This window comes from Microbacterium sp. K27, from assembly GCF_004794435.1.
Classification (GTDB): domain Bacteria; phylum Actinomycetota; class Actinomycetes; order Actinomycetales; family Microbacteriaceae; genus Microbacterium; species Microbacterium maritypicum_A.
The window spans coordinates 1-46,574 of the sequence record NZ_SSDK01000020.1 but is presented as its reverse complement, the minus strand read 5'-3'; the positions used below and the strand labels follow the sequence as shown (position 1 = coordinate 46,574).

The 46,574-nt window shown below is 69.1% G+C and carries 46 protein-coding genes and 1 pseudogene; 20 read left to right on the top strand and 27 right to left on the bottom strand.

Features of this window, described 5'->3' with window-relative positions:
• Positions 1-995: pseudogene (locus DW307_RS00750) on the bottom strand (hypothetical protein); the annotation flags it as partial.
• A gap of 163 nt (positions 996-1,158) precedes the next feature.
• Between DW307_RS00750 and DW307_RS00745 the strand changes: the two are divergent.
• Genes DW307_RS00745 through DW307_RS00735 form a run of 3 tightly spaced genes read left to right on the top strand, consistent with a single transcriptional unit; the run spans position 1,159 to position 4,105 of the window.
• Complete coding sequence (locus tag DW307_RS00745) at positions 1,159-2,265, top strand: heme/hemin ABC transporter substrate-binding protein (RefSeq protein WP_136023663.1); 1,107 nt, start codon at positions 1,159-1,161, stop codon at positions 2,263-2,265.
• Complete coding sequence (locus tag DW307_RS00740) at positions 2,262-3,335, top strand: FecCD family ABC transporter permease (RefSeq protein WP_136023662.1); 1,074 nt, start codon at positions 2,262-2,264, stop codon at positions 3,333-3,335. Before DW307_RS00745 ends, DW307_RS00740 begins: the two co-directional genes overlap by 4 nt.
• Positions 3,332-4,105, top strand: coding sequence for a heme ABC transporter ATP-binding protein (locus DW307_RS00735; RefSeq protein ID WP_029266908.1), 774 nt, complete (start codon positions 3,332-3,334; stop codon positions 4,103-4,105). Before DW307_RS00740 ends, DW307_RS00735 begins: the two co-directional genes overlap by 4 nt.
• Positions 4,106-4,116: 11 nt before the next feature.
• Here the strand turns inward: DW307_RS00735 and DW307_RS00730 are convergent, their stop codons facing one another.
• The gene (locus DW307_RS00730) at positions 4,117-4,566 is read right to left on the bottom strand and encodes a MarR family winged helix-turn-helix transcriptional regulator (RefSeq protein WP_029266907.1); all 450 of its coding nucleotides are present in this window, start codon (positions 4,564-4,566) and stop codon (positions 4,117-4,119) included.
• A 63-nt stretch (positions 4,567-4,629) separates the two neighbouring features.
• Between DW307_RS00730 and DW307_RS00725 the strand changes: the two genes are divergently transcribed.
• Positions 4,630-4,998, top strand: coding sequence for a VOC family protein (locus DW307_RS00725; RefSeq protein WP_136023661.1), 369 nt, complete (start codon positions 4,630-4,632; stop codon positions 4,996-4,998).
• A 68-nt stretch (positions 4,999-5,066) separates the two neighbouring features.
• On the opposite strand, the gene DW307_RS00720 is transcribed toward DW307_RS00725, so the two are convergent.
• A complete protein-coding gene (locus DW307_RS00720; RefSeq protein ID WP_136023660.1) occupies positions 5,067-5,435 on the bottom strand; it encodes a sterol carrier family protein in 369 nt (122 codons plus the stop codon).
• A 49-nt stretch (positions 5,436-5,484) separates the two neighbouring features.
• Between DW307_RS00720 and DW307_RS00715 the strand changes: the two genes are divergently transcribed.
• From DW307_RS00715 to DW307_RS00700, 4 genes are all read left to right on the top strand, one after another.
• Positions 5,485-6,159: an NUDIX hydrolase gene (locus tag DW307_RS00715; protein WP_081859751.1), complete on the top strand. Its 675-nt coding sequence runs from the start codon at positions 5,485-5,487 to the stop codon at positions 6,157-6,159.
• A gap of 43 nt (positions 6,160-6,202) precedes the next feature.
• Entirely contained in the window at positions 6,203-7,480 is a 1,278-nt protein-coding gene (purD, locus tag DW307_RS00710; protein ID WP_021199212.1) for a phosphoribosylamine--glycine ligase, read from the top strand.
• Positions 7,481-7,746: 266 nt separating this feature from the next.
• Positions 7,747-8,226: a winged helix-turn-helix transcriptional regulator gene (locus DW307_RS00705; protein WP_051670962.1), complete on the top strand. Its 480-nt coding sequence runs from the start codon at positions 7,747-7,749 to the stop codon at positions 8,224-8,226.
• Entirely contained in the window at positions 8,223-9,533 is a 1,311-nt protein-coding gene (locus tag DW307_RS00700; protein WP_136023659.1) for an MFS transporter, read from the top strand. Before DW307_RS00705 ends, DW307_RS00700 begins: the two co-directional genes overlap by 4 nt.
• 129 nt (positions 9,534-9,662) lie before the next feature.
• Here DW307_RS00700 and DW307_RS00695 read toward each other — a convergent pair whose 3' ends face one another.
• From DW307_RS00695 to DW307_RS00670, 6 genes are all read right to left on the bottom strand, one after another.
• Complete coding sequence (locus DW307_RS00695; RefSeq protein ID WP_136023658.1) at positions 9,663-10,391, bottom strand: amino acid ABC transporter ATP-binding protein; 729 nt, start codon at positions 10,389-10,391, stop codon at positions 9,663-9,665.
• Complete coding sequence (locus DW307_RS00690; RefSeq protein WP_021199216.1) at positions 10,388-11,866, bottom strand: amino acid ABC transporter substrate-binding protein/permease; 1,479 nt, start codon at positions 11,864-11,866, stop codon at positions 10,388-10,390. The genes DW307_RS00695 and DW307_RS00690 overlap by 4 nt, the downstream gene beginning before the upstream one ends.
• A gap of 54 nt (positions 11,867-11,920) precedes the next feature.
• On the bottom strand, positions 11,921-12,475 hold the full coding sequence (locus DW307_RS00685) for a GNAT family N-acetyltransferase (protein WP_029258789.1): 555 nt from the start codon (positions 12,473-12,475) through the stop codon (positions 11,921-11,923).
• A 66-nt stretch (positions 12,476-12,541) separates the two neighbouring features.
• Entirely contained in the window at positions 12,542-14,113 is a 1,572-nt protein-coding gene (locus tag DW307_RS00680) for an MFS transporter (RefSeq protein ID WP_136023657.1), read from the bottom strand.
• Complete coding sequence (locus DW307_RS00675; protein ID WP_021199219.1) at positions 14,110-14,736, bottom strand: PadR family transcriptional regulator; 627 nt, start codon at positions 14,734-14,736, stop codon at positions 14,110-14,112. The genes DW307_RS00680 and DW307_RS00675 overlap by 4 nt, the downstream gene beginning before the upstream one ends.
• 82 nt (positions 14,737-14,818) lie before the next feature.
• Positions 14,819-15,367 carry a GNAT family N-acetyltransferase gene (locus tag DW307_RS00670; RefSeq protein WP_136023656.1) on the bottom strand — a complete coding sequence of 183 codons (549 nt, stop codon included), beginning with the start codon at positions 15,365-15,367 and terminating at the stop codon, positions 14,819-14,821.
• Between the two features lie 90 nt (positions 15,368-15,457).
• Here DW307_RS00670 and DW307_RS00665 point away from each other — a divergent pair, with 90 nt between their 5' ends.
• Both DW307_RS00665 and DW307_RS00660 read left to right on the top strand, forming a co-directional pair.
• Positions 15,458-16,336 (top strand): phosphoribosylaminoimidazolesuccinocarboxamide synthase, encoded by an 879-nt coding sequence (locus DW307_RS00665; RefSeq protein WP_029266877.1) that lies wholly within the window; start codon positions 15,458-15,460, stop codon positions 16,334-16,336.
• A 223-nt stretch (positions 16,337-16,559) separates the two neighbouring features.
• Positions 16,560-17,888, top strand: coding sequence for a uracil-xanthine permease family protein (locus tag DW307_RS00660; RefSeq protein ID WP_021199222.1), 1,329 nt, complete (start codon positions 16,560-16,562; stop codon positions 17,886-17,888).
• A gap of 84 nt (positions 17,889-17,972) precedes the next feature.
• On the opposite strand, the gene DW307_RS00655 is transcribed toward DW307_RS00660, so the two are convergent.
• Genes DW307_RS00655 through DW307_RS00635 form a run of 5 tightly spaced genes read right to left on the bottom strand, consistent with a single transcriptional unit; the run spans position 17,973 to position 24,161 of the window.
• The gene (locus tag DW307_RS00655; protein WP_136023655.1) at positions 17,973-19,712 is read right to left on the bottom strand and encodes an acetyl/propionyl/methylcrotonyl-CoA carboxylase subunit alpha; all 1,740 of its coding nucleotides are present in this window, start codon (positions 19,710-19,712) and stop codon (positions 17,973-17,975) included.
• Positions 19,709-21,313 (bottom strand): 5-oxoprolinase subunit B/C family protein, encoded by a 1,605-nt coding sequence (locus tag DW307_RS00650; RefSeq protein ID WP_136023654.1) that lies wholly within the window; start codon positions 21,311-21,313, stop codon positions 19,709-19,711. Before DW307_RS00650 ends, DW307_RS00655 begins: the two co-directional genes overlap by 4 nt.
• The gene (locus DW307_RS00645; RefSeq protein WP_136023653.1) at positions 21,313-22,113 is read right to left on the bottom strand and encodes a putative hydro-lyase; all 801 of its coding nucleotides are present in this window, start codon (positions 22,111-22,113) and stop codon (positions 21,313-21,315) included. Before DW307_RS00645 ends, DW307_RS00650 begins: the two co-directional genes overlap by 1 nt.
• A gap of 1 nt (position 22,114) precedes the next feature.
• Entirely contained in the window at positions 22,115-22,879 is a 765-nt protein-coding gene (locus DW307_RS00640) for a LamB/YcsF family protein (RefSeq protein ID WP_021199226.1), read from the bottom strand.
• 4 nt (positions 22,880-22,883) lie between these two features.
• A complete protein-coding gene (locus DW307_RS00635; RefSeq protein ID WP_021199227.1) occupies positions 22,884-24,161 on the bottom strand; it encodes an NRAMP family divalent metal transporter in 1,278 nt (425 codons plus the stop codon).
• A 172-nt stretch (positions 24,162-24,333) separates the two neighbouring features.
• Between DW307_RS00635 and DW307_RS00630 the strand changes: the two genes are divergently transcribed.
• Complete coding sequence (locus DW307_RS00630) at positions 24,334-24,972, top strand: GntR family transcriptional regulator (RefSeq protein WP_021199228.1); 639 nt, start codon at positions 24,334-24,336, stop codon at positions 24,970-24,972.
• Between the two features lie 235 nt (positions 24,973-25,207).
• On the top strand, positions 25,208-26,026 hold the full coding sequence (locus DW307_RS00625) for a matrixin family metalloprotease (protein WP_021199229.1): 819 nt from the start codon (positions 25,208-25,210) through the stop codon (positions 26,024-26,026).
• A 68-nt stretch (positions 26,027-26,094) separates the two neighbouring features.
• Here DW307_RS00625 and DW307_RS00620 read toward each other — a convergent pair whose 3' ends face one another.
• Entirely contained in the window at positions 26,095-26,781 is a 687-nt protein-coding gene (locus DW307_RS00620; protein WP_231479890.1) for a TetR/AcrR family transcriptional regulator, read from the bottom strand.
• Between the two features lie 125 nt (positions 26,782-26,906).
• Here DW307_RS00620 and DW307_RS00615 point away from each other — a divergent pair, with 125 nt between their 5' ends.
• A complete protein-coding gene (locus tag DW307_RS00615; protein ID WP_021199231.1) occupies positions 26,907-27,779 on the top strand; it encodes a DUF1266 domain-containing protein in 873 nt (290 codons plus the stop codon).
• The gene (locus DW307_RS00610) at positions 27,776-28,813 is read left to right on the top strand and encodes a hypothetical protein (RefSeq protein ID WP_136023652.1); all 1,038 of its coding nucleotides are present in this window, start codon (positions 27,776-27,778) and stop codon (positions 28,811-28,813) included. Before DW307_RS00615 ends, DW307_RS00610 begins: the two co-directional genes overlap by 4 nt.
• 120 nt (positions 28,814-28,933) lie before the next feature.
• Here the strand turns inward: DW307_RS00610 and DW307_RS00605 are convergent, their stop codons facing one another.
• From DW307_RS00605 to DW307_RS00585, 5 genes are all read right to left on the bottom strand, one after another.
• Positions 28,934-29,929, bottom strand: a complete 996-nt coding sequence (locus DW307_RS00605) for a LacI family DNA-binding transcriptional regulator (protein ID WP_136023651.1) — start codon at positions 29,927-29,929, stop codon at positions 28,934-28,936.
• Positions 29,930-30,068: 139 nt separating this feature from the next.
• Positions 30,069-31,499, bottom strand: coding sequence for a GH1 family beta-glucosidase (locus DW307_RS00600; protein WP_205810300.1), 1,431 nt, complete (start codon positions 31,497-31,499; stop codon positions 30,069-30,071).
• A 5-nt stretch (positions 31,500-31,504) separates the two neighbouring features.
• Entirely contained in the window at positions 31,505-32,395 is an 891-nt protein-coding gene (locus DW307_RS00595; protein WP_136023649.1) for a carbohydrate ABC transporter permease, read from the bottom strand.
• Complete coding sequence (locus DW307_RS00590) at positions 32,392-33,480, bottom strand: carbohydrate ABC transporter permease (protein ID WP_136023648.1); 1,089 nt, start codon at positions 33,478-33,480, stop codon at positions 32,392-32,394. Before DW307_RS00590 ends, DW307_RS00595 begins: the two co-directional genes overlap by 4 nt.
• Positions 33,481-33,578: 98 nt before the next feature.
• Entirely contained in the window at positions 33,579-34,889 is a 1,311-nt protein-coding gene (locus DW307_RS00585; protein ID WP_029266855.1) for an ABC transporter substrate-binding protein, read from the bottom strand.
• Between the two features lie 135 nt (positions 34,890-35,024).
• On the opposite strand from DW307_RS00585, the gene DW307_RS00580 reads away from it, so the two are divergent.
• The 3 genes from DW307_RS00580 to purQ all read left to right on the top strand — a co-directional run bounded on the left by DW307_RS00580 (position 35,025) and on the right by purQ (position 36,739).
• Positions 35,025-35,558, top strand: coding sequence for an adenine phosphoribosyltransferase (locus tag DW307_RS00580; RefSeq protein WP_021199238.1), 534 nt, complete (start codon positions 35,025-35,027; stop codon positions 35,556-35,558).
• A gap of 228 nt (positions 35,559-35,786) precedes the next feature.
• Positions 35,787-36,035, top strand: coding sequence for a phosphoribosylformylglycinamidine synthase subunit PurS (gene purS, locus DW307_RS00575; RefSeq protein WP_017204254.1), 249 nt, complete (start codon positions 35,787-35,789; stop codon positions 36,033-36,035).
• Entirely contained in the window at positions 36,032-36,739 is a 708-nt protein-coding gene (gene purQ, locus DW307_RS00570) for a phosphoribosylformylglycinamidine synthase subunit PurQ (protein WP_029266853.1), read from the top strand. The genes purS and purQ overlap by 4 nt, the downstream gene beginning before the upstream one ends.
• Positions 36,740-36,790: 51 nt before the next feature.
• Here the strand turns inward: purQ and DW307_RS00565 are convergent, their stop codons facing one another.
• Positions 36,791-38,056: a hypothetical protein gene (locus DW307_RS00565; RefSeq protein WP_136023647.1), complete on the bottom strand. Its 1,266-nt coding sequence runs from the start codon at positions 38,054-38,056 to the stop codon at positions 36,791-36,793.
• Positions 38,057-38,245: 189 nt separating this feature from the next.
• Positions 38,246-38,674: a DUF1761 domain-containing protein gene (locus DW307_RS00560; RefSeq protein ID WP_021199241.1), complete on the bottom strand. Its 429-nt coding sequence runs from the start codon at positions 38,672-38,674 to the stop codon at positions 38,246-38,248.
• Between the two features lie 227 nt (positions 38,675-38,901).
• Between DW307_RS00560 and DW307_RS00555 the strand changes: the two genes are divergently transcribed.
• On the top strand, positions 38,902-40,572 hold the full coding sequence (locus tag DW307_RS00555) for a glycoside hydrolase family 13 protein (RefSeq protein ID WP_136023646.1): 1,671 nt from the start codon (positions 38,902-38,904) through the stop codon (positions 40,570-40,572).
• Positions 40,573-40,658: 86 nt separating this feature from the next.
• The gene (locus DW307_RS00550) at positions 40,659-41,666 is read left to right on the top strand and encodes a LacI family DNA-binding transcriptional regulator (RefSeq protein WP_021199243.1); all 1,008 of its coding nucleotides are present in this window, start codon (positions 40,659-40,661) and stop codon (positions 41,664-41,666) included.
• Here DW307_RS00550 and DW307_RS00545 read toward each other — a convergent pair.
• Positions 41,663-43,309: an FAD-dependent oxidoreductase gene (locus DW307_RS00545; RefSeq protein ID WP_136023645.1), complete on the bottom strand. Its 1,647-nt coding sequence runs from the start codon at positions 43,307-43,309 to the stop codon at positions 41,663-41,665. The genes DW307_RS00550 and DW307_RS00545 overlap by 4 nt on opposite strands.
• A gap of 257 nt (positions 43,310-43,566) precedes the next feature.
• Between DW307_RS00545 and DW307_RS00540 the strand changes: the two genes are divergently transcribed.
• The gene (locus tag DW307_RS00540; protein ID WP_136023644.1) at positions 43,567-43,854 is read left to right on the top strand and encodes a metal-sensitive transcriptional regulator; all 288 of its coding nucleotides are present in this window, start codon (positions 43,567-43,569) and stop codon (positions 43,852-43,854) included.
• 13 nt (positions 43,855-43,867) lie between these two features.
• Here DW307_RS00540 and DW307_RS00535 read toward each other — a convergent pair whose 3' ends face one another.
• The 4 genes from DW307_RS00535 to DW307_RS00520 all read right to left on the bottom strand — a co-directional run.
• Entirely contained in the window at positions 43,868-44,497 is a 630-nt protein-coding gene (locus DW307_RS00535; RefSeq protein WP_029258808.1) for a superoxide dismutase, read from the bottom strand.
• A gap of 12 nt (positions 44,498-44,509) precedes the next feature.
• Entirely contained in the window at positions 44,510-45,019 is a 510-nt protein-coding gene (locus DW307_RS00530) for a flavin reductase family protein (protein ID WP_136023643.1), read from the bottom strand.
• Entirely contained in the window at positions 45,016-46,374 is a 1,359-nt protein-coding gene (locus DW307_RS00525; protein WP_136023642.1) for an FAD-dependent oxidoreductase, read from the bottom strand. Before DW307_RS00525 ends, DW307_RS00530 begins: the two co-directional genes overlap by 4 nt.
• A partial coding sequence (locus tag DW307_RS00520; RefSeq protein WP_168440960.1) for a 4Fe-4S dicluster domain-containing protein occupies positions 46,371-46,574 on the bottom strand: 204 nt, incomplete at its 5' end. The genes DW307_RS00520 and DW307_RS00525, both read right to left, overlap by 4 nt.

The window sequence follows — 46,574 nt, the reverse complement described above, 5'->3', positions numbered from 1 at the left end:
GCCGCGGCATCCTTCAGGGTCAGCGTCGCCTGGAACGTGCCGTCGGCCGCGATGTCGACCCACTGCGCGCGGATCGCGCTCTGGTACTGCGCGGGAACCTGGTTCAGCACGCCTTCGGCCAGAGCCCAGGCCTGCGCTCCGGAGGATCGCGTCGCCGAAGCGGCGCCGGTGGACGGCTGCCATGCCGAGGCGAAGTTGCCGAACACGACGTAGGTCCCCTGCGGGAGGTTCTTGGGGATCGGCACACCACGGCCCTCGGTCCCGAGGTTCGCGGCCGGGTCGTAGCCGGATCCCTTCACCACGACCTTGTCGCCGGCCTTGAGCGCCACACCGGCGGCCGGAGTCGTGCCGTCGGCGAGGAACACCTCGATCGTCGCCGACTTCGGGGTCTCGCCCGGGTCCGTACCAGGATCGGTCCCCGGGTCCGTGCCAGGATCGGTCCCCGGGTCCGTACCGGGGTCGGTCCCCGGATCCGTACCGGGGTCGGTCCCCGGATCCGTACCGGGGTCGGTCCCCGGATCCGTGGGGGCGGCACCGAACACCGCGTCCCACTGCCCGGCCGAGATGCCGACGTCGCCGCGGCCGTAGATCGTGGTCTCGTTCGGGTTCGAGTGCTTCTGCCAGACGAGAACCTCATAGGTCTTCGTGCGGTCCAGCGAGCCGGCCGGTGCGTCGAGCGTGAACGTGCTCGCCCCTCCGGCGACGGTCGGCATCACGAAGGCGGCGTACCCGCCACCACCGGAGAGGCCCGCCTCCGTCCCCTTCACGATGAGCGCCGCGTATGCGCCCTCGACTTCGGGGAGACCGCTCGCCTGCACCTGCACGCTCACTCCGGAGGTGCCTGCGGAGGCGACCGTGGCAGTGACCGTCGCGCCGGCGGCGTGCGCGGGTGGCACGATCACGGCGCCGGCGGCGATGAGAAGGAAGGAGACGAAGGCGGCGAGCAGCACGCGTATGCGTGCGCTCCCCGGGGATGCTGTGGCTGTGGCGTTCACGGTTCTCCACGGCTCCGGGCGCGCAGAAGCACACGCGCGCCGGCGGTGCCGCAATGCAGTCGGGCGAAGGTTGGGTTTTGGTTAGGCTTAGCTAAGTAAGCCGCCGAACCCGAGCGTAGAGGGGGGAATCAGCGCGCGTCAAGTTTTAGGATAGCCTTGCCTAATGCGTCGCGCTTCTGCCCTTCTCCTCGTCGCCGCGTTGGCCGTCGGACTCACGGCCTGCGCCGAGCCGGGAGGCACGGCCGCACCGGCCGCCGTCGCCGACGATGACTGCCCCCAGGCATCCGTCCCGCTCGCCGCACTCGATCTGATCGACGACGTCCGCGCGCACACCGGCCCATCCACTGCCTGCCTCTCGACCCATGCGATCGAGCCCGTCGACGACGACAGCGCTCCGACGCTGCCTGTGACGGTGATCGACAGCGAAGGCCACGAGATCGAGATCACCGATATCGACCGGATCCTCCCGATCGACATCTCGGGCACGATCGCGTCGACCGTGTTCGCGCTCGGGCTCGGCGATCAGGTCGTCGGTCGCGACGCCTCCACCGTCTTCGCCGGCACCGAAGACCTTCCCGTCGTGACCAAGACCGGCCACACGCTCAACGCCGAGGCGATCCTCAAGCTGGCCCCGACCGTCGTCCTCACCGACACCACGATCGGCCCGAAGGAGGTGCGTCAGCAGTTGCGCGACGCGGGCATCGCCGTCGTCGTGATCTCCAGCGACCGTCGGCTCGACACCACCGACGCACTCGTGACCGAGATCGCCACCGCGCTCGGCGTGCCTCGCCGCGGGGAAGCGCTCATCGATCGACTGGACGCCTCGGTCGACGAGACGCTCGCGGAGATCGCCGAGATCGTTCCCGCCGACGAAGCCGATCGCGCCCGGATGCTGTTCCTCTACGTCCGCGGCAGCGCGAACGTCTACTACATCTTCGGAGAGGACTCCGGAGCCGACTCGCTGATCGACGCGGTGGGCGGGGTCGATGTGGCGGCCGAGATCGGGTGGGAGGGCATGAAGCCGATGACCGCCGAGGCCCTCGTCGCCGCGCAGCCCGACGTGCTGGTGATGATGACCGACGGGCTCGAATCCGTGGGCGGCATCGACGGGCTGATCGAGCGGATCCCCGCCGTGGCGCAGACCCCCGCCGGTGCGAACCGTCGCGTGATCGACATGGCCGACAGCGAGATCCTGAGCTTCGGTCCGCGCACCGCCGACGTGATCGGCGCTCTGGCCCGCGCCCTGTACGCCCCCGAGCCCGCGAAGTGACCGGGGAGGTCGTCACCCCGACTCCGACGAGGCACCGGGGTCTGCGCTTCACCCTGGTGACGGTGGGCCTGGGGATCGCGCTCGCGATCACGTGCATCGTGTCGATCACGAGCGGGCAGTACGACCTCTCCCCCGCCTCCCTCATCGGCGTGCTCCTGCGCGGCGTCGGGGTCGACACCGCGTGGGCTCCGTCGGCATCCACCGACTACGGCGTGATCTTCACCCTGCGCATGCCCCGCATCGTGCTCGGCCTCCTCGTCGGCGCCGCCCTCGCGGTCTCGGGTGTGCTCATGCAGGCGATCTTCGGCAACCCGCTCGCGGACGCGGGCGTGGTCGGCGTCTCCTCGGGCGCGGCGCTCGGCGCAGCGGCCAGCATCACGTTCGGGCTCGCGACCTTCGGCATGTGGACCACGCCCGCGTTCGCATTCCTCGGGGGCCTGGTCGCGGTGTTCTCGGTGTACTTCATCAGTCGCTCCGGAGGTCGCACCGAGGTCGTGACCCTCCTGCTCACCGGTATCGCCATCAATGCGATCGCCGGTGCCGGCATGGCCTTCTTCACTTTCCTCGGCACCACATCCACCCGCGAGCAGATCGTGTTCTGGCAGCTCGGGTCGCTGAACGGCGCGCTGTGGTCGAACATCCAGCTCGTCGCGCCGCTCGTGCTGATCGGCGTGGTGGTCGCGCTGATCGTCGCACCGAGCCTGGACCTCTTCGCCCTCGGCGAGCGCACCGCGCGACACCTCGGCGTCAATGTCGAGCTGCTGCGGATCGTGGTGATCGTGACGGTCGCGCTGCTGGTGTGCGCGGCGGTCGCCTTCGCCGGGATCATCGGATTCGCCGGTCTCGTCGTGCCACATCTGATGCGGATGATGATCGGCCCCGCCCACGTGCCGCTCGTGATCGCCTCGGCACTCGGCGGCGCACTGCTCATCGCGGTCGCCGACCTCGTGGCCCGCACGGCCGTGCCGCTCGCCGACCTGCCGATCGGCATGATCACCTCGCTCGTGGGCGGCCCGTTCTTCCTGTGGTTGCTCGTGCGCACCCGTCGTCGCTCGGGAGGGTGGGCATGACCGTCAGGCTCCGCGGGTCGGGACTCACCGTGCGCGTCGGCGAAGGGCGGACGATCCTCGACGACGCGTCCATCGCGATCCGCTCCGGAGAGGTCCACGCTCTCGTCGGGCCGAACGGGGCGGGCAAATCCACCCTGTTCGGAGTGCTCGCCGGAGATGTCACAGCACAGGCCGGCGCGGTCGAGCTCGACGGCCAGCCGATCGAGCGCGTCAAGCCGCGCACGCTCGCCCAGCAGCGGGCTGTGCTCCTGCAGGAGAACACCGTCACGTTTCCGTTCAGTGCAGAGCAGGTCGTGCGGATGGGAAGGACTCCCTGGGCCCGCACACCGGCGGCCGACGACGACGATGAACGGGTGTCCGCAGCGATGGCGCAGACCGAGGTCACGGCACTCCGGGCCCGTGCGGTGCCGTCGCTGTCCGGCGGCGAGCGCGCCAGGGTCGCCCTCGCCCGCGTGCTCGCCCAGAGCACCGGCCTCCTGCTGCTCGACGAACCGACCGCGGCTCTCGACCTGAAGCACCACGAAGACGTCATGCGGCTGATCCGCGGACGCGCGGATGCCGGGATCGCGGTCGCCATCGTGCTGCACGACCTCAATGCCGCCCTCGCGCATGCCGACCGCGTCACGCTGCTCGCCGAGGGCAGGGTCGCGGCGACGGGCACTCCGGCCGAGGTGCTGACCGCCGAGCGGATCGAGCAGGTCTACGGCCAGGCGGTCGACGTGTTCCCGCATCCGGTGACCGGGGTTCCGTTGGTGGTCGCTCGGCGCTGATCCGCTCGGGGCTAGGACTCCTCCCGCAGCGAGCGGATCATGCTCCGGAGGATCTTCAGCGCACCCGCCTGCTCGTCCTCGGTCATGCCGGAGAGCATCCGGACCTCGACCGAGCGGACGGCGGCAGTCGCCGTCGCGAGACTCTCACGACCGCGGTCGGTGAGGCGGGCGGGGAGAGCCTTGCCGACCGGGGCCTCCGCCGGCCTGGTCACGAACCCGTCCCGCTCCAGCGCCTGCAGCAGCACGTTCATCGACTGTCGCGTGACGAATGCGCCGCGCGCGAGCTCGGAGTTCGACAGCCCGGGTCGTTGCGCCAGCAGTTCGAGGCAGGAGTAGTGGGTGATGGTCATCCCGAGCGGGCGCAGCACCTCTTCCATCGCGGCACGCAGGGCGCTGGACGCTTCTTTCAGCAGGTAGCCCAGTGAGGTGTCGAGGTCGATCCCGTCGTGGTCTTGACTCATGTCAGTATTCTGACATACGCTGACCCGTGTCAGAAAACTGACACAAATGGAAGGACTTGCCTCATGCCCGTCACCGGCCCCGACTTCATCTCCCTTCAGGCACGCGACCTCGACGCCTCGCAGACGTTCTACGAGCAGTACCTCGGCCTCGTCCGCTCCCCGGCAGGACCGCCTCACGCCGTCGTCTTCGAGACGGCTCCGATCGCGTTCGCCCTCCGGGACATCGCCCCGGGCACCGACCTGACCGGTGTCGCCCAGCCCGGCATCGGCACCGCGATCTGGCTTCACGCCACTGATGTCCAGTCCATCCACGATGCACTCCTCGCCGATGGCCACACCATCGTCGCGGACCCGATCGATGGACCCTTCGGGCGCACCTTCACCTTCGCCGACCCGGACGGATACCGGATCACCCTCCACGACCGCGCCTGACACGCCATCCAGCGGGGCGGACGCCAAGCCCGGAGCCTCATCCCCTCGCGAGGTCCGGTGGGGCTGCGCTAGGGACGCACCGGCAGCACGTCGCTCAAGTTGGCGCGCGTGCCCGAAGCGTGGATGCGTCCGCCGTCTGCGGCATCCGCCCATCGCTCCGTGCCGGTGGACACGGCGATCCAGGTCGCCGCATCCATCTCCACCACGTTCGGCGGCGTGCCACGGGTGTGTCGAGGACCCTGGATGACCTGCACCGCACCGAAGGGAGGCACTCGCACTTCCACGCTGTTGCCCGGCGCCTTCTCGTCGAGCAGCTGCAGCAGATAGCGCACGGCGGTGGCGAGATCGATGCGCTGCGGCTTCACGCCCGAGGCATCCGCGGAGCGGACGGCATCGAGAGCCGCGCGTCCGTCGACGATGTCGATCTTCCTGGCCATCTCTCCAGACTACGACCGACCGCGCGCGACGAGTCCTATGCTCGGACGCATGAGCATGCATCCCCAGGGCGCCCGCGCCGAGCTGCTCGCGGCAGTCGCCGACCATTCGTGGGGCGTGCGGATCCCGCCACTCGCCGACCCGCAGAGCGCGCACGACGCGGCTGTGCTCATCCTGTTCGGCGTGCTCGATCGCATCCCCGCCCCCACGACCGACGCGGCCGTCGCCCGTGACCTCGACGTGCTGCTGCAGCGACGCGCGCCCACCCTCTCGTCCCACCCCGGTCAAGTCTCATTCCCCGGTGGACGCGTGGAGCCGGACGATGCCGACGTCGTCGCCACGGCGCTGCGCGAAGCCGAGGAGGAGACCGGGCTCGATCCGGCGGGAGTCGAGATCCTGGCCACGCTGCCGGAGATCCCGCTCGCCGCGAGCAACCATCTCGTCACGCCCGTCCTGGCATGGTGGCAGTCGCCGTCGCGGGTCGTGGCGGTCGATCACGCCGAGACGGTCGAGGTGTTCCGGGTTCCCGTCGCGCAACTGCTCGCCCCCGAGACCCGGTTCACCTCGACGATCACCCGCATGGGGCACACGTTCCGGGGCCCGGCGTTCGACGTCGACGGCACGATCGTCTGGGGCTTCACCGCGATGGTGCTCGATGCGCTCTTCGACGCGGCCGGCTGGACCGTGACCTGGGATGCTGCCGTCGAACGGACCGTCGACCTCTGAGCCCCACCGAAACCCGGAGCGCGACCCTCGGTAGTCTGGACGGGTGAAGATTCTCGTCCTCGGTTCCGGTGCCCGTGAGCACGCGATCATCCTCGCCCTGCGGGCTGAGCAGACGGAGCACGAGATCTTCGTGGCTCCCGGCAACGCCGGCATGGCACAGGATGCGAGCCCCGTCTCGCTCGATCCGCTCGACGGCGGCGCGGTCACCGCGTTCGCGCATGAGCACGCGATCGACCTCGTCGTGGTGGGCCCCGAAGCTCCGCTCGTCGCCGGAGTCGCGGATGCCCTGCGCGTCCGCGGCATCCCGGTGTTCGGACCGGGCAAGGCCGCAGCGCAGCTGGAGGGCTCGAAGTCGTTCGCGAAGCGGGTCATGGATGCCGCCGGCGTGCCCACCGGCCGTGCCGTGCGCGCCGCCACCACGGCAGAGGTCGAGAACGCGTTCGACGATCTCGGCGCTCCTTACGTCGTGAAGGCCGACGGTCTGGCTGCGGGCAAGGGCGTCATCGTCACGTCCGACCGCGCCGAGGCGCTCGCGCACGCCGAGCAGTATCTTCCCGCCGGCCCGGTGCTGATCGAGGAGTTCCTGTCCGGTCCCGAGGTCTCCCTGTTCTTCCTGAGCGACGGCGACACCGTGCGTGCGCTCAGCCCCGCCCAGGACTTCAAGCGCGCACTCGACGGCGACGCCGGCCCCAACACCGGTGGCATGGGTGCCTACTCGCCGCTGCCCTGGCTCACCGAGCAGTTCGGCAGCGAGCAGGCTTTCGTCGACGAGGTCACGCGCGACGTGGCACTTCCCGTGGTGCGCCAGCTCGACGCAGAGGGCACGCCGTTCATCGGACTCCTCTACGCGGGCCTGATCCTCACTCCCGCCGGCGTGCGCGTGATCGAGTTCAACGCGCGCTTCGGAGATCCGGAGACGCAGATCGTGCTGCCGCGACTGGTCACCCCACTGTCGGACCTGCTGTTCGCCGCGGCCTCGGGAACCCTCGAGGACCAGCCGGATCCCGTGTTCAGCGACGATGTCGCCATCACGGTCGTGCTGGCCAGCGAGGGATACCCCGAGGCACCGCAGACCGGCCGCCCGATCGAGGGCCTCGCGGAAGCCGCGGCCGTCGAGGGCGTCCGCATCGTGCACGCCGCGACCGCGAGCCCGGATGCTCCCGGCGGATCGCTCATCGCGACGGGAGGCCGTGTACTGAACGTGGTGGCGGTGGCTTCCGACTTCCGCACCGCGCGCGACCGCGCGTACGAGGCGATCGCCCGCATTCATCTCGACGGCTCCCACTACCGCACCGACATCGCCGCTCGCGTCGCCGAGTAGCCCTCCGCCCCCGCCCCTGCCCCGCCGTCCCGTCCCGCCCCGCCCCCTCCGTGTGCCCCCTCCGCCGAGCGCACGGGGTCTCGACGAGTGCACGGCTTCCCGACGTGGATACCCCGTTCGCTCGGCGAGTTCCCGTGCACTCGGCAGCGCCCAGAGCGGGGGTACGTGAGGTACGGTCGCGCGAATTCGGGCGAATGCGGGAAGGAATCCTGCCAACGTACGGGTTCGCGATTGACACGGGGGACTTTCTTCAAGAAAGTTAGCGGATGCCGCTCCGCTCCGACTGGTCCTCTGCGACCTGCCCCATCGCCCGCACCGCCGACGTGCTCGCCGACCCCTGGGTGCTGCTCATCCTGCGCGAGCTCTTCTCCGGCCGCACGCGTTTCGATCAGCTTCGTGACGCCACCGGCGCCGCCGACTCGGTGCTCTCCCGTCGCCTGACCGCGATGGGCGAGGCCGACCTCATCGCTCGCGAAGACCCCGACGATGCGCGCAGCGGCTATCGACTCACGGCCGCCGGACGCGAGACGCTCCCGATCCTGCACGCCTACGCGCGGTTCGCTCGCATCACCGACCCCGACGGGCCGTGGGGACTGACCGTGAGCTGCGGCCGCTGCGGCGATGTCTCGGACTCCGTCGACTGGTGCGCGACATGCGCGGCACCGCTCGACGCCGGCAGCACCCGGTGGGCACGGCGCAGCATGGGCGGGGAGTCCTTCGCCCTTCTCGCCGGAGACGCGGCATGACCGCCGAATCGCTCGACGGTCCGATCGAAGAGCCCCTGACCGGACGGCAGCGCCGCTTCCACCCTGCCTGGACCGTGGCCATGGTGGCCCTCATCGCGCTCATCGGCGCCGCCGGGTTCCGCGCCGCGCCCGGTGTGCTCATGGTGCCGCTCGAGGAGGAGTTCGGATGGACCACGGCGGAGCTCTCGCTCGCGGTCTCGATCAACCTGCTGCTGTACGGCCTCATCGCCCCGTTCGCGGCCGCCCTCATGCAGCGCTTCGGCATCCGCGCGGTCACGGTGGTCGCACTCTTCGTCATCGGAGCGGGCGCGGCGCTGAGCGTCTTCGTGGCGACTCCCGGCCAGCTCATCCTGACCTGGGGTGTGCTGATCGGGCTCGGCACCGGATCGATGGCCCTGGTGTTCGCCGCGACCATCACCGACACCTGGTTCGCGACCCGGCGCGGGCTCGTCTCCGGCGTGCTCACCGCCGGCAGTGCGACCGGGCAGCTGATCTTCCTCCCCGTGATCGCGGCTGCCGCGGAAGACGTCGGATGGCGCGGGGCGTCGCTCATCATCGCAGGCGGCGCCCTCGCCGTCGCGCCCCTCGTCTGGATCTTCCTGCGCAACAGACCGAGCGACCTCGGGGTCGCCCGGTACGGCGAGACCACGCCCGTCATGGCGGCGGATCCCGTTCCTCGGGGCACGGCGTGGGGTGCGGCGAAACTCGCGATCTCCACCCTGAGGGAGGCCGCTCGCACCAAGACCTTCTGGGCACTGGCGATCGGCTTCGCGATCTGCGGAGCGACGACCAACGGACTGATCGGCACGCACTTCATCCCGAGCGCGCACGACCATGGGATGGCGACGACGACCGCGGCCGGGCTGCTGGCCGTGGTGGGCGTCTTCGACATCGTCGGCACCGTGTTCTCCGGCTGGCTCACCGACCGGGTGAACCCGCGCATCCTGCTCGCCGCCTACTACGCGCTGCGCGGAGTGAGTCTGCTGTTCCTGCCGAGCCTGCTCTCGGCCGAGGTGCAACCCAGCATCATCGTGTTCATCGTGATCTACGGGCTCGACTGGGTCGCGACCGTGCCACCGACGATCGCGCTCTGCCGTGAGGTCTTCGGAGACAAGGGCCCGCTCGTGTTCGGCTGGGTGTTCGCGGCCCACCAGATCGGCGCCGGCATCGCCTCGGTCCTCGCCGGGATCGTGCGCGACCACACCGGCCAGTACACGTTCGCCTGGTTCGCCGCCGCCGGACTGTGCGCGGTCGCCGCCCTCGTCAGCGCGACCATCCGCCGCCACCCCGTATCCGTTCGCGAGTAGCTCACCCCATCCCGCACCGCACCGCACCGCACCGAGTGCACGGGAAGCTGCCGAATGCACGGCTTCTGAACGCAAACTTCCCGTGCACTCGGCGAGTACACGGGAAGTCGACGCGGATGTGCGCCAGGCTCAGAGCACCTTGGAGAGGAAGTCCTTCAGGCGTTCGTTCTTGGGCGAGCCGAAGAGCTCGGCGGGCGGGGCCTCCTCGACCACGACGCCGCCGTCCATGAAGACCGTGCGGCCGGAGACCTCGCGCGCGAAGCCCATCTCGTGCGTCACCAGCACCATGGTCATGCCGCCGGACGCCAGGTCGCGGATGACCTGCAGCACCTCACCGACCATCTCGGGATCGAGCGCGCTCGTGGCCTCATCGAACAGCATGATCTCGGGGTCCATCGCGAGCGCACGCGCGATCGCGACGCGCTGCTTCTGACCACCGGACAGGGATGCGGGCTTCGCATCGGCCTTCTCCGAGAGACCGACCCGCTCCAGGAGCGACAGCGCCCGCTCACGGGCATCGGCCTTCGTCATCTTCCCGCACTCCACCGGCGCGAGGGTGATGTTCTCGAGCACCGTCATGTGCGGGAACAGGTTGAAGTGCTGGAACACCATGCCGATGCGCTGGCGCACCTCGTCGAGCTTCACGCTCTTGTCGGTCAGGTCGACGCCGTCGATGATGACGTGTCCCGACGTGGGCTCCTCGAGCTTGTTGAGGCAGCGCAGCAGCGTGGACTTGCCCGACCCCGACGGACCGATGACCGCGACGACCTCGCCGTCTTCCACCGAGAGGTTGATGCCCTTGAGCACCTCGTTGTCTCCGAACGACTTGTGCAGGTCCTGCACCACGATCTTGCTCATGCGTTGAACGTCCTCTCCAGGCGGTTCGCGAGCAGCGTCAGCAGCGTGATCACGACGAAGTAGATGATGGCGACGATCGTCAGCACCTGTGCCGACAGGTACGTCGAGGCGATGATCTGGCGAGAGACGAACGTCAGTTCCGCCAGGCCGATCACACTGATCAGCGAGGTGTCCTTCAGCGTGATGATGCCCTGGTTGACGAACGACGGGATCATGATGCGGAACGCCTGCGGGAGCACGACCTTCTGCATGGTCTTCCAGTGGCCGAGACCCAGCGAGCGCGAGGCCTCGTTCTGTCCGGGATCGACCGCCTGGATGCCTCCGCGGATGATCTCGGTCATGTACGCGCCCGTGTTGAGCGAGAGCGTGATCGCTCCGGCGACGAACGGGTTGAACGTGAGGCCAGGGAACAGCTGCGGGATCGCGAAGAACACGAAGAACGCCTGGATGAGGATCGGCGTCCCGCGGAACACGTAGACGTAGGCCGTCGCGATCCAGCGGAACGGTGCGAACTTCGAGACCCGGCCGAAGCCGAAGATGAGCCCGAGGATGAAGGCGGCCACGATGGCGACGATCGTCGCGAGGATCGTGAGCCACAGGCCTTCCATGAGCGCGGGCCAGTACTGCACCGCGACCGAGATGATGTCGGTCGGCTGCGACGATTCCTCGCCGCCCGCCAGGTACGTGTCGACGATCTTGTCGTACTCGCCCGAAGACTTGAGGTTCGCGAGTCCGGCGTTGAACATCTCGATCAGTTCGGGGTTCTGCCCCTTGTTCACCGCGAAGCCGTACTCACCGCCGAGCTCGGGCTCACCGATCAGGCGGAAGCCGGAACCCTGCTGGATGCCGTAGGCCAGCACCGGGAAGTCCTCGAAGTAGCCGACCGCCTGGCCGGCCTTCACAGCGTCGACCATGTCGGTCGTGTCCTGGTACGGGGTGACCTTGAAGCCGTACTCGTCCTTGTTCTCGTCGGCGAAGGTCTGCCCCTGCGTGCCGGTCTTCACGGCCACGGCCTTGCCGTCGAGGTCGTCGAGCGACTGGATGTCGCTCGACTCGAGAACGCCCAGCTGGATGCCGCTGGTGAAGTAGGGCTCACTGAAGTCGAAGGTCTTCTGTCGCTCCTCGGTGATCGACATGCCGGCCATGACCGCATCGACCTGGTTCGACTGCAGCGCCTGCACCGCGGCGTCGAATCCGAGCTGGCGGATCTCGACCTCGAAGCCCTGGTCCTTCGCAATCGCGCGGAGCAGGTCCATGTCGATGCCGACGAGGTTGCCGTCCTTGTCGGTGAACTCGAACGGCGCGAAGGTCGTGTCGGTGCCGATGACGTACTTGTCGCCGTCGCTCGCGGCGGTGGCGGGGGCGGCTCCGGCGAGGAGCGCTCCGACGGCGACGAAGGCGACGAGCGCGGCCGCACCGGCGGTGCGCATCGATCGGCGCAGGCGGCCCGCCGCGGCGGATGGATTTCGGATCACGACGTGTGCTCCTCGGGTCGACAGCAGCGACCGGACGACCGCCGAGGATCTACCCTAGCTCGCGGCGAGTCGGGTCCCCGAAATATCGATCCAGTACCGCCGCACGCGGGGCCGCCCGGCCTCCGGCGCATCGATCACGTCTTCGAGCTCGCCACCGGCCCCCTCGATGGTGCGGATGGACCCGATGTTGTCGTCATCGCAGGTGAGCATCACGCGTTCGTACCCCTCCGCCTTCGCCTGGCGGAGAATCTGCCGCATCGCCTCGCGCACGATCCCTTCGCGGCGACGGGAAGGGATCACCGAATAGCCGATGTGGCCACCGAAGCGACGCAGGTAGTCGTTGAGCTCGCGGCGGAAGGAGAGGAAGCCGACCACCTGGTCCCCCTCGGTGATCCAGTAGTAATCGCAGGGCACGTGGCCCTCCGGGAGAACCGCACCGGGTGTGGCGTACAGCTCTGCGCGCTCGACGAACTCCTCGAACGCGGCCCGGTCGGGCACGAAACCCTTCTCGAGACCGCCCCCGTCGACGTGTCCACCCTCGAACTCGCCCACTGCGGCGGCCCAGGATTCGAAGAGGTCGGTGGTCGGTCGAGAGAGTGCGATCGTCATCGCCCGATGACACCAGAAAGGGGCCGCGTGCGCAAACCGACGGACACGACCCCTCCCCGGGTTCGACTACTCGGCCCGCACGGCCGCGGGTGCCGCCGCCGCCGTCTTGTCGTAACGACCCAGGAACAGCGAGGCGATCAGGGCGACCGCCATGACGCACGCCGGCAGCAGGATCGACTGCGACATCCCCGCCGCGAACCCTTCGGCCACCTGGGGCGGCAGCGATCCGCCGGTCGAGATGCCCGCCGGGGCGTCGGCGAGGCCTGGAAGGTTCGCCTCGAGACGCGACTGCATGAACGCGGCGATGGATGCCGAGCCGATCACCGACCCGATGGTCCTGGTCGTGTTGTAGATGCCGGCGCCCGCCCCCGCCTGACGCGGCGGCAGCTTGCGCGTCGCCGTGGTGGCGAGCGGACCCCACATGCCGGCGTTGCCGATGCCCATCAGCGCAGAGGGAAGCAGGAACATCCAGATCGGGGTGTCCATGTTGATCAGTGCCGAGTACCAGACCAGCGCTCCGGCGACGCAGAGCAGGCCGGGGATGAGGATGATGCGCGGATCGACCCGGTCGAGGAGCTTCCCCGCGGCCGGGGCGAGCACCCCCGAGAGCACCGCCATCGGGATCAGGAGCAGTGCCGCTTCGGTGGGCGTGAGTCCGCGTGCGGTCTGCAGGAAGAACATCATCGGCAGCGACATGCTCGTCACCGTGAAGCCGACGGCGGCGATCGCCACGTTCGCGCCCGAGAAGTTGCGGTCGCGGAACAGGTCGAGCGGCACCAGCGGCTCGCTGCGGGTCTTGGCCTGCTGGAAGATGAACAGCCCGAGCACCACGAGGCCGACGATGATCAGGCTCCATACCGAGATCGGCCCCCAGATCACACCCCAGTCGTACTTCTCGCCCTCCTGGAGTCCGAACACGATGAGGAACAGCGCCACGGCGCTCAGCACCACACCCACGATGTCGAACCGGTGCGGATGCGTCGCGAGCTTGGGCACCAGACGCCAGGCGAGCACGAAGGCGACGATGCCGACCGGGATGTTCACGAAGAAGATCCACTCCCAGCCGAAGCCGTCGACGAGCAGACCGCCCACGAGGGGACCGACGAGGGTCGCGACACCAGCGGTCGCCCCCCAGAGACCCATCGCAGCGCCGCGGCGCTCGGGCGGGAAGGTGCGGGTGATCACGGCCATGGTCTGCGGCGTCATGAACGCCGCTCCGAGACCCTGCACCGCGCGGGCGACGATCAGGCCCTCGAGTGTGGTCGACAGTCCGCACCACAGCGACGCGAGGGTGAAGACCGCGAGGCCGATCAGGTAGATGTTCTTCGGGCCGAAGCGGTCACCGAGACGTCCGGTGATCAGCAGCGGCACCGCATAGGCGAGCAGGTAGGCGCTCGTGACCCACACGACGTTGTCGAGATTGTTCGTGTTCGGGTCGAGCGCCGCCTTGATGGCCGGGTTCGCGACCGACACGATCGTGGTGTCGACGAGGATCATGAAGAAGCCGATGACCAGCGCCCAGAGGGCGGGCCAGGGGCTCGTGGGCTTGTGCCCCACGGAATAGGTGCCGGTCGACGGACCGGAGGTCGAGGGCGCGGACACCGGGGGGCGGTCTCCGTCGCGAGGGGTATCTGTCATTGCTGTGCGGCCTTTCGCTGAGCGCGGTAGCGGTCTGAGTTCTGGAATGCCGTGGGACCCCACGGCAGGACTTCGGTCTGGAGGCGGTCCAGGAGGGTGTCGAGCCAGCGCAGCTCGGCGTCCAGCAGTGCCTCCTGACGCTCGATCTCGACGAGCACCTGCTCGGGCACGCTCTTCTCCCTGGCCGTCCGCAGGCCGTCGCGGTGCCGCGCGTGATCGCCGACGAGCGCCACCCGCCGCTCCTGCAGGAGGTCGATCACCTCCGGCCTCTCGAGGTTGTGGGCCTCGGCGAGCGCGATGCGGAAGTCGGCGGGTCGGTCGATGCGGGGCAGCTCGCGCCGCACCCACGTGACGACCGCGTCACGTCCGGCATCCGTCAGGGAGTAGGTCGTGCGCTCCGGACGATTGCCCTCGCGGTCGATGCCGAGCTCATCGATCAGCCCGGCACGATGCAGCCGGGACACCGTGTGGTAGAGCGTCCCGTTGGTGATCGTGATCAGGCGATCATCGTGGCGGGCCCGCATGAGCCGCACCATCTCGTAGGGGTGCATGTCGCCCTCGCGCAGCAGCGCGAGCACCATCACCCCCATGGGGGTGAGTCGGTCGACGGCATCCTTCTTCATGTCCCCACCTCGAATAGTCCATGTGGACTATACGCCCCCCAACGGACACCGACAAGACCGACATCCGCGGTCCCTCAGCTGATCAGCCCAGAGCGGCCGCGAGCTGCGTCGCGGCGAGGGGTCGGTCCGCGTAGACGAGCCGCATCACCGCAGGATCGGGGTTGCCGACATCCGGCGCGCGATGCACGAGGTGGAGGCCCAGCTTCTCCGCGACGTGCGCCGACGCCCGGTTGTGCTCCACGAGATAGGCGATGACCGGTCGATCGGGGTCGACGAGCCGCGCCTGCTCGATGCCGGCGCGCGCCAGCTCGGTCGCATAGCCGTGCCCGTGCTGGTCGGCCGCGATGCGGTAGCCGACGTTCCACACCTCGCCGCGAAGCAGCGTGCAGCCGCCGTTCCCGATGATCTCGCCCGTGTCGCGCAGACGTGCCACCCATGATCCGAGTCCCGCCTGCTCCCAGCTGCGGTCCCAACGCCTCATCATGTCGAGAGTCGCGGCAGGGTCGGTGTGTCGAAGGCTCGGGAAGTGCGTCCACACCCGCGGATCGTTCTGGATCGCGAAGATCGCATCGAGGTCGGCGGCCACCGCCCGCGACAGACGGAGCCGGTCGGTGAAGATGTCGTCAGCCACGCCTCCACGCTAGACACCGGCTCCGACACCCGTCGGCGCGACCCACGGACGCAGGCGATCGCGGTCGCACGGAACCGGGATAATAGGCGGGTGAGCACACCTTCAGAAGGCACGGCACAGAGCATTCCCGGCTGGCGGCACATCTACTCGGGCAAGGTCCGCGACCTGTATGCCTCGGAAGACCCGGCGGACACCCGCATCCTCGTCGTGGCCTCCGACCGCGTGAGCGCCTTCGACTTCGTGCTCTCCCCCGGCATCACCGACAAGGGCGCCCTGCTGACACGGCTGAGCCGCTGGTGGTTCGCCCAGCTCTCCGACTTCCCCAACCACATCGCCGCGGGCGAGCTGCCCGAGGCCGTCGCCGATCGCGCCATGCTCGCGCAGTCGCTCGAGATGCTGCCGATCGAGTGCGTCGTGCGCGGCTACATCACCGGTTCCGGCTGGGTCGAGTACCAGGAGAGCGGCACCGTGTGCGGCATTCCGCTCCCGGCCGGCCTGCAGAACGGCGATCGGCTGCCCGAGCCGCTGTTCACCCCGGCGTACAAGGCCCCGATGGGCGAGCACGACGAGAACATCACGTTCGAGCGCGCCGTCGAGCTCGTCGGCGCCGAGCGGGCGGCCGAACTACGCGACACCTCCCTGGCGATCTACACGGCTGCGGCCGCCATCGCCGAGGAGAAGGGCCTGATCCTCGCCGACACCAAGTTCGAGTTCGGGACGGATGCCGACGGCACCCTGCGCCTGGCCGACGAGGTGCTCACGAGCGACTCCTCCCGGTACTGGGACGCCGAGGCTTGGCGCACCGGCACCACGCCGAGCGCGCGCATGGCGAGCTTCGACAAGCAGATCGTGCGCGACTGGCTGGCCGCGAACTGGGACCAGCAGGGCGAGCCGCCGCTGCTTCCGGACGACGTGGTCGCGCGCACCGCCGACCGCTACCGCGAGCTGATCGAGCGCCTCGGCGCCTGACCTCGCGACCGTCGAGGCCACTCGTCACGCAGGTCCACGGACCGGTCCGCGGACGAATGCATGACGATCGGACAGATGCATGACCATCGGCTGCGCGCCCCTCATGCATCCTTCATCCGCTCCTGCACCTGAGCGCAGGTCGGCGCCAGCGCTCAGGAAAAACTCAGGAATCGGTAGTGTTGCTCCAGCACTCCTGCCATCCCCCGAACCTTGAGGAGCCCGCATGGCCCTGTGGAAGCTGCACGGAAACGGCCGCACGGTCGAGCCCGGTGCCGTCGTCCGTCCCGACGAGCGCCTGAACTGGCCCGCGACGATCGCGATCGGTCTCCAGCATGTCGTGGCGATGTTCGGCGCGACGTTCCTGGTGCCGATCATCACCGGGTTCCCGGTCGCCACCACGTTGCTCTTCAGCGGTGTGGGCACGATCCTGTTCCTGCTGGTCACCCGCAACAAGCTGCCCAGCTACCTCGGTTCGTCGTTCGCGTTCATCGCGCCGGTGACCGCAGCGACCGCGTCCGCGAACATGGGCACCGCCCTGGCCGGGATCGTCGCCGTCGGCGTGCTGCTGGCGATCATCGGCGTCGTGGTGCACACGGTCGGGGTGAAGTGGGTGGACCGCTTCCTGCCGCCGGTACTCGCCGGAACGATCGTCGCCCTCATCGGTTTCAACCTCGCGGGCGCAGCGCACAACAACTACGCCGCAGCGCCGGTGACCGCGACCTTCACCCTCGCCATCACCATTCTCTTCGCCGTCGTCTTCCGCGGCTTCCTCGGCCGCATCTCGATCTTCCTCGGCGTCATCGCGGGGTACATCTTCGCGGCGTTCCGCGGTGAGCTCGACTTCGCAGCAGTCGAGAAGGCGGACTGGGTCGGCCTTCCGACCTTCACGTTCCCGAACTTCACCGAGCCCGGCACGCTCACGGCGCTTGCGATGTTCCTCCCGGTCGTTCTCGTTCTGATCGCCGAGAACGTCGGCCACGTCCGTGGCGTCGCGACCATGACCGGAGACGCGACGGTGAACCAGCAGACAGGCAAGGCGCTGATCGCGGACGGCGTCTCGACGACCCTCGCCGGCTTCTTCGGCGGTTCCGGCACGACGACCTACGGCGAGAACATCGGCGTGATGGCGTCCACCCGCGTCTACTCCACCGCCGCCTACTGGGTGGCGGGCACGGCCGCGATCCTGCTCAGCCTCTCCCCGAAGTTCGGCGAAGTCATCAACTCGGTGCCCGCCGGTGTGCTCGGCGGCGTGACGACGGCGCTCTACGGTCTGATCGGGGTCATCGGCATCAAGATCTGGGTCGACAACCGCGTCGACTTCTCGCGCCCGGTCAACCAGTACACGGCGGCCGTCGCGCTGATCATGGCGGTCGGCGGCTTCATGATCAAGGACGAGGCCTCCGGCTTCGAACTCGGCGGCATCGTCATCGCCACGGTGGCTGCGATCCTCATCTACCACCTCGGCAACCTGATCGCGCGCCTGCGCAAGACCGGTGCCGACGACCCGAAGCCGCTCGAGGCGGTCGGTCCGCTCGGCGGCGACCCCGAGTAGGCCGCGCCGCGCACAGACGGAGATCCCGGATGCCTCTCGTGAGGCATCCGGGATCTCTGCGTTTCGGGTGGCGCGCCAGAACGCTCAGTCGATGACCGCGAGCACCCCATCGGCGGCGACCATCGCGGACAGCTCGACCCGCTGAGACAGCGATCCGGATCTGTGGGCGGTCACCGTGGTCTCCATCTTCATGGCGTCGAGGACCGCGACCGGCTCTCCCTCCGCGACCTGGGTGCCGTCGTCGACGAGCCAGCGCACGAGCGTGCCCGGCACCGGTGCGCGCAGTTCGGTCGGGTCGGACGTGGGCGCTGCGGGCGCGGGGGCAGCCGGACGACCGAGGCCCGACAGCAGGCCGGCCGGGAGACCCAGCATCACGCGTCGGCCGTCGATCTCGACAGGGAAGCGCTGCAGTGCGGAGTCCGACACGGCCGCCGGCCGCGACTGCGTCTCCAGCTTCGGCAGCAGCGCACTCTCGATCCACTGCGTGTGCACGACGAAGGTGTCCGTCGCGAAGGCAGGGTCGTCGAGCGCCATCACGTCGAACGGGATCACCGTCGCCGGCCCCTCGACGGTCAGCTCACGCAGAGCCCGCCGCGCCCGCACGATGGCCGCATCGCGGGACTCGGCGTGCACGATCAGCTTGGCGATCATCGAGTCGAAGGCCGGCTGCACGACGTCGCCCTCTTCGATGCCGCTGTCCCAGCGCACGCCGGGTCCGCCGGGGATCCGCAGTCTCTCGACACGACCGGGGCTCGGCAGGAAGCCCCGCCCGGGGTCCTCGGCATTGATGCGGAACTCGAACGCGTGCCCGATGGGTGCCGGCGTCTCGACGAAGGACGGACCTTCCCCGAACGCGATGCGGAACTGCTCGCGCACCAGGTCGGTTCCGGTGACCTCCTCGGTGACCGGATGCTCCACCTGAAGCCTTGTGTTCACCTCGAGGAACGAGATGGTGCCGTCGGCCGCGAGCAGGAACTCCACGGTGCCGGCCCCGCGGTACTCCACCTCGCCGCAGATCGACCGTGCCGCGTCGTGGAAACGCGTCCGCTGTTCGACGGAGAGTCCCGGCGCCGGCGCCTCCTCGATGAGCTTCTGGTTGCGACGCTGCATCGAGCAGTCGCGGTCGCCGACCACCACGACACCGCCGCGCCCGTCGCCGAGCACCTGCACCTCGATGTGCCGCGGGCTCTCGAGGAAGCGCTCCACGAAGCACTCTCCGCGACCGAATGCCGCGATCGCCTCGCGAGTGGCCGCGTCGAAAGCCGCCGCGACCTCGGACAGCTCGCGCACCACCTTGAGCCCGCGGCCGCCACCGCCGAACGCCGCCTTGATCGCGATGGGGAGTCCGTGCTCCTCGGCGAACGCCACCGCCTCCTCAGGCCCGGCCAGCGGCTGGTCGGTACCGGCGGCGAGCGGCGCTCCGACCCGCTGCGCGATACGGCGAGCGGTCATCTTGTCGCCGAGTGCATCGATGCTCTCGGGCGACGGCCCGATCCAGACCAGCCCGGCCTCCTCGACGGCCCGTGCGAACGCGGCGCTCTCCGAGAGGAAGCCGTATCCGGGGTGCACGGCGGTCGCGTCCGCCCGGCGCGCGGCGGCGAGCAGCGCCTCGATGGAAAGATACGTGTCGGCCCCCGTTGCTCCCCCCAGGCCCACGGCCTCATCGGCCAGGCGCACGTGCAGGGCATCGGCATCCTGATCCGCATAGACCGCGACCGAGGTGTATCCGGCCTCGGCGCAGGCGCGGACGACGCGCACCGCGATCTCCCCGCGGTTGGCGATCAGGACCCTCTGCGTGGTCGGCTCGGTCGACACGGTGGTCATGAGGACTCCTTGACGGTGAAACGAAGACGCACTCCCGGAGCCAGTTGACCGGCGAGGTCGAGGCTGCGGTCCGTGAGGGCGCCGATGATGGGGTATCCCCCGGTGAGCGGATGATCCGGCAGGAACAGGACGGGCTGCCCATCGGGCGGCACCTGGACGGCCCCCGTGACAGCACCCTCGCTCGGCAGTTCGCCACCGACCGCGCGCTCCAGGGGCACCTCCCCCTGGAGCCTGATGCCGACGCGATCCGAACGCGGCGTGACGGTCCACTCCTGTCCGGTGAGGGTCGCGAGCGCGTGCCCCGTGAACCAGTCGTCCCGAGGGCCGAGCGTGATCTCGAGGTCGACGAGCTCTCCCGAGGCAGGGAGCTCGCGCGGCAGCGCATCGGGCTCGACGGGATGCGGCGCCGCGCCGCCCACCGGGACGACGGCACCCGCCACGAGCGCTTCCGGGCCGAGCCCGGCGAGGGTGTCCGCCGCACGGCTGCCCAGCGCGGGCACCGCATCCAGGCCTCCTCGCACGGCGACGACGTAGCGCAGCCCGCGCTCGGGGTGACCGAGGGTCAGTTCGTCGCCGTCGACGGTGGCGAAGGGCTCACCGTGCGCCACGGAACGAACGGTGCCGCCGACCTCGGTCAGGCGGAGCGCGCCGATCGCGCCGGCGACCGCGGCGACGCCGGCTCCCCGGAATCGCAGGACGGCTCCTCCGACGCTCTCGAGCACCGCGGCGTCGCGTGCATTGCCCACGGCACGGTTCGCGTCGTGCACGGCCCGGCGGTCCGCAGCCCCGGATGCCGAGACGCCGAGTGCCGCATAGCCCGGGCGCCCGGCGTCCTGCACGAGCAGCTGCAGCGACGGGCGGACCACCTCGACGGCAGCTCCCGCGCCGAAACCCAGACCATCTGCATCCGTCGCGGAGTGTTGGGCCGCGACGCGCCGTGCGCGCGTCGGGTCGTCTCCGTTTAGGCCCGGGCGACCGCCCTCCAGCCGAGCGGCCTCGCGCACCTGCGCGAACCGCACCGCCGTCCCGGGCGACAGCAGCGCGGGCGGGTTCCGCTCGATGTCCCACATCACGGCATCCGTGCGTCCGATGAGCTGCCATCCCCCCGGGCTCTCGCGCGGGTAGACGCCGGTGAACTGCCCGGCGAGCGCGACCGAGCCGGCGGGCACGCGTGTGCGCGGCGACGATCGGCGCGGCACGTCGAACAGGGGATCGCTGCTCACGACGTATCCGAAGCCGGGGGCGAAACCGGAGAACGCCACCCGCCAGTCCGCGGCGAGGTGCCGGTTGACGAGTTCCTCCGCCGAGACGCCCAACAGCGATGCCGCCTCGTCGAGGTCTTCGCCGTCGTACCGCACCGGTACGGTGACCTCGCCGGTGCCCGGCGGATGCGCGGTGTCGATCTCGGTCGCGGCCAGCACCGCTGAGAGATCGGCGGTGGAGACCCGCACCGGATCGAAGCGCACGAGCACGGTGCGGGCGCCGGGGATGCGCTCGACGATGCCGGGCACGCCCTCCCACGCGAGGTTCAGGCGCATCGCCTCGTCGAGGTCGGATGCCTCGACGAGGAGAGCGTGATCGGATGCCGTGAGGATACGCATCAGACGAGGTACTCCGCATCCGGAACATCGGTGATGAACATGTACCCGGGCGCGTGCGTGATCGCGAACGGCGGCCTCGAGGCCATGATCGCGGCCTGCGGGGTGACACCGCAGGCCCAGAAGACGGGCACTTCGCCGTCGCGCACCTCGGGAGCATCCCCGAAGTCGGGATGCGCCAGGTCGTGGATGCCGAGCGATGCCGGGTCGCCGATGTGCACCGGAGCACCGTGCACCGCGGGAGTGCGGCCGGAGATCTGCACGGCATCCGCGACGCGAGCCGCGGGGATCGGACGCATCGAGACGACCATCTCTCCGCGCAGTCGTCCGGCGGGCGCGCACGACACGGAGGTGCGGTACATGGGCACGTTCCGGCCGAGCTCCTGATGGCGGATCGGGATCCCTGCCTGTGCGAGTCCGGATTCGAAGGTGAAGCTGCATCCGATGAGGAAAGCCACGAGGTCGGGATGCTCCGCCCAGGCCGCGGTCGCGTCGCCGACCTCCTCGACCAGCTCCCCCTCGCGCCAGATGCGGTACCGGCCGATGTCGGTGCGGATGTCGCTGCCGGGTGCGAGCCGCGACTCCACCGCGCCCTGCTCGATCACCTCGAGCACCGGGCACGGCTTCGGGTTCCGCTGCGCGAAGAGCAGCGTCTCGAAGGCCCAATCGGCCGGTACCGCGATGAGGTTCGCCTGGGTCAGCCCGACCGCGACTCCGCTGGTCGGCTCGGCGTGACCGGCCCGGATCGCGGCGCGAGCAGCGCGTGCGTCGGCGAGTTGGTCGGCGGTGGCGAGAACGGTCATGTCAGGCGCCCGCGAACGGGGCGATCGTGATTCCCGCCTCCTGCAGCATCCGCTTGGTCTCTGCGGCCATGGCCACCGAGCCGGGACTGTCGCCGTGCACGCAGATCGACTGCGCGACCACGGGCACATCGGTGCCGTCGATCGCACGGATCACGCCGTCGGCGGCGAGGCGCACCATGCGCTCGGCGACCGCTGCCGGGTCGTGCAGCACCGCGCCCTCCTCGGTGCGCGAGACGAGCTGCCCGTCGGGCTGATACGCGCGGTCCGCGAACGCCTCGGCGGCGACGGCGAGCCCTGCCCGCTCGGCCACGTCGAGCACGACGCCTCCGGAGAGCCCGAGCAGCACCAGACCAGGGTCGATCGCGCGGATCGCGGCCACGACGTCCTTCGACTGCCGCTCGTCGCGGGCGATCGTGTTGTAGAGAGCGCCGTGCGGCTTGACGTACGAGACCCGGCCGCCGACCGCGGAGGCGAGCCCGATGAGCGCACCGAGCTGGTACTCGACGTGCGCCTGCAGCGTGGCCGAGTCGATGTCGACCTTCGTGCGTCCGAAGTTCTCGTAGTCGCGGTAACCGGGGTGCGCGCCGATCACCACGCCGTCCGCCACGGCAGCCGCGAGCGTCTCGCGGATCCCCTCGGGGCTGCCGGCATGGAAACCGCACGACACGTTCGCGCTCGTGACGAGGCGGAGCATGCTCGCGTCGTCGCTGACGATCCGGTCGGCGACGTTCTCGCCGAGGTCCGAGTTCAGGTCGATCGATGTCATGCGATCACGCTCCGATTCCGAGGAAGGCGAAGATGGGGCCGACCGAGACGATACCCATGTACCAGGTGAGCAGCGTCACGAGCGTACCGGCGACGAGCAGCCACATCGGGTACTTCTTCGAGCCGAGCAGGTCGCGACGGAACCAGCCGATGTACATGAACACCGTGAGTCCGATCGGCAGGATCAGGCCGTTGAAGCCGCCGACGAACACGAGGATCGCCGCAGGAGCGGTACCGATCGAGAGGTACACCGCCAGCGACACCACGATGAACGCGACGGTCGCGAGCTGCAGCGGCCACCCGCCCTTGAGCTTCGTGGTGAAGGTGGAGAGGAAGGTGGCGGAGGTGTAGGCCGCACCGATGACCGAGCTGATCGCCGCGGCCCAGAAGATCGCACCGAAGATGCGGAGGCCGGCGTCGCCGAGCACCGCGCCGAACGCCTGACCCGCGGGGTTCGCGCCCTGCCCGGAGAGGTCGAGCGTGACGCCGGAGGCCACGACGCCGAGGATCGCGAGGAACAGGACGTAGCGCATCACGCCGGTGACGAGGATGCCGTTGGTCGCCGCACGCATGACGGGGCCGGCGTGCTCCGGTCCGGTGTGTCCCGAGTCGAGGTAGCGGTGGGCGCCGGAGTACGTGATGTATCCGCCGACGGTGCCGCCGACGATGGTGGTGATGGTGGCGAAGTTCAGCTCGTCGGGCACGAAGGTCTGGCGCAGCGCCTCGCCGATCGGCGGCTGGGCGATCACGGCCACGACCACGGTCATGACGATCATGGCGATTCCCAGCACGACCAGCACGATGTCCATCACGGGGCCCGCCTTCTTCACCAGGAAGATGATGATCGCGAGGGCCGCGGTGACCATGCCGCCGAGCTTGGGGTCGATGCCGAGCAGGGCGTTGAGTCCCAGTCCGCCACCGGCGATGTTCCCGATGTTGAAGGCCAGCCCGCCGATCACGACGAGCACGGCGATCAGGTGTCCGGAGAAGGGGATGGCGCTGTTCGCGAGTTCGCCGGCGCGCTTGCCGGACGAGGTGATCATGCGCCAGACGTTCAGCTGCACCGCGATGTCGACGAGGATCGAGATGAGGATCGCGAACGCGAAGGCGGCCCCCATCGTCGCTGTGAACGTGGCGGTCTGCGTGATGAAGCCGGGGCCGATGGCGCTGGTGGCCATGAGGAAGATCGCGCCGATGACGGCACTGCGGCCCGCGCGCTTCTTGGCGGACGAGAGGCGGGCTTCGTCCTCCGGGGAGAGGGAGGCGGTGGTCTGCTCTGACATGCGGGGGGTTCCCATCGTCGTTGGTGGGTGTCGGGTGACCCCCAGTGTAGAACGGATAGGCATTGATTGTTCAACAATCGTGTTACGGCCGTGCTACAGAACGGTTGCTTTCGTGTGATTTCCCTCCTGCGACCGCAGACGATGCCGCAGCCCCGCCGCCTACGATGAAGGCATGAACCAGCAGGGCCCGCTCGCCGACGTCCTCCGTCAGCGCATCATCGACGGCGACTTCGCGCCGGGGTCACGACTCTCGGAATCAGCCCTCGCCGAGCAGTTCGACGTCTCGCGCAACACGCTTCGCGAAGCCTTCCGTGTGCTCGCCGAGCAGGGCCTCGTCGAGCACATCCCCCACCGCGGGGTCTCGGTGGCGTCACCGACCATCGCCGACGTGATCGACATCTATCGGGCCCGCCGCGTGATCGAATGCACCGCACTGCGCCAGTCCGAGCCCGAGCACCCCGCCGTGCAGCTCATGCGCGAAGCCCTGGCCGAGGCCGAGGAGCAGCTGCCGCACGAGGATTGGCGACGCATCGGCAGCGCGAACATGGCCTTCCACGACGCGATCGTCGCCCTCGCCGACAGCGCACGGCTCGCCCGCACCTACCGCGATGTCGCCGCCGAGCTGCGTCTCGTCTTCCTCGAGATCGACGAGCCGAGGTCGCTGCACGAGCCGTACGTCCGTCGAAACCGCGCGGTGCTCACGGCTCTGCTGGAACAGGGACCCGAAGCCGCTGCGGAAGAACTCGAGCGCTACCTCACCGCATCGGAGCGCAGTGTGTTGGGGGCTTTCGCCCGCATGGGCCACGCCTGACCCCCGACGTCTCGCCGGGACGCACACCACCTTCGACCAGAACGACGTTCGGTATTTTTGACCTGAGTGCATAAATCTGTGAACGTGCCGGGAGATGCCTTGCCATCGCGTGAGAGCCATGCTTACCGTGAGCGCACTTCGACAGGATCGGCTGCGCAGAGTTGCTCACCTTTCCGCCGGGGGCCGCGTGCCGAGGGGGCGCGCGGAATCGTTCAGATCGAAAAGGACTACTACTTTGCGACTCACGAGAAAACTGGCGTTCGCCGCTACCGCGGCTGCTGCGCTCTGCCTCGGCACGGTCATCCCCGCTGCCGCGAATTCCGCACCCGACGCCGATGACATCCCCACCTTCCAGGAGTTCGAGGCGTCGACCTACCGAGACGTCGACGGTGCCTACGTCGTCAACGGAGACGAGGTGATCTCCAACCAGGGCGAACTGCGTTCGTTCTACGAGCAGCTCCTCGGCGCCGACCCCGTGACCAACGGTCTCATCGTCAACACCGTCAACAGCATCGACGACAAATGGTCCGACGCGCAGGTGGCGAACCTCACCTATTGCGTCAGCACCGCCTTCGGTGCACGTCACGCCGACGTCGTGAACGCGATGGAAAGCGGTGCTGCCCTCTGGGAAGCCGCATCCTCGAAGATCGACTTCATCTACGACAGCAGCGCCGATGCCAACTGCACGACGCGCAACAACGCCGTCCTGTTCTCGGTGGAGCCGGTGCAGACGACGCAGTACATCGCCAGGGCCTTCTTCCCGAGCACCGCACCGCGTCTGCAGAACGTCCTCATCGACGACTCGATCTGGACCCCCGGCTCGTCCTGGACCCCGACGAACGTGCTCGGCCATGAACTGGGCCACGTGCTCGGCTTCCGCCACGAGCACACCCGCCCGGAGGCCGGCACCTGCTTCGAGGACAACAACTGGCGTCCTCTGACGCCGTACGACTCCTCGTCGATCATGCACTACCCGCAGTGCAACGGATCGTCCGACGACCTGTCGATGACGAGCGTCGACACCGCCGGAGTCGTCTCCCTCTACGGGAACTGACACCGGTCAGCACGTCGGAATCAGCGGGGCCCGGTCGTTCGCGACCGGGCCCCGCGTTCGTCCGTCGTTCAGGCGGAGTCACCCGGCAGTTGCTCGCGCCCCCGCAGAGCCGCCGTGGCCCGCGGCCGCGGCTCACCGTCACGCAGCGGAGCCGGTGGCGCGATGGACGCCGTGGGCTCGGGGAGTCCGTACCGTCGGAACATCCAGCGGCGGGCCTCCTCGAGCGGATACGTATCGCCGAAGACGGCGGATTTCACGAAGACACCCTCGATCGTGCTGCGCAGCATCACCTCTTCGAGCGCCGGGTCGTCGGCCCCTCGCGCGCGGAAGAGGTCACGGACCGCGTCCTCCGCCGCGGTGGCGCCCGCCTCGTGCCGGGCCTCCGACTCCGCGAAGAGTCGATGCGTGGCCGGCTGCTGCTGCATCGCGAGCACCGCGCGCTGCAGCGGTATCGCATAGGCGGTGGCCGTGAGAGCACCGTCGATCACCGCGGCGAGCATCTCGTCGGGCGTGCCCTCGACGCGGGCGAAGCCGAGCACGGTCTCGAACCAGCGATCGATCACGGCGGCGACGAGTTGCTCCTTGCCACCGAAGTGATAGTTCACGAGCCCCTGGGCGACGCCGGCACGCTTCGTGATCTCGGCGATGCTCGCCCCTGCGACGCCCCGTTCGCTGAACGTCTCGATCGCCGCCTGCAGGATGTTCTCCCTGGCACGCTCGCGGGCCAACCGGTTCTGCTCGTCGGAGCGCGCCACGTGGCATCCACCTCCTGAGTCCCGCCGGTCCGTCTTTCGAAATCGCCCCCCTGCCGTATAGATTACTCACTGAATGTTCGTTCAATCTATGAACCGACACGGATTCACCCTTCCCAGGAGCACCCATGCACTCTTTCGCGAGCGTCGACTTCAACAGCGTCACCTCGATCTTCGAATGGCTCGTGAGCCAGTGGTGGGCGTGGACGATCGTCGGGGTCGTCGTGCTGTTCTTCCTCGTGATCTGGATCCTGCCGGCCGCCAAGGTCAAGGCCTCGCCCGAGCACCCCACCACCGGGGTCGAAGCCGATGAGATCGCGCTCGGCTTCCTGCAGATCGTGAACCTGCCCTCAGGCGCCTGGAACGATCCGACCGCTTCGCTCCTCGACGACCGCGAGAAGAAGGTCCTCGTCGACCAGTGGGGCGTGCACACACGAGACGAATGGCTCGCCAACATCGAGCGCCTGAGCACCGTCCGCCGCCGTCGCGAGGTATGGATGCTGTACCTCGCCGTACGCACCGAACTCGCCCAGCGCCTCGGCCGCACGCCGAAGGCCAAGGAATGGCTCGCCGCCATCGTGCAGGAGGGCGGCGACAAGCGCGATGCACGCGCTTTCGTCACCTCGATCGAGTACGCCGAGACCGAGGTGCGCAAGCGCGTGGGCAAGGACATCGTCACCCCCGGGCTCTTCGTGAAGACCCTCGATGGCTACGGCCTGGGTCAGGCCGTGGCCATGACGACCTGGGGTGTCGCGCTCGGACACGGCGACGTCGCTGAGGCACGCGCGATCATCCACCGCATCAACGTCGAAGGGCGCCCGGCGTTCGAATCATGGGCCGACTTCGGCCTGAGCTACATCGTGGGACGTGTCATGCACTGGACGGACGGCAACGTCGATGAGAAGTCGTTCGAGAAGTTCGGCGACGGCTGGTCCGACTTCCAGGCCGCAGCGTCCGAGAAGCGCAACGGCCCGTGGGCGACGCTGTCATGGAGCCTGTGACTGTAGACCTGGAACCGCTGCGACGGAGCGCGGGCCTGCGCGACATCCGCACCTACGAGCGCATCTGCGGGATCCCGCCGCATCGCCGCTTCCTGGTGATCCTGGTGGTCGTGCTGCTGTTCGCCGCCGCGATGCTGACCGGGCTCTGGTTCCTCGGCCGCAGCGACATCCTCACGGTCGCCCCGATCCTCGGGGTGTTCGTGATCGGATACACCGTGCTCGCCGCGGTCGGCTTCCTGTGGTGGGCGGTGGGATTGAGCCGGCGGGTGAAGGTCGCCGCGTTCGCCTGGCAGAACGGATGGGCCTACGCCGACATGCTCGAGCGCACCCGTCGCCCCGGCACCGCGTTCGCCCGCGTGGTGCACGGGCGGGAGCGCGCGGTCATCGCCTGTGACGACACGCGGATGCCGTTCGAGTTGGGCATGCATCATTCGGTGTCACACGGGCAGGAGCGCGCCACGATCCAGCGGCCGTTCGCCTTCATCGAGCTGCCGCTGCCGGCATCCGTGCCGCACATCGTGCTCGCGAACCGCAAGCGCAGCATCATTCCGACGCTCGGGCTCGGCCGCGGCGCCGCCCGGATGGACCTGGAGGGGGATTTCGCGAAGACGTTCCGTCTCATCGTGCCGGAGGGCTATCAGCAGGACGCGCTCTACATCTTCACCCCGGATCTCATGGCACGGGTTCTGGACCTCGGATCCGGCGCCGAGATCGAGCTCGTCTCCGACCGGCTCTACGTGTACCTGCCGTCCGGCACACGGTTCGACCATGCCGAGACCATGACGGCGGTGCTCACCTTGGCCGAGGAGTTCCATCGGCGCTTCGCGGTGCGCACCGAGCTGTACCGCGATGACGAGGCGGGAGGCCTCGCCGCCAGAGCAGGCGTGTCGGTCGGCCTGCGCGGCCAACGGCTGGGCGGTCGCGGGATCTCGGTGTTCGCGGTCGCCGGCACGGCCGCGGTGCTCCTGCTCTCCGCCGGCCTCACCGCCTTCTCGCTCTTCGGCGGTGACATCCTCAGCTCGCTCGTCGGCTGAGCCTCAAGACCCACGGCTGTGGGCCTGGCCCGGAGGGGGCGCCAGGGCCACAGCCGTGTTCATCCCCTCCGCGGACGCTCGCGCACCCCGACGCGGTTCGTCAGGACCGGACGTGGTTGGTCAGGCCGAGGCCCGGATCACCAGCTCGGTCGGCAGGATCGTCGTGGTCGGCGGGTCCTCCCCCGCGAGCCGCGACAACAGGATCCGGGCCATGGCCTCACCCTGCGCGTACATCGGCTGGCGCATCGTGGTCAGCTGCGGATCGGTCGTGAGCGCGACCGAGGAGTCGTCGAAGCCGACCAGCGCGATGTCCTCCGGCACACGCACACCCGCCGAGCGGAGGGCGGTCAGGGCGCCACGGGCCATCAGGTCGCTCGCGACGAAGATCGCATCCGGACGCCCGCCGTCGAGCAGACGCCTGGCGGCCTCCGCACCGCTCGCCTCGCTGTAGTCGCCCTCCTCCTCGGCGTACGGGGCGAGGCCGGCATCCGCCAGAGCGGCGCGGAACCCCTGCACACGATCTTCCGAGGCGACCATCGTGAGCGGACCGGAGATCGTCGCGATGCGTGTGCGGCCGATGTCGATCAGGCGGCGGGTGGCGTGCTTCGCTCCGGCCACGTTGTCGACGTCGACGACGTAGTCCCCGTCGTGACGGCGCACGGGGCGGCCGCCGAACACGACCGGCACGGCATCCGCGATCCGATCGATGAAGGCGTCGCTCGTGTGGTGCGAGACGATCAGCGCACCGTCCACGCCGCCGTTGCGCACGAAGCTGGTCATCTTGTCGCCGGGGTCATCGCTCGCGATGAGCAGGTTGAGCAGGTAGTCCGATCCGCCGAGCGCCCCGGTGATGCCCGCGACGATGGCTGCGAAGAACGGGTCGCCGAAGAAACGCGTGGTGTCTTCGGGGACGATCAGCGCGATGGCGTGGGTCTGGCGTGATGCCAGGGAGCGCGCGGCCCGATTGGGCACGTAGTTCAGCTCGTCGATCGCCGCGCGCACCGCGGCGAGGGCCTCCGGGCTCACGGCCGTCGACCCGTTCACGACCCTCGACACTGTCGACCGGGAGACACCGGCGGCGGATGCCACCTCTTCGATGGTCGCTCGGGGCGACATCAGCGTACGCACTCTTCCATCGCCCTATTCTCACCGGTTCACGCGTGCGACGACGACCGCCCCGCTTCGAGTCGCGCAAATGGTCGCTTCTCGGCCGCAGATACGGCCATTCGCGCGACTCGAGGGGCGGTCAGCGGGGTCAGAGCGCCCGGGCCGCGATGATGCGGGCGTACTCCCGACCCGAGTCCTTGAGCGTGCGCTCCTGGGTGTCGTAGTCGACGCGTACGATGCCGAACCGCTTGTCGTATCCCCACGCCCATTCGAAGTTGTCGAACAGCGACCAGTAGAAGTAGCCGCGCACATCGACACCCGCCTCGGCGGCATCGAGCACCGCGCCCAGGTGCAGGCGAAGGAACTCGGTGCGCTCGGCGTCGTGCACGCGCGTCTCGCCGTCTTCGACCGCCACGGCATCGTCGTAGGCCGCCCCGTTCTCGGTCATGTAGAGCACGGTGCCCGCGGGCTCGGCGTACTCGTTCCAGATCCGCTGCAGCACACGGGTGAGACCCTCGGGCTGCACCTCCCAGTTCTGCGCGGTGCGGGGCAACCCCCGCTCGACCGCGTGGATGCCGTCGCTCGACGGGTAGGGGCTGCGCCGCACGCGCCCGGTCTCGGGCTCCGCGGAGACCGGCCCCTCAGCCGGAGCAGTGCCCGATACGAGGTCGCCGTGGTAGTAGTTCACCCCCTGCGTGTCGATGTGCTGCGAGATCAGCTGGAGGTCGCCGTCCTGCACGGCCGCCTCGAACTGCGCGACCGCGTCGGCATCGACCGCGCGGATGTCTTCGACGATGTCGGCGGGGTAGCTGCCGCAGTAGATCGGGTCGAGGAACCAGCGGTTGAACTGTCCGTCCACGCGACGAGCCGCATCGACATCGGCCGGATTCTGCGGGTCTGCGGGGTCGGCGACCGTGTGGTTCAGGGTGATGCCGAGGTTGAGCGAGGCGTCGCGTCTGCGGAACTCCTGCACGGTCGTGCCGTGTGCGAGAAGCAGGTGGTGCGAGGCGAGCAGCCCCTCCGCGATGCTGGTGTGCCCGGGCGCATGCTCGCCGGCAGTGTACGAGAGGAACGACGAGCACCACGGCTCATTCAACGTGGTCCACACGTTCACCCGGTCGCCGAGCGCGTCGTGCATGGTGCCGGCGTACTCCAGGAAGCGATCGACCGTGTCGCGGTTCGTCCAGCCACCGGCCTCCTGCAGGGCCTGCGGCATGTCCCAGTGGTACAGCGTCAACCAGGGCAGGATGTCGGCGGCGAGCAGCTCGTCGACCAGGCGCTCGTAGAAGTCCACTCCCGCCGCGTTGACGGCTCCACCGTCCGGACGCACCCGTGACCACGAGGTCGAGAAGCGGTACGTCTGCAGCCCGAGCTGCGTCATGAGCGCGACGTCCTGCGGGTAGCGGTGGTAATGATCGCAGGCGACGTCGCCGTTCTCGGCCCCGATCACCGCGCCCGGCTCGCGCGAGAACGCGTCCCAGATCGAGGCCGTGCGCCCGTCCTCGAACGCCGCCCCCTCGATCTGGTACGCCGCGGTCGCGGCGCCGAACAGGAAGTTCTCGGGGAAGGAGCGGGTCATAGGGGTCATCCTTTCACCGCGCCAGCCATGATGCCACTGACCAGCTGCCGACCGGCGACCACGAAGAGCACGAGCAGCGGGAGGGTCGCGAGCACCGCGCCGGCGAGCACGATCGAGTAGTCGATGTAGTAGCCCGACTGCAGCTGGCTGAGCGCCGTCTGCAGGGTCGGGTTCTGCGGGGAGAGCACGATCAGCGGCCACAGGTAGTCGGTCCACGCCGTCATGAAGGTGAAGAGTCCGAGGATAGCCATGGCGGGGCGGGCTGCGGGGAGTCCGACGGTCAGGAAGGTGCGGAACTGGTTGGCGCCGTCCATACGGGCGGCCTCGATCAGCTCGTCCGGGATCACATCGACCAGGTACTGCCGCATGAAGAAGACGCCGAACGCGGTGACGAGTGTCGGCACGATGACCGCACCGATCGAACCGGTCCAGCCGAGTTCGCGCATCAGCATGAACAGGGGGATGATGCCCAGCTGCGTCGGGATCGCCATCGTCGCGATCACGAAGATCATCAGCCCGTCGCGGCCCTGGAACCGGAGCTTGGCGAAGGCGTAGCCCGCGAGCGTGGAGAAGGTGACGACCGAGAGCGTGATGATGCCGGAGATGAGGAACGAGTTGCCCAGCGCCAGCCAGAACGGGATCGCGTCGAAGACCTTGGCCGCGTTCGTGAAGAAGTTGCCCCCGGGGATCAGCGGCAGCGTCTCACCGCGGGTGGCGTTCGTGCCGCTCGCGACGACGACCGACCACCACAGCGGATACACGCTGCCGATGATGAACGCGGCCAGGAGCCCGTATGTGAGGAAGCCGGGGCGGCTGCCGATCCCGGCGGTGCCGGATGATGCACTCCGGCGACGGCGGATCTTCTCGGGGACGCTCAGCGCCTGCGTGGCGGTCATCGCGCGTTCTCCTCGGTCGTGGCGGCGATCGTCGTTCCAGCAGCCGCCGCGGTCGCGGCCGCGTCGGTGGTGTGCGCGCGGCGGCGGGCCGCACGATTCTTCGGGCCGTCTCCGGTGGAGATCCGTCGGGAGATGAGGAAGTTGATCACGCCGATCCCGACGATCAGCAGGAACAGCAGGATGGCGACGGCCGATGCCTCTCCGAGGTTGCGACGGAAGAACGCCAGTTCCCAGAGGAACAGCACGGTGGTCTGGAACTGCCGGTCGCTGCCGCCGATGCCGCCGGCGGTCGACACGTCGAACAGGCGCGGCTCGGCGAAGATCTGCAGCCCGCCGATCGTCGCCGTGATGATGACGAAGATCAGGGTGGGACGGATCGTGGGGATGGTGATCGAGAAGAAGCGGCGCGCGGCGCCGGCCCCGTCGAGGGCCGCCGACTCGTAGAGGTCACGCGGCACGGCCTGCATCGCGGCCAGCAGGATGAGGGCGTTGTACCCCGTCCAGCGGAAGTTCACCATGACGGCGATCGCGATGTGCGACAGCGCGGTGTTGTGCTTCCACTCCTGGTCCGCGATGCCGATGAGGTTGAGCAGGTTGTTGGCCAGACCGTCGGCCTCGTTGAAGATGCTCGAGAAGATGATGGCGACCGCGACCGGGGTGACCACGAACGGGATCAGCACGCTCATGCGCCAGAACGTCGGGGCGCGCAGGCCCCGGTCGAGGAGGTAGGCGATCACGAGGGCCACGGCCAGCTGCGGGATCGCGGAGAGCAGGAAGATGCTCAGGGTGTTGCCGATCGAGTTCCAGAACATCGCGTCGCCGAGGATCTCGACGAAGTTGCCGACCCCGACGAACTCGCCTTCGCCCTTGAGCAGGTCCCACTCGTGCACCGCCACCCAGACCGTGTAGAGCAGCGGGAACAGGCCGACCAGCCCGAACAGCAGGAAGAACGGCGAGATGTAGAAGTACGGCGAGGCGTTCTGGTCGAACCGTGAGACACGGTGGCGCCAGGAGCGTTTCGGTGCGGCATCCTTCGCGGGGGATGCCGCGCGCTGCTGTTCCGCGGGCGGGGCGGTGAGTGTCATGGGGTGTCCTTGTCCCGGGGTTCCGAGGAGTTCCGGTCGCAGTTCCTGCCGCCGGCCGCGGGGTGGCGACGGCGGGAACTGCGACCGGAAGGGGGATGTCAGCCGACGAGGTCGTTCAGCAGACCGATGGCCTGGTCCCAGGCGCCCTGGGTGTCGGTGTCGCCGCGGTCGAGGCTGCTGAGCGCCGGACCGAAGACGTTCTCCTGGATCACCGAGTCATCGGCACCCTTGAACTGGGCGACGACGCCCTTGGCACGCTCGGCGAGGATCGCCCCGGTCGGCGCGTCGTTGAAGAACGCGTTCGGCGTCGCATCCGCGGCGAGCGTCTCCTGCGCCTTGATCGTCGAGGGGAAGTTGCCCGCGGCGGCGGACTGCTTGACCTGCTGCTCGGGCTGCGTCAGCCAGTCGGCCAGCTCGGCGGCCGCCTTCTTGTGCTGCGAGGTCTCGGGGATCGACAGGAACGCGCCGCCCCAGTTCGCCGCTCCTCCAGGGAACACGTCGGCGAAGTCCCATCCTGTCGACGCGTCGCCGCCACCGGCTTCGACCTGACCCTGCACGACACCGAGCATCCAGCCCGGGCACACGAAGGTCGCGAAGGTGCCGTCGACGAACGACTTGCCGCCGTTCCAGTCCCACGCGGTCTGCGCGGCGGACTGGCCGCCCTCGGTCGCGGCGCCCAGCAGCTCGAAGCGCTCCTTGAGCTCGGCGTTGTCTTCGACGTTCAGCTCGCCGTCGGTCGTGTAGTAGCCCTCGTCGAGCTGGTTCACCATGGCGTTCCAGACGAAGCCGGAGTGGTCGTACCAGGCCTTGCCGGTCTTCGCGGTGTAGTCGGCGCCCACCTGGAAGTAGTTCTCCCAGTCGCCGTTGAGGAGCTCGGCCACCGACTCGCGGTCGCTCGGGAGCCCGGCCGCCTCGAATGCGGCGCCGTTGTAGCAGATGCCGCTCGGGCCGATGTCGGTGCCGTAGCCGATGACGCGGCCTTCGGCGTCGGTCGCCTGGCCGTACTTCCAGTCGACCCAGTCGTCCTTGCGGTCCTCGATGCCGTAGTCGCGCAGGTCGACGAAGGTGTCGGAGACGTCCATGATCGCGCCGAGCCAGCCCTCTTCGACCGCGACGATGTCGCTGAGGCCGGAGCCGGCGGCGATCTTGGTGAACGCATCGGTGCGGGCGTTGCCGCCGGTGTCGATGTTGGTCGCCTCGATCGTGACGTTCGGGTGAGCCTTCTCGTACTCCTTGTAGAGATCTTCGTAGCCGAAGGTGCCGAACGTGGTGACGGTCAGCGTGACCTCTTCGTCAGCGCTCCCCTCCGTGGAATCGCCGGTGCTGCCGGAGCAGCCGGCGAGGGCGAGAGCGGAGACGGATGCCACGGCGGCAGTCACGAGGATCCGGTTGCGGGCACGTGTGTTCACAGTTCACTCCTTTGTGGTGGTCGTGCGGTGTGTGGTGCGTCGAGACGTTGTGGGAGCGCTCCCACGAACTGAGCAGTCACTCTATGGGAGCGCTCCCACGGTGTCAACCCAGCCGCCGCGGGGTACCCTTGGGCAGTGCCCGAAGCCACGCTCTCCCCTGCCCTCGTCCGCGCCGAAGCCCTGATCCGCAACGTGCCGGACTACCCGCAACCGGGCATCATCTTCCGCGACATCACGCCACTCCTCGCCGACGCCGAGGCCCTCCGCGTGACGACCGAGGCGATCATCGAACCCTTCGCCGGCCAGTTCGACGTGATCGCGGGCATCGAGGCGCGCGGCTTCATCCTCGCCAGCGCTGCCGCCATCGCCGCAGGCGTCGGACTCATCCCGATCCGCAAGGCCGGCAAGCTGCCGCGCCCCGCGGCATCCGTCGACTACGCCCTCGAGTACGGCACCGCCACGATCGAGATGCACGACGACCTGCCCGCCGGATCCCGCGTGCTGCTGATCGACGATGTGCTCGCCACCGGAGGGACCCTCGCGGCCGGACGCGAGCTCGTCGAGCGCCTCGGCAGCCATGTCATCGGCATCTCGGTGCTGTTCGAGATCGACGGTCTCGGCGGCCGCGAGGCGGTCGGCGACCTGCACACCGTCTTCCACTCCGCATAACCCCCACCCCCCCACTCCCTCACGCCCCCACACCCACGCACACGCACTGCTCGTCGAGCGCACGGGTACTCGGCGAGCGCACGGCATCCCCCCGCACGCGGGCCGTGCACTCGGCGAGATGTCGTGCACTCGGCACCGAGGGGGCGGAGGAGCGAGGGGGCGAGTGGGCGAGTGAGCCGGGGGCAGTAGACTGGATGCGCCCGTCCGCCCGCGACTCTTGGAGCCGTCATGCCCACCATCGTCGTCGACGTCATGCCCAAGCCCGAACTGCTCGACCCGCAGGGGAAGGCCGTCTCCGGCGCCTTCGCCCGCCTCGGCGTCGAGGGCTTCACCGACGTCCGCATCGGCAAGCGCTTCGAGCTCACCGTCGAAGGCGAGGTCACCGACGAGGTTCTCGCCGAGGCCCGGCGCATCGCCGACGAGGTGCTCTCCAACTCCGTGATCGAGGACGTCGTCGGCATCGAGGTCGCGGAGTGACCGTCCGCATCGGCGTCATCACCTTCCCCGGCTCGCTCGACGACCGCGACGCCCAGCGCGCCGTGCGCATCGCCGGCGCAGAGCCGGTCGCCCTGTGGCACGGCTCGCACGACCTCGAGGGCGTCGACGCGCTCGTCCTCCCCGGTGGCTTCAGCTACGGCGATTACCTGCGCGCCGGCGCGATCGCCGCGCTCTCGCCGATCATGAGCGAGGTCAAGGATGCCGCCGCGAAGGGAATGCCCGTGCTCGGCATCTGCAACGGCTTCCAGATGCTCGTCGAGGCGCACCTGCTGCCCGGCGGCCTGATCCGCAACAACCACCAGCACTTCGTGCGTCGCGACCAGAAGCTCACGGTCGAGAACTCCGACACCGCGTGGACCAATGCGTTCCGCACCGGCCAGGAGATCGTGATCCCACTCAAGAACGCCGACGGCGGCTACATCGCCGACGAGCAGACCCTCGACCGTATCGAGGGCGAGGGGCTCGTGGCCTTCCGCTACGCCGGAGTCAACCCGAACGGATCGCTCCGCGACATCGCCGGTCTCACCAACGAGGCGGGCAACGTGGTCGGGCTCATGCCGCACCCCGAGCACGCCACCGAGGCGGGCTTCGGCCCCGACACCGCTGTCGCCATGCGCAGCGGCATCGACGGACTCGACTTCTTCACGAGCGCCATCGCCGCGGTCGCCCGCGTCGCCGCATAACCTCAGGCCGGTCCGCCGTCAGGCCGGTCCGCCGTCAGGTCAGTCGGCAGGTCAGTCGGCAGGCAGGGTGAACGGATTGTCCCCCGCCGCCGCGAGCAGGTACCAGGCCGTCGCGCCCGTGTGCAGGCTGGCGTAGTAGAGGTCGCCGAAACCCGAGTCGAGACCGTCGTTCGAGGTCGCGACGATCCCCTTGCCGTCACCGTTCGGAGCATCGCGCTGCGCCAGACGGATGCTGCTCAGCAACGTCTCGGCCCGGTCGGCGTCTCCCGGGCCGTCGCGGAGCGTGAGGGCGAGCGCGAGGTGTCCGCTCCCCTCGAACCAGGCCTTCGACACATCGACCTCGCTGATCGAGGGGCCCGTGTACGGGCCGTCGGTGGCGATCAGGTTCGCGAGCGTCCAGTCCAGCCCGGCGCCGTAGCGCGGGTCGCCGGTGGCGAGTGAACTCCACGTCTGCGCATCCAGCGGAATGGGACGGGTGTTGATGGTCGAACCGTCGAGGCCCGTGCCGGTGTCGACGTGGCCGTCCGCACTCTGCATGGCCGCGACGAAGTCGGCGGCGACCGCTGCCCGCTCGGACCACACGGGGTCGCCGGTGAGCTGAGCCAATTGCGCGAAGAACCCCGAGACGTCGCTGTTGTGCTCGGTGGACTTCCAGGTCAGCGACGTGCCGTCCTCGAGCTGACCCCCGGTGTACCCGTACGGGGCTCGGACCATGTCGGCCGTGTTGTCCTGGATCCACTGGCCCACCCGCAGCGCCCCGTCGAGGTACCGCGAATCTCCGGTGGCGTGCGCGAGACGCGCGAGAGCCAATCCGACCCACGCCTGGTTCCCGGTGAAGCTGCCGGGGCCGGTGATCTCCACCCGCCCCTCGCGGATCCCGTGCGGTTCGTACGACGCCCGTGTGCGGCCGTCGCCGATCGGGTCGTTCTCCTGCACGAAGAGCAGGGTGTCGCCGATCGCCCGCGCGCGACGGAGGTCGTCCGGAAGCCCCCTGGCGGTGTACGCGATGATCACGAGCGCATCGTCGTAGACGAACGAGGGGGTGAAGTCCCAGCTCGGAGTGGTGAAGAATCCGCCCTCGTAGCTGCGCGGCAGACAGTGTCCGGCTCCATCGCAGAACTGGTCGACGCGCGTATCCAGGAACTCGTAGGCCAGCGCGACGGACTGCGAGGGATCCAGGCCACTCGCGCCGGATGCCTGGTCATCCGACGGGCGCATGGCGCCCCACGCGGCAGGAGCCGCGCCCACCAGCACAACTGCGGCGACGAGCGCGGCGGCGACCGCCCAGGGCGCCGGTCGGCGCGAAGATCCGGACATCGAGACCCCTCGGTCTGAACCGCGCGCGGGTCCGCAGCACGCGGGTGACCGGCAGGTCACCCAACGAGCCTCGCACCCCGCATGCGCTCGCGGAAGCGGCGAAGGTCTAGAGATGGCTCTCCGATCGGCGAGTCCTCCGAACCGACCCGGCTACCGGTTCGCCGGTCCCCCGGGAGGCGGAGCGGTACGTCAGGCGAGCGCCGGCGGCCAGACGCCGATGATGATCGCCATGACGACGACCGTGACCAGCTCGTGCGCGATGTTCAGTGTGGTGAGTCGGGTCGAGCGCCCCTCGAACGCGTCGTGCGTGATGAAACGGGCGGCCGTGAACCCCGCCCACAGCGTGACAGCGGTGACGACGGCGCCCCAGAAGTACGATCCGCCGTAGAAGTGCCACGCGATCGACGAGGCGCCGGCGAGCACCCAGGCCGTGATGAAGCTCACGATGACCGTGGTGATGATCGGCCAGGCCGCTGTGGCCGCAGGACGATCCATGTCGACGTTCGCGAGCTTCGACCAGCGCGTGCCGAACACCTTCGGGGCATACCAGACCGAGCCGACGAGCATGCTCGACGCGGTGGCCAGCAGGACCGCCCAGTAGTTGATCTCGGGAACCATGACAGCCTCCACTCATCGGATGCCTCACCCTACTCCCCGCCTGCGATCGCACCGCCGGCGACACCGGCAGGAGACCGCGACGGATGCCTGACCACGGACGCTGGACGATCATGCGAATGGCCGACCGTCATGCAAGTGGCACGGCCTCCACCGGCGGAATCCGCGGCACCGAACCGATTCGATCCCCGCTCTGGCATGAATGTAAGCGTTTGCACTAGCCTGTTCCCATGGCACAGCTTGAGCAGATCGCAGCCCCCGGTTCCGAGTGGTGGCGCAGCGCCGTCATCTACCAGATCTACCCCCGATCCTTCGCGGACGCCTCGGGTGACGGCATCGGCGACCTGCCGGGCATCACCAGCCGACTCGATGCGCTGCAGGAGCTCGGCGTCGACGCGATCTGGCTGAGCCCGTTCATGACCAGCCCGCAGCGCGACGCGGGTTACGACGTGGCCGACTACCGCGACGTCGACCCGCTGTTCGGCACGCTGGCCGACTTCGACGACATGCTCGAGGCCGCCCATGCCCGCAACATCCGCGTGGTGGTCGACCTGGTGCCGAACCACTCGTCCGACCAGCACGTCTGGTTCCAGCAGGCGTTGAAGGCCGGCCCTGGCAGCCCCGAGCGCGCGCGCTACATCTTCCGCGACGGCAAGGGCGAGAACGGCGAGCTCCCGCCGAACAACTGGGAATCCGTGTTCGGCGGCGGCATGTGGGAGCGCGTCGTCGAGGCCGACGGCACGCCGGGCCAGTGGTACCTGCACATCTTCGACGCCACCCAGCCCGACTTCGACTGGACCAACGAAGAGGTGCGCGAGGAGTTCCGCTCCATCCTGCGCTTCTGGCTCGACCGCGGTGTCGACGGGTTCCGCGTCGACGTGGCCCACGGCATGATCAAGGCCGAGGGCCTGCCCGACTACACGCCCCCGAGCGATGCCGACTCCATGGGCGGCGGCGAGTCGAACGTGCCGTACTGGGGCCAGGACGGCGTGCACGACATCTACCGCGACTGGCACAAGGTGCTCGCCGAGTACGACGGCGACCGCGCCCTGTGCGGCGAGGCCTGGATGCCGACGCTCAAGCAGACGGCCCTGTGGGTGCGTCCGGACGAGATGCACCAGACGTTCAACTTCCCGTACCTGATGACGCCGTGGAACGCGAAGGCCCTCGGCGACGTCATCCGGGAGTCGCTCGACGACTTCGGCGCGGTCGGCGCCCCGAGCACCTGGGTGCTCTCGAACCACGATGTGGTGCGCCACGCCTCGCGCCTCGCGCTGACGGCGGACAACCCCCAGGGCGAGGGCATCGGCCCGAACACCCCGAGCAAGCCCGACACCGCGATCGGCCTGGCCCGCGCCCGCGCCGCGACCACGCTGATGCTGGCACTGCCCGGTTCGTCGTACCTGTACCAGGGCGAAGAGCTCGGCCTGCCCGAGGCCATGGAGATCCCGGACGAGTACCGTCAGGACCCGACCTGGTTCCGCACGAACGGCGAGCGCTACGGTCGTGACGGATGCCGCGTGCCCCTGCCCTGGGAGGCCGAGGCTCCGGCCTTCGGATTCAACGACACCGGTCTCTCGTGGCTCCCGCAGCCCGCAGACTGGGCGGCCTACGCCCGCGACGTCGAAGAGGTCGATCCCGCATCGACGCTCGCGCTGTACAAGCGTCTGCTGGCCGCGCGCCGCGAGCACGGCTTCGGCAGCGGCTCGCTGGTCTGGGAAGACGCCGGGCCCGACGCGGTCGCCTTCCGACGTGGTGACGTGCACGTCGTCGCGAACCTCGGCACGGCGCCGATCGAGCTGCCGGCCGACGCCTTCGTGATGCTGCAGAGCCAGCCGTTCGAAGGCGCGTCGATCCCGGTCGACACCGCCGTCTGGTACGCCACAGCGACGCAGGCCTGACACGCCCTTCCGGTCGCGATTCCTGTCGCTCACGCCCGCGTGAACCGGCAGGAATCGCGACCGGAGCACTTTCGACAGAGGAACACATGGCCAGCATCGATGAGGTCGCCCGGCTCGCCGGAGTCTCCACCGCGACCGTCTCCCGCGCACTGAGCGGACGCGGTCACGTATCGGAGTCCGCGAAGGAGAGGGTGCAGGCCGCGGCGCAGTCGCTCGGCTATGTCGTCTCGTCGCGGGCGTCGAGCCTGGCCTCGGGGCGCACCCGCAACGTCGGGGTGATCGTGCCCTTCCTCGACCGGTGGTTCTTCAGCACCGTGCTCTCCGGCGTCTCCGCCGCGCTCATGCGCGAGGGCTATGACATCACGCTGTACAACATCACTGCCGACAAGGACGTACGTCGGCACGTGTTCGACACCTTCCTGCGCCGACAGCGCGTCGACGCCGTGATCGCGGTGTCGATCGAGCTCGACGAGGACGAGACGCAGTATCTGCTCGACCTCGGACTTCCTGTGATCGCGATCGGCGGTCCGAACCCGAAGCTCGACACCCTCACCGTCGACGATGTCGCGGTCGCGCAACTTGCCACCGAGCATCTGATCAGCCTGGGCCACACCGATATCGCGCACATCGGGGCGAACCCGGAGTTCGACATCGACTTCCACATCCCGACCAACCGCCGCCTGGGGTTCGAGAAGGCGCTGGCGAAGGCGGGCATCCCCCTCAACCATGCCTTCCTCGAGCCCGCCGACTTCACGGTCGAGGGCGGCTACCGGGCGGCGAAGCAGCTGCTCGGCCGCCCGGGCCCCCGCCCGACCGCCGTGTTCGCGGCCTCGGACGAGATGGCCATCGGCGCACTTCTCGCGGCCCGAGACCTGGGCTTCAGCGTTCCCGAGGAGCTGTCGATCGTCGGCATCGACGGGCATGAACTCGGCGAGTTCTTCCGCCTGACCACGGTCGATCAGTTCCCGCTCGGACAGGGCGAGCGGGCAGCCGATGCCGTGCTGGCGAAGCTCGCCACCCCCGACGCCGTGCACATCCCGTCGGCGCTGCCCTACGAGCTGAACGTGCGCGGGACCACCTCCCGCCTGCTCTAGCGTTCGACCAGGGTGGCGTCGCGCCAGGTGCGATAGCCGCCGTCGAGGTTGCGCGCGTCCACGCCTCGCTGCCGGAGGATCCGCGTGGCGATGTGCCCACGCAATCCGACCTGGCAGTGCACGATGACGGGTCCATCGGAAACCTCGTCGAGCCGTTCTCTGAGCTCGTCGAGCGGCACGTTGACGGCGCCGGGAATCGCGCCGGCAGCATGCTCGGCCGTCGAGCGCACGTCGATCAGTGTCGCTCCCCCACGCTGCTCCTCAGCGAGTTCATGCCATTGGATGGTCGGAGTCGTGCCGGAGCGGGTGTTCTCGGCGACGTAGCCGAGGATGTTGACCGCGTCCTTCGCCGAGCCGAACTGCGGGGCGTAGGCGAGTTCGAGATTCGCGAGCCCGGCGGCCGTGATGCCGGCCTGCATGGCGGTCGCCACCACATCGATCCGCTTGTCGACACCGTCTCGCCCCACCACCTGCACACCGAGGATCACGTCGGAGGCCGGGTCGGCGAGCATCTTCATGGACAGCGTCTCGGCGCCGGGGTAGTAGCCGGCGTGGGATCCGGGATGCACATGCACGACGTAGAAGTCACGTCCTGCGGCCCGGAGCTGCCGTTCACTCCAGCCCACCTTCGCTGCGTCGACCCCGAACACGCGAACGATCCCGGTGCCGAGCGCGGGGCGCGCCGTCTCCGTCCTCCCCGCGATGAGGTTGGCCACCATGCGTCCATGTCGGTTCGCGAGGCCGGCCATCGTGATGAGAGCCGTGTCGCCGCCCACGAGGTCGAACTTCTCGACGCCGTCGCCCACCGCGAACACGTCGGGGGCGTTCGTGCGGCACATCGAATCGACCGCGATGCCGCCGGTCTCACCGAGCCGGATGCCGGCACCTTCGTCGAGCGCCGTCTCCGGTACGACTCCGGAGGCATCGATCACGAGTTCGGCGGGGACGGATGCCCCATCACTCAGCGTGACCCGCCCGGATACGGCACGCACGACCTCGACACCGAGGCGCACATCGACGCCGTGCGCGCGGACCTCGGCGGTGATCGGTGCGGCCATCTCCGCATCGAGCGGGGAGAGGAGGTGGGATCCCCGCTGCACCAGCGTCACGGATGCGCCGCGAGCGACGAGGTTCTCGACCGCTTCCAGGCCCGTGTAGCCGCCGCCGACCACCACCACCGGAACGCCCGCCCGCGAGAGCGCGGCGTCGATCGCATCCGCGTCTTCGACCGTCCGCAGACTGCGCGTACGGATGCCCGAGGAGGGCTCGTTCAGACGGGGGCGCGCGCCGGTGGCGAGGATCAGCCTGTCGTAGCTCTGTGTGAAGCGGCGCCCCGAGTCGATGTCCATGACCTCGACGAGCTTCTGCGCAGTGTCGATTCGCGTGACATCGTGACGCACACGCACATCGAGTCGGAAGCGGCTGCGCAGAGATTCCGGCGTCTGCAGGAGCAGCGATTCGCGTTCCGCGATCACCCCTCCGACGTAATAGGGCAAGCCGCAGTTCGCGTACGAGACCTCGGGCCCTCGTTCGAACACCATGATCTGCGCGTGCTCGTCGAGGCGGCGCAGGCGCGCGGCGGCGGACATGCCCCCGGCGACCCCACCGACGATGACCACGGTGAGCGGTTGCACCGTGGTCATCGCCGGAACATCCGCGAGAAGAAGCCGCCCTGCGCCTGCTCCTTCGGGTGTCCGGAACACCACTGCGCGGCAGGCACCGTTCGCCGCACGGCGTCGACGTGCTGACCGCACCCCGCCCAGGTCGTCTTGCCGCAGGTCTTGCAACGGACCGCTCGGCACATTTTCATCGTCTCCTCACCGATACCCCCGTGGGTATCGGTCCCCACTATACCCCCGGGGGTATAGTGGGGAGTCCAGCCGACACCCAGGGAGCGACCATGTCATCCGCAGACGCCGACACCCAGCGCAGGATCGCCAACCGTCTCAAGCGAGCCCGAGGACAGCTCGGCGCCGTCATCGCCGCGGTCGAAGAGGGTGGCGACTGCCGGGCGGTGGTCACACAGCTCGCCGCCGTCACCTCGGCTCTCGACAAGGCGGGTTTCCAGATCATCGCCTCCGCCATGAAGGACTGCGTGACCGAGCCCGAGGCGGAGACGCAAGCGGCCACCGACACCCGTGGAGTGTCGATGGCCGAACTGGAGAAGCTGTTCCTCTCCCTCGCGTGACCGGCGACGCGGGTCAGCTCGCGACGATGAGACCCTTCGTCGCCGTGCGGGCGGCCTCGAAGCGGCGCTGCACATCGGGCCAGTTCACGAGGTTCCAGAACGCCTTGACGTAGTCGGCGCGCACGTTGAGGTAGTCGAGGTAGTAGGCGTGCTCCCAGACGTCGAGCTGCAGCAGCGGGGTGACGCCGAGCGGCGCGTTGCCCTGCTGGTCGAACAGCTGGAAGATCACGGGACGCGCGCCCACGCTGTCCCAGGCGAGCACGGCCCAACCGGATCCCTGCACACCGAGTGCGGTCGCGGTGAAGTGGGCGCGGAAGGCGTCGATCGATCCGAAGGCATCGACCAGTGCGGCCTCGAGCTCACCCTCGGGTGCTCCGCCGCCCTCGGGCGAGAGGTTCTGCCAGAACACCGAGTGGTTGATGTGGCCGCCGAGGTTGAAGGCGAGGTCCTTCTCGAGCTTGTTCACGTTCGCGAGGTCACCCGCGCTGCGGGCGGCGGCGAGCTGCTCGAGTGCGGTGTTCGCCCCCGTGACGTAGGCCTGGTGGTGCTTGGAGTGGTGCAGCTCCATGATCTTGCCCGAGATGTGCGGCTCGAGGGCCGAGTAGTCGTACGGCAGCTCGGGGAGTGTGTAGAGCGTGGTCATGACGTCTTCCTTTCAGTGGTTGTTGTCGTGTGGAAGTGCGTGGAAACGGCGATCGATGTAGACCAGAGGGCGCCCGGAGACACCAGGCAGCACCTCGATGACCTCAGCGATGACCACGGTCGACGAACCGACGGCGACCGTCTGGATCGGACGACAGCGCAGGGCCACCCTGGCCTCGGGGAGGTGCGGTTCGCCGGTCGGCAGCGTGGCCCATCCCTGCTCGGGCGTGAACCGCTCGGACCCGCTGACCGCGAAGCTCTGGGCGAGATCGGAGTGCTCGTCGTCGATGAGGTGCACCACGAAGGTGTCGGCACCGAGGATCGCTCCTGCAGAACCGGTGGCACGGGTCACCGAGAACACGATCGCCGCGGGATCGACCGCCACCGAGGCGACGCTGGACGCGGTGAGACCGACCGGCCCTTCCGGGGTGCTCGCGGTGATGATCGCGACTCCCGCCGGGTGGGTGCGGAAGGCGGCTTTGAGCGCCTCGCCGATCGGCGTGGGTACGGGTGTCGCGGTCATCGACCTGCCTCCATCATCTGCTGCTGCTTCGCATGTGCCAGCATCTCATCACGCTCGACGAGCTTCGTCCGCTCGCGACCGCGCTCCGCTCCGGCCCCGCGCTCGGCGGCGTCTATGCGCAGCCAGCCGTCGAGGTCGACCGCCTGCGAGAGATGGGCGATCGGATCGATGTCGCGCGCCTCGCGCTCGATCGCATCGAGGTCGTCGACGACGTGGCCGATCGTCTGCGCGGCATCCGACTTGGTCGACCCGATCAGCCCGACCGGGCCGCGCTTGATCCAACCGGTCGCGTACAGTCGCGGGATCGGCGCTCCGTCCGCATCGACGACGCGACCCTCGACGTGCGGCACGACGCCGAGAGCGGCGTCGAACGGCACCCCGGGAACAGGTGTCGAGCGGTAGCCCACTGCGCGATAGACGGCTCCGACGTCATAGCGCAGCAGCTCCCCCGTGCCGACCATGCGGCCCAGCTCGTCGGATGCGGTGCGTTCCATCTCGATACCGGTGACCGCGTCCGTGCCGAGCACGCGCACCGGACGCTGCCGCAGGTGCAGGTGGATGCGGCGCGAGGCGGTGCGGCTCGCGGGATCGAGGGCTGCCCATTCGGTCATGGTGCGCACGACGATACGGCGCTGCGAGAACTGCGCCACCATCCGCTCGGCGTGCTCGTCGAGGGCGAGGTCGTGCGGGTCGACGATCACATCGACGTCGTCCTGCTCGGCGAGCTCGCGCAGCTCCATGGCCGAGAAACGCACGTCGGCCGGGCCCCGACGGGCGAACAGGTGCACGTCGCGCAGCGGGCTGGCAGCGAGCTGGTCGAGCACGGCATCCGGGGTGTCGGTGTGGGTCAGCGCCGACGCATGCTTGGCGAGGATCCTCGTCACGTCGAGCGCCACATTGCCGGCGCCGAGCACCGCGACCGCCTCGGCGGCGAGCGGCCAGGTGCGCGGCGCATCGGGGTGCCCGTCGTACCAGGCGACGAAGTCGGCCGCGCCGAACGAGCCGGGCAGGTCGATGCCCGGGATGTCGAGAGCGACATCGAGGTCGGCCCCCGTGGCCACGATCACTCCGTCGTACGCGGCACGCAGCTCGTCGATCCCGATGTCCACGCCGACCTCGACGTTGCACCGCAGCCGGATGCGCGGGTTCACGAGCACCTCGTGCAGGGCATCCGTGATCTTGCGGATGCGGGGATGGTCGGGCGCGACGCCGTAGCGGACGAGACCATACGGTGCCGGGAGCTTCTCGAACAGGTCGATCGATGCGGTCGGCACCCGGTCGAGCAGGATGTCGGCCGCGTAGATGCCCGCGGGCCCCGCGCCGACGACGGCGATGCGCGGTTCGGCGTTGGTCATGCGTGTTCCCCCTGTGGTGCGAGCGCGGCGATGATCGGGTGATCGAAGGCGAGCATCCCCGTCTTCGCGGCGCCTCCCGGCGACCCGAGCTCGTCGAAGAACTCGACGTTGGCCTTGTAGTAGTCCTGCCACTCGTCGGGCAGGTCGTCTTCGTAGAAGATCGCCTCGACCGGGCACACCGGCTCGCAGGCACCGCAGTC

Bases quoted from the DNA above. Each gene is read 5' to 3' on its own strand.
- DW307_RS00745 (WP_136023663.1), top strand. From the start codon at position 1,159: ATGCGTCGCGCTTCTGCCCTTCTCCTCGTCGCCGCGTTGGCCGTCGGA.
- DW307_RS00735 (WP_029266908.1), top strand. From the start codon at position 3,332: ATGACCGTCAGGCTCCGCGGGTCGGGACTCACCGTGCGCGTCGGCGAA.
- DW307_RS00730 (WP_029266907.1), bottom strand. From the start codon at position 4,566: ATGAGTCAAGACCACGACGGGATCGACCTCGACACCTCACTGGGCTAC.
- DW307_RS00725 (WP_136023661.1), top strand. From the start codon at position 4,630: ATGCCCGTCACCGGCCCCGACTTCATCTCCCTTCAGGCACGCGACCTC.
- DW307_RS00720 (WP_136023660.1), bottom strand. From the start codon at position 5,435: ATGGCCAGGAAGATCGACATCGTCGACGGACGCGCGGCTCTCGATGCC.
- DW307_RS00715 (WP_081859751.1), top strand. From the start codon at position 5,485: ATGAGCATGCATCCCCAGGGCGCCCGCGCCGAGCTGCTCGCGGCAGTC.
- DW307_RS00705 (WP_051670962.1), top strand. From the start codon at position 7,747: ATGCCGCTCCGCTCCGACTGGTCCTCTGCGACCTGCCCCATCGCCCGC.
- DW307_RS00700 (WP_136023659.1), top strand. From the start codon at position 8,223: ATGACCGCCGAATCGCTCGACGGTCCGATCGAAGAGCCCCTGACCGGA.
- DW307_RS00695 (WP_136023658.1), bottom strand. From the start codon at position 10,391: ATGAGCAAGATCGTGGTGCAGGACCTGCACAAGTCGTTCGGAGACAAC.
- DW307_RS00685 (WP_029258789.1), bottom strand. From the start codon at position 12,475: ATGACGATCGCACTCTCTCGACCGACCACCGACCTCTTCGAATCCTGG.
- DW307_RS00680 (WP_136023657.1), bottom strand. From the start codon at position 14,113: ATGACAGATACCCCTCGCGACGGAGACCGCCCCCCGGTGTCCGCGCCC.
- DW307_RS00675 (WP_021199219.1), bottom strand. From the start codon at position 14,736: ATGAAGAAGGATGCCGTCGACCGACTCACCCCCATGGGGGTGATGGTG.
- DW307_RS00660 (WP_021199222.1), top strand. From the start codon at position 16,560: ATGGCCCTGTGGAAGCTGCACGGAAACGGCCGCACGGTCGAGCCCGGT.
- DW307_RS00655 (WP_136023655.1), bottom strand. From the start codon at position 19,712: ATGACCACCGTGTCGACCGAGCCGACCACGCAGAGGGTCCTGATCGCC.
- DW307_RS00650 (WP_136023654.1), bottom strand. From the start codon at position 21,313: ATGCGTATCCTCACGGCATCCGATCACGCTCTCCTCGTCGAGGCATCC.
- DW307_RS00645 (WP_136023653.1), bottom strand. From the start codon at position 22,113: ATGACCGTTCTCGCCACCGCCGACCAACTCGCCGACGCACGCGCTGCT.
- DW307_RS00640 (WP_021199226.1), bottom strand. From the start codon at position 22,879: ATGACATCGATCGACCTGAACTCGGACCTCGGCGAGAACGTCGCCGAC.
- DW307_RS00635 (WP_021199227.1), bottom strand. From the start codon at position 24,161: ATGTCAGAGCAGACCACCGCCTCCCTCTCCCCGGAGGACGAAGCCCGC.
- DW307_RS00630 (WP_021199228.1), top strand. From the start codon at position 24,334: ATGAACCAGCAGGGCCCGCTCGCCGACGTCCTCCGTCAGCGCATCATC.
- DW307_RS00615 (WP_021199231.1), top strand. From the start codon at position 26,907: ATGCACTCTTTCGCGAGCGTCGACTTCAACAGCGTCACCTCGATCTTC.
- DW307_RS00605 (WP_136023651.1), bottom strand. From the start codon at position 29,929: ATGTCGCCCCGAGCGACCATCGAAGAGGTGGCATCCGCCGCCGGTGTC.
- DW307_RS00600 (WP_205810300.1), bottom strand. From the start codon at position 31,499: ATGACCCGCTCCTTCCCCGAGAACTTCCTGTTCGGCGCCGCGACCGCG.
- DW307_RS00595 (WP_136023649.1), bottom strand. From the start codon at position 32,395: ATGACCGCCACGCAGGCGCTGAGCGTCCCCGAGAAGATCCGCCGTCGC.
- DW307_RS00590 (WP_136023648.1), bottom strand. From the start codon at position 33,480: ATGACACTCACCGCCCCGCCCGCGGAACAGCAGCGCGCGGCATCCCCC.
- purS (WP_017204254.1), top strand. From the start codon at position 35,787: ATGCCCACCATCGTCGTCGACGTCATGCCCAAGCCCGAACTGCTCGAC.
- DW307_RS00565 (WP_136023647.1), bottom strand. From the start codon at position 38,056: ATGTCCGGATCTTCGCGCCGACCGGCGCCCTGGGCGGTCGCCGCCGCG.
- DW307_RS00560 (WP_021199241.1), bottom strand. From the start codon at position 38,674: ATGGTTCCCGAGATCAACTACTGGGCGGTCCTGCTGGCCACCGCGTCG.
- DW307_RS00555 (WP_136023646.1), top strand. From the start codon at position 38,902: ATGGCACAGCTTGAGCAGATCGCAGCCCCCGGTTCCGAGTGGTGGCGC.
- DW307_RS00550 (WP_021199243.1), top strand. From the start codon at position 40,659: ATGGCCAGCATCGATGAGGTCGCCCGGCTCGCCGGAGTCTCCACCGCG.
- DW307_RS00545 (WP_136023645.1), bottom strand. From the start codon at position 43,309: ATGACCACGGTGCAACCGCTCACCGTGGTCATCGTCGGTGGGGTCGCC.
- DW307_RS00540 (WP_136023644.1), top strand. From the start codon at position 43,567: ATGTCATCCGCAGACGCCGACACCCAGCGCAGGATCGCCAACCGTCTC.
- DW307_RS00535 (WP_029258808.1), bottom strand. From the start codon at position 44,497: ATGACCACGCTCTACACACTCCCCGAGCTGCCGTACGACTACTCGGCC.
- DW307_RS00530 (WP_136023643.1), bottom strand. From the start codon at position 45,019: ATGACCGCGACACCCGTACCCACGCCGATCGGCGAGGCGCTCAAAGCC.
- DW307_RS00525 (WP_136023642.1), bottom strand. From the start codon at position 46,374: ATGACCAACGCCGAACCGCGCATCGCCGTCGTCGGCGCGGGGCCCGCG.